This is a genomic window from Ferrimicrobium sp. (assembly GCA_022690815.1).
GTDB lineage: Bacteria > Actinomycetota > Acidimicrobiia > Acidimicrobiales > Acidimicrobiaceae > Ferrimicrobium.
This window is the reverse complement of the sequence record JALCZJ010000004.1, coordinates 57,672-115,342: the sequence shown is the minus strand read 5'-3', so window position 1 is coordinate 115,342 and position 57,671 is coordinate 57,672. Positions and strand designations below refer to the sequence as shown.

48 protein-coding genes, 1 tRNA gene and 1 pseudogene (1 of these 50 only partly in view) are annotated in these 57,671 nt (G+C 57.1%); 22 read left to right on the top strand and 28 right to left on the bottom strand.

Going from position 1 to position 57,671, the window contains the following annotated elements:
- The 10 genes from ppdK to MP439_02310 all read right to left on the bottom strand — a co-directional run.
- A protein-coding gene (gene ppdK, locus MP439_02355; GenBank protein ID MCI2974903.1) for a pyruvate, phosphate dikinase crosses the window boundary here: on the bottom strand, window positions 1-2,407 show its 5' portion. 224 nt of this gene lie to the left of the window's left edge; 2,407 of the gene's 2,631 nt are visible here — the first part of the coding sequence; the start codon lies at window positions 2,405-2,407; the stop codon falls past the left edge of the window.
- 161 nt (window positions 2,408-2,568) lie between these two features.
- A complete protein-coding gene (locus tag MP439_02350; GenBank protein MCI2974902.1) occupies window positions 2,569-4,026 on the bottom strand; it encodes a glycine--tRNA ligase in 1,458 nt (485 codons plus the stop codon).
- Window positions 3,995-4,723: a DNA repair protein RecO gene (gene recO, locus MP439_02345; protein ID MCI2974901.1), complete on the bottom strand. Its 729-nt coding sequence runs from the start codon at window positions 4,721-4,723 to the stop codon at window positions 3,995-3,997. Before recO ends, MP439_02350 begins: the two co-directional genes overlap by 32 nt.
- Window positions 4,720-4,902 carry a hypothetical protein gene (locus MP439_02340; protein ID MCI2974900.1) on the bottom strand — a complete coding sequence of 61 codons (183 nt, stop codon included), beginning with the start codon at window positions 4,900-4,902 and terminating at the stop codon, window positions 4,720-4,722. The genes recO and MP439_02340 overlap by 4 nt, the downstream gene beginning before the upstream one ends.
- Window positions 4,899-5,627, bottom strand: coding sequence for a polyprenyl diphosphate synthase (gene uppS, locus MP439_02335; protein ID MCI2974899.1), 729 nt, complete (start codon window positions 5,625-5,627; stop codon window positions 4,899-4,901). Before uppS ends, MP439_02340 begins: the two co-directional genes overlap by 4 nt.
- Entirely contained in the window at window positions 5,624-6,082 is a 459-nt protein-coding gene (locus MP439_02330; GenBank protein MCI2974898.1) for an FABP family protein, read from the bottom strand. Before MP439_02330 ends, uppS begins: the two co-directional genes overlap by 4 nt.
- A gap of 762 nt (window positions 6,083-6,844) precedes the next feature.
- Window positions 6,845-7,687, bottom strand: a complete 843-nt coding sequence (gene era, locus MP439_02325; GenBank protein ID MCI2974897.1) for a GTPase Era — start codon at window positions 7,685-7,687, stop codon at window positions 6,845-6,847.
- Entirely contained in the window at window positions 7,687-8,961 is a 1,275-nt protein-coding gene (locus MP439_02320; GenBank protein MCI2974896.1) for a hemolysin family protein, read from the bottom strand. Before MP439_02320 ends, era begins: the two co-directional genes overlap by 1 nt.
- Before the next feature lie 8 nt (window positions 8,962-8,969).
- Window positions 8,970-9,521, bottom strand: a complete 552-nt coding sequence (gene ybeY, locus MP439_02315) for an rRNA maturation RNase YbeY (GenBank protein MCI2974895.1) — start codon at window positions 9,519-9,521, stop codon at window positions 8,970-8,972.
- On the bottom strand, window positions 9,518-10,531 hold the full coding sequence (locus tag MP439_02310) for a PhoH family protein (protein ID MCI2974894.1): 1,014 nt from the start codon (window positions 10,529-10,531) through the stop codon (window positions 9,518-9,520). Before MP439_02310 ends, ybeY begins: the two co-directional genes overlap by 4 nt.
- A 105-nt stretch (window positions 10,532-10,636) precedes the next feature.
- Between MP439_02310 and MP439_02305 the strand changes: the two genes are divergently transcribed.
- Window positions 10,637-11,194, top strand: a complete 558-nt coding sequence (locus MP439_02305) for a hypothetical protein (protein ID MCI2974893.1) — start codon at window positions 10,637-10,639, stop codon at window positions 11,192-11,194.
- 138 nt (window positions 11,195-11,332) lie between these two features.
- Here the strand turns inward: MP439_02305 and MP439_02300 are convergent, their stop codons facing one another.
- A complete protein-coding gene (locus MP439_02300) occupies window positions 11,333-11,584 on the bottom strand; it encodes a helix-turn-helix domain-containing protein (GenBank protein ID MCI2974892.1) in 252 nt (83 codons plus the stop codon).
- 196 nt (window positions 11,585-11,780) lie between these two features.
- Between MP439_02300 and MP439_02295 the strand changes: the two genes are divergently transcribed.
- Together MP439_02295 and MP439_02290 are read left to right on the top strand one after the other, a co-directional pair.
- Window positions 11,781-12,509, top strand: a complete 729-nt coding sequence (locus tag MP439_02295; protein MCI2974891.1) for an SAF domain-containing protein — start codon at window positions 11,781-11,783, stop codon at window positions 12,507-12,509.
- Entirely contained in the window at window positions 12,499-13,968 is a 1,470-nt protein-coding gene (locus tag MP439_02290; protein ID MCI2974890.1) for a hypothetical protein, read from the top strand. The genes MP439_02295 and MP439_02290 overlap by 11 nt, the downstream gene beginning before the upstream one ends.
- On the opposite strand, the gene MP439_02285 is transcribed toward MP439_02290, so the two are convergent.
- Window positions 13,965-14,819, bottom strand: coding sequence for an MBL fold metallo-hydrolase (locus MP439_02285; GenBank protein ID MCI2974889.1), 855 nt, complete (start codon window positions 14,817-14,819; stop codon window positions 13,965-13,967). The two genes, MP439_02290 and MP439_02285, sit on opposite strands and share 4 nt — an antisense overlap.
- Window positions 14,820-15,033: 214 nt before the next feature.
- Between MP439_02285 and tadA the strand changes: the two genes are divergently transcribed.
- The 11 genes from tadA (at window position 15,034) to MP439_02230 (ending at window position 26,771) form a co-directional block, all read left to right on the top strand.
- Window positions 15,034-16,302 carry a Flp pilus assembly complex ATPase component TadA gene (gene tadA / locus MP439_02280; protein MCI2974888.1) on the top strand — a complete coding sequence of 423 codons (1,269 nt, stop codon included), beginning with the start codon at window positions 15,034-15,036 and terminating at the stop codon, window positions 16,300-16,302.
- Window positions 16,299-17,126 carry a hypothetical protein gene (locus tag MP439_02275; GenBank protein MCI2974887.1) on the top strand — a complete coding sequence of 276 codons (828 nt, stop codon included), beginning with the start codon at window positions 16,299-16,301 and terminating at the stop codon, window positions 17,124-17,126. The genes tadA and MP439_02275 overlap by 4 nt, the downstream gene beginning before the upstream one ends.
- Window positions 17,123-17,962: a hypothetical protein gene (locus MP439_02270; protein MCI2974886.1), complete on the top strand. Its 840-nt coding sequence runs from the start codon at window positions 17,123-17,125 to the stop codon at window positions 17,960-17,962. Before MP439_02275 ends, MP439_02270 begins: the two co-directional genes overlap by 4 nt.
- Window positions 17,963-18,405: 443 nt before the next feature.
- Entirely contained in the window at window positions 18,406-19,359 is a 954-nt protein-coding gene (locus tag MP439_02265) for a proline iminopeptidase-family hydrolase (protein ID MCI2974885.1), read from the top strand.
- A 385-nt stretch (window positions 19,360-19,744) separates the two neighbouring features.
- Entirely contained in the window at window positions 19,745-20,026 is a 282-nt protein-coding gene (locus MP439_02260; protein ID MCI2974884.1) for a hypothetical protein, read from the top strand.
- A 325-nt stretch (window positions 20,027-20,351) separates the two neighbouring features.
- Window positions 20,352-20,639, top strand: a complete 288-nt coding sequence (locus MP439_02255) for a hypothetical protein (GenBank protein MCI2974883.1) — start codon at window positions 20,352-20,354, stop codon at window positions 20,637-20,639.
- Window positions 20,640-20,667: 28 nt separating this feature from the next.
- Window positions 20,668-21,084: a hypothetical protein gene (locus tag MP439_02250; GenBank protein ID MCI2974882.1), complete on the top strand. Its 417-nt coding sequence runs from the start codon at window positions 20,668-20,670 to the stop codon at window positions 21,082-21,084.
- Window positions 21,059-21,526, top strand: coding sequence for a pilus assembly protein TadG-related protein (locus tag MP439_02245; protein MCI2974881.1), 468 nt, complete (start codon window positions 21,059-21,061; stop codon window positions 21,524-21,526). The genes MP439_02250 and MP439_02245 overlap by 26 nt, the downstream gene beginning before the upstream one ends.
- A gap of 79 nt (window positions 21,527-21,605) precedes the next feature.
- Complete coding sequence (locus MP439_02240) at window positions 21,606-22,475, top strand: tyrosine-protein phosphatase (GenBank protein ID MCI2974880.1); 870 nt, start codon at window positions 21,606-21,608, stop codon at window positions 22,473-22,475.
- Between the two features lie 873 nt (window positions 22,476-23,348).
- A complete protein-coding gene (acs, locus tag MP439_02235) occupies window positions 23,349-25,328 on the top strand; it encodes an acetate--CoA ligase (protein ID MCI2974879.1) in 1,980 nt (659 codons plus the stop codon).
- A gap of 855 nt (window positions 25,329-26,183) precedes the next feature.
- Complete coding sequence (locus MP439_02230; protein MCI2974878.1) at window positions 26,184-26,771, top strand: acetate uptake transporter; 588 nt, start codon at window positions 26,184-26,186, stop codon at window positions 26,769-26,771.
- A 293-nt stretch (window positions 26,772-27,064) separates the two neighbouring features.
- Here MP439_02230 and MP439_02225 read toward each other — a convergent pair whose 3' ends face one another.
- The 7 genes from MP439_02225 to rpsT all read right to left on the bottom strand — a co-directional run bounded on the left by MP439_02225 (window position 27,065) and on the right by rpsT (window position 32,493).
- Entirely contained in the window at window positions 27,065-27,367 is a 303-nt protein-coding gene (locus MP439_02225) for a hypothetical protein (protein ID MCI2974877.1), read from the bottom strand.
- A gap of 148 nt (window positions 27,368-27,515) precedes the next feature.
- A complete protein-coding gene (locus tag MP439_02220; protein ID MCI2974876.1) occupies window positions 27,516-27,821 on the bottom strand; it encodes a hypothetical protein in 306 nt (101 codons plus the stop codon).
- Between the two features lie 17 nt (window positions 27,822-27,838).
- Window positions 27,839-28,429 (bottom strand): transcriptional regulator, encoded by a 591-nt coding sequence (locus MP439_02215; GenBank protein MCI2974875.1) that lies wholly within the window; start codon window positions 28,427-28,429, stop codon window positions 27,839-27,841.
- Between the two features lie 60 nt (window positions 28,430-28,489).
- Window positions 28,490-29,188: a 16S rRNA (uracil(1498)-N(3))-methyltransferase gene (locus MP439_02210; GenBank protein ID MCI2974874.1), complete on the bottom strand. Its 699-nt coding sequence runs from the start codon at window positions 29,186-29,188 to the stop codon at window positions 28,490-28,492.
- A gap of 17 nt (window positions 29,189-29,205) precedes the next feature.
- Window positions 29,206-30,330, bottom strand: a complete 1,125-nt coding sequence (dnaJ, locus tag MP439_02205; GenBank protein MCI2974873.1) for a molecular chaperone DnaJ — start codon at window positions 30,328-30,330, stop codon at window positions 29,206-29,208.
- Window positions 30,331-30,338: 8 nt separating this feature from the next.
- Window positions 30,339-31,415, bottom strand: a complete 1,077-nt coding sequence (locus MP439_02200) for a heat-inducible transcriptional repressor HrcA (GenBank protein MCI2974872.1) — start codon at window positions 31,413-31,415, stop codon at window positions 30,339-30,341.
- 832 nt (window positions 31,416-32,247) lie between these two features.
- Window positions 32,248-32,493 carry a 30S ribosomal protein S20 gene (gene rpsT, locus MP439_02195; protein ID MCI2974871.1) on the bottom strand — a complete coding sequence of 82 codons (246 nt, stop codon included), beginning with the start codon at window positions 32,491-32,493 and terminating at the stop codon, window positions 32,248-32,250.
- 97 nt (window positions 32,494-32,590) lie between these two features.
- On the opposite strand from rpsT, the gene lepA reads away from it, so the two are divergent.
- Window positions 32,591-34,378, top strand: coding sequence for a translation elongation factor 4 (gene lepA, locus MP439_02190; GenBank protein ID MCI2974870.1), 1,788 nt, complete (start codon window positions 32,591-32,593; stop codon window positions 34,376-34,378).
- 1,558 nt (window positions 34,379-35,936) lie between these two features.
- Here the strand turns inward: lepA and MP439_02185 are convergent.
- The gene (locus tag MP439_02185; protein MCI2974869.1) at window positions 35,937-36,848 is read right to left on the bottom strand and encodes a hypothetical protein; all 912 of its coding nucleotides are present in this window, start codon (window positions 36,846-36,848) and stop codon (window positions 35,937-35,939) included.
- Between the two features lie 97 nt (window positions 36,849-36,945).
- On the opposite strand from MP439_02185, the gene MP439_02180 reads away from it, so the two are divergent.
- Window positions 36,946-37,569, top strand: coding sequence for a class F sortase (locus MP439_02180; GenBank protein MCI2974868.1), 624 nt, complete (start codon window positions 36,946-36,948; stop codon window positions 37,567-37,569).
- Between the two features lie 790 nt (window positions 37,570-38,359).
- Here MP439_02180 and MP439_02175 read toward each other — a convergent pair.
- Both MP439_02175 and MP439_02170 read right to left on the bottom strand, forming a co-directional pair.
- Window positions 38,360-40,732: an FAD-dependent oxidoreductase gene (locus tag MP439_02175; protein ID MCI2974867.1), complete on the bottom strand. Its 2,373-nt coding sequence runs from the start codon at window positions 40,730-40,732 to the stop codon at window positions 38,360-38,362.
- 14 nt (window positions 40,733-40,746) lie between these two features.
- Window positions 40,747-42,294 (bottom strand): 4Fe-4S binding protein, encoded by a 1,548-nt coding sequence (locus MP439_02170; protein ID MCI2974866.1) that lies wholly within the window; start codon window positions 42,292-42,294, stop codon window positions 40,747-40,749.
- A gap of 148 nt (window positions 42,295-42,442) precedes the next feature.
- On the opposite strand from MP439_02170, the gene MP439_02165 reads away from it, so the two are divergent.
- Both MP439_02165 and MP439_02160 read left to right on the top strand, forming a co-directional pair.
- A complete protein-coding gene (locus MP439_02165; protein ID MCI2974865.1) occupies window positions 42,443-43,297 on the top strand; it encodes an Rrf2 family transcriptional regulator in 855 nt (284 codons plus the stop codon).
- Between the two features lie 47 nt (window positions 43,298-43,344).
- A complete protein-coding gene (locus MP439_02160; GenBank protein MCI2974864.1) occupies window positions 43,345-44,697 on the top strand; it encodes a DNA photolyase family protein in 1,353 nt (450 codons plus the stop codon).
- A 572-nt stretch (window positions 44,698-45,269) separates the two neighbouring features.
- On the opposite strand, the gene MP439_02155 is transcribed toward MP439_02160, so the two are convergent.
- The 3 genes from MP439_02155 to trxA are packed head-to-tail and all read right to left on the bottom strand — an operon-like array spanning window position 45,270 to window position 47,820.
- Complete coding sequence (locus tag MP439_02155) at window positions 45,270-46,238, bottom strand: hypothetical protein (protein ID MCI2974863.1); 969 nt, start codon at window positions 46,236-46,238, stop codon at window positions 45,270-45,272.
- A 3-nt stretch (window positions 46,239-46,241) separates the two neighbouring features.
- Complete coding sequence (gene folP, locus MP439_02150; GenBank protein ID MCI2974862.1) at window positions 46,242-47,102, bottom strand: dihydropteroate synthase; 861 nt, start codon at window positions 47,100-47,102, stop codon at window positions 46,242-46,244.
- 10 nt (window positions 47,103-47,112) lie between these two features.
- Entirely contained in the window at window positions 47,113-47,820 is a 708-nt protein-coding gene (gene trxA / locus MP439_02145) for a thioredoxin (GenBank protein ID MCI2974861.1), read from the bottom strand.
- Window positions 47,821-47,898: 78 nt separating this feature from the next.
- Between trxA and MP439_02140 the strand changes: the two genes are divergently transcribed.
- Both MP439_02140 and MP439_02135 read left to right on the top strand, forming a co-directional pair.
- Entirely contained in the window at window positions 47,899-48,921 is a 1,023-nt protein-coding gene (locus MP439_02140; protein MCI2974860.1) for a phosphotransferase family protein, read from the top strand.
- A gap of 427 nt (window positions 48,922-49,348) precedes the next feature.
- Window positions 49,349-51,097 carry an IS1634 family transposase gene (locus tag MP439_02135; protein ID MCI2974859.1) on the top strand — a complete coding sequence of 583 codons (1,749 nt, stop codon included), beginning with the start codon at window positions 49,349-49,351 and terminating at the stop codon, window positions 51,095-51,097.
- A 577-nt stretch (window positions 51,098-51,674) separates the two neighbouring features.
- On the opposite strand, the pseudogene MP439_02130 reads toward MP439_02135, so the two are convergent.
- Window positions 51,675-52,154, bottom strand: a pseudogene (locus MP439_02130) (IS607 family transposase).
- A gap of 196 nt (window positions 52,155-52,350) precedes the next feature.
- Entirely contained in the window at window positions 52,351-54,711 is a 2,361-nt protein-coding gene (leuS, locus tag MP439_02125; protein ID MCI2974858.1) for a leucine--tRNA ligase, read from the bottom strand.
- 175 nt (window positions 54,712-54,886) lie between these two features.
- Between leuS and MP439_02120 the strand changes: the two genes are divergently transcribed.
- Both MP439_02120 and MP439_02115 read left to right on the top strand, forming a co-directional pair.
- Window positions 54,887-54,963, top strand: a tRNA-Ala gene (locus tag MP439_02120).
- Between the two features lie 398 nt (window positions 54,964-55,361).
- Window positions 55,362-55,694 carry a hypothetical protein gene (locus MP439_02115; GenBank protein MCI2974857.1) on the top strand — a complete coding sequence of 111 codons (333 nt, stop codon included), beginning with the start codon at window positions 55,362-55,364 and terminating at the stop codon, window positions 55,692-55,694.
- Window positions 55,695-56,054: 360 nt separating this feature from the next.
- Here the strand turns inward: MP439_02115 and MP439_02110 are convergent, their stop codons facing one another.
- Complete coding sequence (locus tag MP439_02110) at window positions 56,055-57,272, bottom strand: MFS transporter (protein ID MCI2974856.1); 1,218 nt, start codon at window positions 57,270-57,272, stop codon at window positions 56,055-56,057.
- Window positions 57,273-57,671 lie beyond the last annotated feature (399 nt).

The window sequence follows — 57,671 nt, the reverse complement described above, 5'->3', positions numbered from 1 at the left end:
CCACCACCTTGAATGGGTTCGACGGTAAGAGTCCCTGAGCCAAGTAGATCGGCATGAGCTTGCTCTCAACATCGTCACGCGAGAATCCATACGTGAGTTGGGTCAAGTCATTGGTTCCGAAGGAGAAGAACTCAGCGATCTCGGCGATCTCCATCGCCATCAAGGCCGCGCGAGGAGTCTCGATCATCGTCCCAAAGAGCACATCAAGGTCGTCATCTGCGCCGAGCTCAGCGAGTGCCTCCTCAGCCCAAGCGTGTGCATAGGCCAACTCCTGCTTCGAGATCGTCAATGGAATCATCACCTCGACATGGGGACTTCCTCCGGCACGCTTTCGCTCCATAGCCGCCTCAAGCAACGCTCGCACTTGCATGGTATAGAGTCCCGGCTTCAGGACCCCGAGACGGACTCCACGCACGCCGAGCATTGGGTTAAACTCCCGCCAGGTCTTAGCGGCCTCAAGCATCTTCTCATCCTCAGCCGTGAGCGACCCTTTGCTCTCCTTGATGAGTAATGCATCGATGTCTGGCAAGAACTCGTGCAACGGTGGATCCAGGAGTCGGACGGTGACTGGAAGTCCATCCATCGCTTCAAGAATCTGGAGGAAGTCCGCGCGCTGGGCGACACGAAGCTCCTCCAAGGCTCGCGTCTCGTTCTCTGGAGTATCAGCGAGAATCATTCGACGAACGATAGGCAGTCGATCCTCGGCGAGAAACATGTGCTCAGTACGGCAAAGCCCGATCCCTTGGGCACCAAAGCGACGGGCAATCGCAGCATCCGGTCCAGAATCCGCGTTGGCTCGCACCGTCATGTGACCGTCGGCCAACTCATCCGCCCATTGCAACAGCAGCTCAAGCTCCTGGGGAGGCTCGGCTACCTGCAACGGCAGCCGACCCAGGGCAACCGTTCCAGCCGTGCCATCAATAGAAATTTCGTCACCCTCTCGAATCACAAGGTCTCCAATGGAGACGGTGTCGTTCTCAAAGACCAACTGGTCGGCCCCAACGACAGCTGGCTTACCCCAACCGCGGGCGACAACAGCTGCATGTGACACCAGGCCGCCACGGCTGGTGAGAATCCCATTCGAAGCCAGCATGCCATGGATGTCATCAGGCGAGGTCTCCTTGCGAACCAGTATCACATCCTCACCGCGCTCATGGGCAAGTACCGCGTCATCAGAGGTGAAGTAGACCTTACCGACCGCTGCTCCTGGCGAGGCCCCAAGACCGGTGGTGATGACGTCGTACTTGGAGGTCGCAAACTGCGGGTGCAGGAGCTGATCGAGATGGTCCGGCGAGACGCGAAGCAGTGCCTCCTCACGGCTCAGTTTGATGTCGCCCTCGTTGGTCATGGCGACCGCCATCCGCAGAGCAGCCATGCCGGTCCGTTTACCAACTCGCGTCTGCAACATCCATAGCTTGCCCTGTTCTACCGTGAACTCGACGTCACACATATCGCGATAGTGGAGCTCGAGGCGCTCGAAGATCTCCATCAACTCGTGAAACACCGCTGGAAAATGCCCTTCGAGGTCTGCAAGAGGCTCGGTGATGCGCACACCGGCGACCACGTCCTCACCTTGGGCGTTCACCAGGAAGTCACCATAAACACCCTGCTGGCCGGTGGCAGGATCTCTTGTGAATCCAACGCCGGTTCCAGAGTTGTTATCCCGGTTTCCAAAGACCATCGCTTGCACGTTGACGGCCGTCCCTAGGCGATGATCGATACCTTCGCGCTCTCGGTAGGCGATCGCTCTCGGTCCGTTCCACGACCCGAACACGGCTTCGATCGCACCATAAATCTGGACCCTCGGATCCTGGGGAAACGGCTGTCCAGTTTCGTGGGCGACGAGCTCCTTGTAAGCACCGACGAGATCACGCAACAGCTCTGCGGGAACGTCTCCATCAGACTCAACCCCAGCCCGCTCCTTGGCAGCATCGAGCAATCGATCAAACTCCGGCGAATCGATGCCCTGGACAATACGTGCATACATCGCGATGAAGCGACGATAGGAGTCGTAGGCAAACCGGGGATCATCCGTCTGTGCGGCGAGGCCAGCGACCGATCCGTCGTTGAGACCAAGGTTTAACACGGTGTCCATCATGCCTGGCATCGAGAACTGGGCACCCGAGCGCACGGAGACAAGAAGTGGATCACTTGGATCACCGAGGCGCTTACCCATCCGCTCCTCGAGTCGGGCCAATGCAGCATCTACCTCGGCACTCAGACCATCTGGCCATCCCCCATCGATATAGGCTCGGCAGGCATCGGTCGAGATGGTGAATCCATACGGAACCGGCAAACCCAACACTGAGGTCATCTCGGCCAGGTTGGCACCCTTACCTCCAAGAAGGTGCTTGAGGTTCATGGGTGCTACCTCGTGAGGATAATCAAATGAGAACACAAACTGCACGGTCGTCTCCTTACCATCTGCCTGCGCTGGAAGCGCGACGAACGGGCTGTTCTCCCTCCGCCTGACCGCTCCAGTCTGTCCCTGCCCGCTTTTGGCGGTTCACTACCCGTCAGCGACGTTGCCGAGGTATGCCAAGTGAGTATAGCCAGATGCCCTCACGGTTACTCGAACCTCCTGGCGATCGGCCGGGCTACTGCACTGATGAGTCCATGGAGATGACTCGACAGCTCGGCGATAGGAATGCGAACCTGCTCGGTGGTGTCACGATCACGAACGGTCACTGCCTGGTCCTCGAGGGTATCAAAATCCACCGTGACACAGTACGGTGTCCCAATCTCATCTTGGCGTCGATAGCGGCGCCCGATCGACTGCGTGACATCGTAGTCACAGCTGAACTCGGCTGCAACCACACCAAAGACATCTTGGGCGACACGCTGGAGTTCTGGCTTCTTAGAAAGCGGCAGAACCGCTACCGTGAACGGGGCGAGCAATGGCGAGAGTCGCAAAACCGTGCGCTCCTCCCCGCCAACCTCATCGCGATCGTAGGCCGAGAGCAAAAACGCCATCATCGCGCGGGTGACACCACCGGCCGGCTCGATCGCGTTCGGAAGATAACGCTCGTTGGTCTGGGGATCGAAGTAGGTCATATCCTCTCCCGAGTGCGTAGCATGGGCGTTCAAGTCATAGGTGCCGCGGTTGGCAATCCCCTCCAGCTCACCGAATCCCCAAGGGAATCGATACTCGATATCCTTGGTGGCCTTCGAGTAATGCGAAAGTTCGTCCTGCTCATGAGGTCTGAGCCGCAACTCATCGGCCGCGATCCCGAGCGTGCGGTACCACTCGTACCGCTCAGTGACCCAGTAGTCGAAGTAGCGATCCGCTAGCTCTGGCGGTGTAAAGAACTCCATCTCCATCTGATCGAACTCTCGAGTGCGGAAGACGAAGTTACCAGGGGTGATCTCATTGCGGAATGACTTGCCGAGTTGAGCGATGCCAAAAGGTGGCTTGAGGCGTAACGCCCGTTGTACCAATGGAAAGTTTACAAACATCCCTTGGGCCGTCTCAGGACGAAGATAGGCAACCGAGGCATCGTCGGCGACGGGACCCACAAAGGTCCTGAACATCAGGTTGAAATCTCGCGACTCCGTGAGATCCTTTGACCCACAGGTTGGGCAGACTCCGTCAATCTGATCCTCTCGCCAGCGTGCACCACAGGAGCGGCAATCGACGAGCGGATCCGTGAAACCGGCTAGGTGTCCAGAAGCCTCCCAGATTTTGGGACTTGAGAGGATGGCCGCCTCGATGCCGACAACGTCAGGGCGTTGCTGGACCATAAAATTCCACCAGGCATCACGGACGTTGCGCAACATCAATGCTCCAAGTGGGCCATAGTCATAGGTTGAGCGGAATCCGCCATAGATCTCCGCAGACGGAAAGATAAAGCCTCGCTGCTTGGCGAGGCTCACGATGGCTTCCATTCGATCGAGTTCAGGCATATCGAGAGTGTAATCGTCACGACGGGCCGAGGTGGTTCTCGGTGCTGCGATCACCAAGCCCAGCAGCCGATTAAGGTGATGGCGGCCCCGGTCATAACGGTTGCGATACCCCAAGTGATGCAATGACGCCACTCGAACGTAGCCCTCGCCCGACAACCTCCTTGACCAGTCGGATGACAAACGTCTCGAAGTCTCGACTGGGGTCAGGTTCGGCGAGCACCTCACTCACACGATGTGCAAGCACCGCCGCGCTCATCACCAGAACAGCTGGGACGACCGGTTCACCACCACAGCCCGCACATCGCGGTGCTGAGCTGGCAAAGTCGAAGCCACAGTACTGGCCTACCGACCCGCAGAGGCCACAGGCGGCCAAGTTTGGAGCATAGCCCTCGATCTCGAGCAGTCGGAGCAACAGAGCGCCCAAAAGCGTCGGTCGCGGCTCATCCAACATCATCGCTAGGCCGCGAATCATCAGTGCGTACACCGTCGGGTTGGGATGGCGATCGAGCGTAAGGCTATCGATGGCCTCCAGCCATTCGAGTGCCGAACCAAACTGGCTGGGATCTACCCCAGCGCGAGCCATGTTGGCCTGCAAGAGTGAGGCTTGTTGGATGACATCGAGCTCACGACCTCGATACAGCAACAGATCCAGCTCGCTGGTCGGTTGCACCAGGCCTGAGATGCGGCTCTTGGGTCCTCGCACCCCCTTGGCCACAGCTCGAAGCTTGCCATGACCGAGGGTGAAGAGGTTGACGATCCGATCCGACTCACCAAGTGGCCACGTTCGGATGACCACTGCCCGATCTGAGTACGACTTCATCGATTACGAAACCGCTGTCGACGCCCACCGAGGACTAAGAGTCCAATCAACACGACGACCAGAATCATCAGACCACCAAGCTGTGCCGCACCACCCTTAATGGCGGCCGCAGCCAGAAACAGCAAACCAAGCCCAATGACCCACGCGAGAATTCGAGCGATCACATAGAGCGCCTTCATCGATTGCGTTGCTCCTTTACTCCCCCATAGCGACGTGATCTTCCCTGGTAGAGCCGGACCGCCTCAAAGAGGTGTTCACGGCGAAAGTCCGGCCAATACTCATCGACAAAGACGAGTTCTGAATAGGCCAGCTGCCAAAGCAAGAAGTTCGAGATCCGATACTCCCCGGAGGTCCTGATCACCAGGTCCGGGTCCGGCATCTCAGGTTGATAGAGATGAGAAGCGATGACCGCATCACTCACCTGACTCGGTCGATAACCTTCGGCGACGATATTTCTGACCGCATCGACAATCTCAGCTCTCCCGCCATAGTTGAACGCCATCGTCAGTGTCAGTGTAGAGTTTGCCTCCGTGAGTGCCTCCGCCCGATCCATCTCGCGCAGCACCGATCGTGGGACCCGCCAGTTACGGCGCCCAATGAAGCGGATACGCACCCCAAGGTCGTTCAGCTCGTCACGTCGGCGCCGCAAGAGGCCCCGATTGAAGTTCATGAGGAAGCGCACCTCGTCGCTCGGTCGACGCCAGTTCTCCGTCGAAAAGGCATAGACCGTCAGCCACGAGATACCGAGGTCAAGTGCCCCATAGACGGTGTCCAGCAGTGCCTGCTCACCAGCCGCATGCCCCTCGGTGCGTGCGAGTCCAAACTGCTCTGCCCATCGACCGTTACCGTCCATGACACAGCCAACGTGACGTGGGATCTTTGTCGGATCAATGCCCTCGATCATGGATCCCGCCGCAGTCGAGACGCAAGGTGCTGGCTCATTGGTTGCCCAACCGCCGCCATCCAGAACTCGATGACGAGTTCGTCATCGTCAAGGGTCAATACCCGTTGGGTCGTCTCCACCGGCTTCGCGGTTTTGGTGGCCGCAATCTGCACCGAAGACAGACTGGCCACTACACATTGACCCTTGAGAACAATCTGACCGGCGAGTGCCTCGCTGATCCCGGTTGGCTGAGCCACCACCAGCTCGATCCGATGCTGGTCCGGAAACCGGAGGTACCCGGTCTCGACATGGAGCGCTGCACCATCAAGGGTCTGCGTCATCTGGCGATAGGTCAAAAACGCCCGTCCAACATCGAGAACCTCGACCGTCTCGATATACCCAAAGTCGCGAATGGTCGGGTACCAACCTTTGCCCTCGCCTACCCAACGACCAACTATCGCACTACGAAATTCCATGCCCCTCCGAACACAACACAAAAGCGAGCTTAGCGTCACTTGCGCTGTTTCACAGGCCCGAGAACCTCCGCCGGTGCAGCGTCGATGACAGAACGAGGCGATTGATGTCCGGTATCACATGCCAGCGACCATCGCATAACCGGAGCATCACCACCGCTCTCGTTGGCTCCACCACGACAAGGGTCTCCTAGCGTCGCGACGCCAGCAACGACCCCCAGTACGTGCCGACGTGATCGATCACGTTATGGTCAAATACCTACGCAGGCACACCCTTGTGCCCCACGACGAGGGTGGGTGGCCACACAACCACGTGATGGCGGGCTCTTGATCAAACTAGGCACCACCAACCAAGCGCTTGAGCACAACCCGAGATCCTCGAGGTGGGTATCACCATCATTCGATTCAGGGTTTCGCCGAAGGCATCTCGGGTTCTGTCGTTGCATGGTGATGGCTACGCCTCGATGTGACGAACAGCAAAGCACCGCGCAGGCTGAGCCCCGATCGATGAAGAGACGTCTGCCCGAACCTTCTCTGGGTCGACCGTGAGCCAGCAGGCCTAGCCTAATCCCAAACGCTTGGACGTGGCAGCGGGCCGACAACTCGACGCATGCGCGGCCATACGTCGTCGCCAGTGATGGCTGCGGGCCTGATCGATTCGAACTTGGGCGATTCGAACTTGGGCGATTCGAGCTTTGGCGATTCAGGCTTGGGCGATTTAGGCTTGGGCGATTCAGGCTTGGGCGATTCAGTTCTGATCGGTGTTCAGAGCTCGAACTCATCAAGTCTGCGCGAGTCTCGGCTCCACTCCTTGGCCACTTTAACCTCGAGCTGTACCCGAAAACGACCTCGCAGCCGTCGATTGACACGGTGGCGCACCGACCGGAGTCGGGCCCCGCCCTCGCCGATCAGAATCCCCTTTTGGGAGGTTCGCTCCACAAAGATCACCACCGGCACCTCGTCGCTGTCGTCATCCCAATCGATAACCCGACACTCGATCGAGTGCGGCACCTCATCACGAAGACCATTGAGCAGCTCATCTCGGACGATCTCAGCGATCCAAATCCTTAGTGGCAGGTCGACCTTGGTCTCCGGCTCGTACATCGGGTCACCTTCGGGAAGGTAATTACCAAGTACATCACGGAGCTCCACCACCCCCGTGCCCTGCTTAGCAGAGGCGAGGAGATAGTCTGCCAACGGCCAGGCCGACAGCTCTTGGAGCTTGGGCAAGAGAGCGGTTGGGTGGACAAGATCAATCTTGTTAACGACAACGAGGTCCTGCGGTGTGAGTTGATCGAGAACGCTTCGCTCTCGCTCACTCAACGGTTTGGCAGCATCCAAGACCATCAGCGTAACGTCAGCCCCATCCATCTCCCCTTCAGTAACTGCGAAGAGCCGTGCAGCAAGCTGATCTCGACCGACGTCGAGTCCAGGGGTATCCACGAGCACCATCTCGACCTCGGGTTCTCTGACGATCACACGAACCGCGCGCCTCGTCGTGTTCTTATGCCAGGACACCGTCGAGAGCTGCGCTTGGGCGATGGCGTTGATCAGCGAGGACTTACCCACGTTGGTGCGCCCGACAACGGCTATGAAACCCGAGCGCATCAGCCAACCTCGCCAGTCACGCCAGGATCGACCACCGGCGCGATCTCAACCTTTGCAACCCGATGACCGGTGACGTGGAGAACGGTGAGCCGGTATCCAGCCACCTCCACCTCCTCGCCGGCCGAGGGTAGATGCCCAAGTTGACCGGAGATGAGACCACCAATGGTATCCCAACCACCTTCGGGGAGGTCAACATGCAGCAGTTCTTCGAGATCGTCGATCGAGTACGTACCCTTCACCTGCACCGCTCCATCCGCTCCGGGAATCACCGCGTCGTCTTCGGTGTCGAACTCGTCTGAGATGTCACCGATGAGCTCTTCGATCAGGTCCTCGAGCGTCACAAGCCCAGCCGTTGATCCGTACTCATCGACCACGACACTGATGTGGAACTTCCCGACCTTCATCTCCCGCAAGAGATCGGCAACGGGCTTGCTTTCAGGGACAAAATGCGCTGGACGCATGTGTCTCCCGACCGGCTCGTGAACCGCCTCTTTGCGCTCAAGAGACAGGAGGTCCTTGGCTAAAAGAATACCAACGACGTTATCGATCGAACCGTCATACACCGGCAGCCGGGAACGTCCCGCCCGGATGATGACAGCGATGGCATCTTCAACCGTCGTTGTCGCCTCGACGGCGACGATATCAGGACGAGGTACCATCACCTCGCGAGTAATGGTGTCACCGAAGTTAATCACCGAATGGATGAGCGCGCGCTCTTCATCCTCTATGACGTCACCCTCCTCGGCTGCATCCGCCATCGCAAGCAGCTCCTGCTCGGATACAAAAGAGGTAATGATCCCACGGCCCGGTGTCAAGAGCCTGGAGAGTCGCGCCACCGCTGATGCGACCACCTTGATCGGCCAAAACCTCACTAAAACCGAAACCAGCGGCGCCGCAAACAACGCACTCTCATCCGGCCGCACCACCGCGATGTTCTTCGGCACGGCTTCACCAAGCACGAAGATCACCAAGACCTCCACGATGGTGGCGACCACCACGCCAAGTGGGCCAAACAGGTGATCAGCGATAATGCCGACCAACGTGGCCGCGACCAACTGGGCAACGAGGGTGACAAAGAGCACGGTACTGAGATAGGAGCCGGGATCTTCAACCATTTGGGCGAGACGCTTGGCTCCTCTGCGCTCCTGTTCAACCAGTCCGAGGGCCCTGATTTTCGAGGTGCGGGTCAGTGATGTCTCGGCCAAGGACATGACGGCCGACAACAGCACCAGGAGGATGATTACTACCAGTGCCCAGGTGTCTTCGGTGTTCATCTGCTCACCTACTCACTGGCTTCGCTATGTCGATCGCGTTTGAGTGGATGGTAGAACTCAGCCAACAGTGCGTCCTCTCGAGCCTCCATCACTTCAGCCTCGGCATCGATCTCGTGGTCCATCCCTTTGAGATGCAGGATTCCGTGCACCAGCAGCAATGCCAACTCATCCTCAAGTGAACCATCGTGTCCACGATCCCCGCGATGCTCTGGGGCATACCCTGCTGCGATCGATGGACAGATCACGATGTCTCCAAGCAGCGCGGGTCGCTCTGGCTCAGGCGAGGTCGGCATGGGGCGCCGAGAGTCTACGGCGCCACCGTAGGTCGGTTCGTCCTCTTCAATCGTGAACGAAAGCACGTCAGTCGGTCCACTGACCCCTCGAAACTCGAGGTTCATTGAGGCGATGACGTCCCGATCAACAAAAATCACTGAGAGTTCGGCTGGCCGAGCACGGTACTCTCGATTGGCAATCGCCTTAGCCAGGCGATAAACCAGATCCTCTGCAATCGGGACGTCATCCTGTTCGTTGGCGACAAAAACCTCTAACTCACCACTCACGATCTCGCAGCCTCCGCTTCGCTACGATCATAGGCATCAACTATCGCCGTGACGATCGGATTGCGCACCACATCTCTGGAATCGAGACGGACGAAAGAGACTCCCTCGATACCGGACAACGTTCGCTCGACGTCCATGAGACCGGAGCGACCGCTAGTCAGGTCGATTTGGGTGACATCACCGGTCACCACCGCCTTTGAACCAAACCCGATGCGTGTTAGAAACATTTTCATCTGGCCAGACGTCGTGTTTTGGGCCTCGTCGAGAATGATGAAGCTCGAGTTCAAGGTTCGGCCTCGCATGAAGGCCAGCGGTGCCACCTCGATGACTTGGCGCTCAAAGAGCCTGGTGACGGTTTCGGGGTCCATGAGATCGTAGAGTGCATCATAGAGGGGGCGTAGATAGGGGTCGACTTTTGCGTTCAGATCACCAGGTAAAAAGCCAAGTCGCTCGCCAGCTTCAACCGCGGGTCGAGTCAAGATGATGCGATTGATCCGCTTCTCCTGCAGGGCGGCCACCGCCAGGGCAACCGCGAGATAGGACTTCCCGGTTCCCGCAGGACCGATGCCGAAGGTAATAGTGTTAGCGCCAATCGCCTCGACGTATCGACGCTGTCCGATGGTCTTTGGCCGCACCGGTTTACCAGAGCGGGACCGAGCAAGCTCGACATCGGTCACGTCCTTGGGACTCGCCTCGGCCTCGACCATGTCAATGGCACGTTGCAGCGTCTGAGGCTCGATGGCGTCACCACGATCCGCAATCGCCAACAGCTCGGAAAACAGTCGAATCACAACAGTCGCGTCCGGACCCTCGACGGTGATCTCGTCACCCCGAATGAGAATGCGAGAGCGTGTAAACGCACGCTCAAGAATCCTTAGGTGCTCATCGTTGCGCCCAAGGACAGTTAATAGTGCAGGTGGGCTCGACACACGCAACCTACCCGACATCGATGCCACACTTGCGTTGGCATCAGCCATAGTCAACTTCTCCTCACTCTCCAATCCTTGCATCGATCCTTCTCACAATCCCTCCTGGCCCTGCCGAAGCGCTCCTCATTCGCACGAATCGCCACATCCACAATCAAGGTGTGCACCTACTGGGGCGATGGCTACCTCATGACCACTGCGAGACGACCATCGAGCGACGGTGCGCCTGAAGGCGAGAATGTCACCTCCCAATTGATATTCGCCCTGACCGAGATCGAGGCCACGACAGCCGAAAACGAGCTGACGAGTCGCCAGCGACGTGCTATGCGGCGGCTCGAAACCAGTACCTTCGACGATCTGCTCGTTCATCAGCATCGCGTCCGTCTCCGCCTGTACTCGCACGAGCTGTTGGGCACGATTGATGGGTTTGGCCCGGGCACACTCCGACTGACCACCGATGACCGATCGCCATATCTGATTGCCACGGAGCACATCGACACCGTCGAATTCCTGGCTGCGCAGCTGACTCCAGCGCTGGGCTTGGTCTCGTTCGCCACCGAACTCGAACAACTGACCAGCCAAGGGGCGTGCTGGATAGTCGACACCAACGGACAGACCCACCGGCTGGATCACGTCATCGCACTGGCCGAGGACTACCTGTATTACAGGAGTCATCGCAACGTCTCTTGTGCCGTGCGGCTCTCACGTATTGCCTTGGTCAGCCCAGGACTCCCGATATCACCATAAATCTCAGCACTAGCCTACCATCTGGCGACTTCACCACATCGTTAGTTTGGATCGCCGTTATTGGAAGGCTTCCTTTGGTTTACACTGGGGCCCGGTATGCAAGACGACGGCGACGGTGGGCGACGACACACCGGCTGGCTAACCAGCGACCGGGTCCTGACCTACTTGACGAGAATCCGCCTCGTCAAACTGGTATAAATGCCGCAGATCACCAGGGGCGATGCGACTGCGCTCGACGTAGTCGTCGAGATCCCCATGCTTGAGACGAATGTTGCGACCGATCTGATAGCCCACCAATTGCCCCTCGTCGATCAGGCGGTACAACGTTCGCAACGATACGCCAAGCCGATCAGCCGCCTCTTTCGAGCTGAGCCACTTACCTTCTACCACCAAGTTCCTCCATCTACCACAAGATATCATAGTTCATCAGAGGATGACTTGACACCTCACCGGACGCAACGCTACGATCCTGAGGTGCAAGGACGCACACGCACCGTTCGTTAGGCAACGTGAACAGCGATCCCGACGTAGCCGCTACACAAGGATCGATGCCAGCTGATGGTGCGACGAAATTCAGGGAGGAAACATGCAGTCAATCGATACCCCGCCACGCCCAAGCCGCTCGCGGTGGAGGCAACGAACAAAGCCGCGACGGATTGGCAAGAACCGCATTGACCCAGCTCGACTACGGTTCATCGGGCTCATCACGATGCTCGCGATCGCGGTAGCTACACTTGGCGCCTCACTGGTGCACGAAGCAGAGCGCCCCCCAACCGCCTGGGTCCCCGTCGCCAAGGTCGCGATTCCACCGGGCGAGGCTCTGTTGCCCCAGGATCTGGAGCTACGCAAAACGGTGGTACCATCGTGGCTTGGCCAGCACGTGACACAGGACCCTGAATCGCTCATCGGGACGATCGCAACGGTGGCGATCGACCCAAACGAGATCATCGAGTCCACGATGGTCAGCCACTCTGCACCGACGCCTCCCTTGCCGTTGGTCACCGTAGCGTTGACCAACACCTCGATCGATCCGGCCCTCATCCAAGCAGGAGACCGCGTCGACGTCATCGCCACCTTTACAGCCCCCGGCGGCACGGCCACCACCGAGGTGCTCGCAGCCGACGTACGGGTGAAGTCCTTAGTGACTACCGACCAGACGTATCTCGTCACCGTCAGTGTGACCCACCTCGAGACAGCTTTGGCCATCGACCAGGCGGAACAGGTCGGCAAGGTCGCCATCGTCGGGGCAACGGGTGTGCGAGGCCATGATAGCCTCGAGACCTACCCTCCTGTTGGAGTACCACATGTCGGATAATCCGACTGTCGCGATCATGACCGACGATGCCATCAACGTCATGGCACGACTTGCCTCGGTCGCCGACCAGCTCAACATCGTCTGTCTTTCGTCTCCAGGTGAGTTGACAGCGCTCCGACAGATAGGGATCGTCATCTCCGATCAATCGGTAGCTTGTTATCCGACGATTCGACCCGAAGAGGTCCTTGCGATCAATCCAACCGATCTCGTCGCACTCGCAATTAAACGGGCGACTGACCGAACAGCAACAGCTTGGGCCCACGATCGACTCGCCATAATCGATGACCCAATCACCGAACCAGCACCGCCGATGCGATCGTCCACCGATACCACAGCTGCGTCCACAACACAGCCCGCTCCAATGCCAACAAGTCAGACACCAACGATCAGTCCAGGAGCATTGGATCATGGTGCCTACAGTGATGAGCCCAAGGTGGCCCAAGCGCTCGCACCAACTGATGTCTCTAAGCCCGTCGGAGGTGCCGTTGATCGAGGCGAAGACCAACAACCCAGTGACCACAACCATCGCCAGCAAGCTCTGGGCTCCGATGACGCTGTTGCCCCTATCGCAAACCAGCCCAAGCTCGGTTGTCGTGTCATCCCGGTCATCGGAACTGACCCGAGCCTGAGTGCGGAGGTGAGTTGTCTACTTGCGCAACTCTTTGCTCAAGACGCCACGCAAGAGCCCGAGTGTGGTCAGACCATGTTGGTCGAACTCGACTCACATGGCTTTCAGCGGCTCCTTCACGACACGCCACTTGAGGCCCCTTCAATCGCCGATCTCCTACATGGCTCAAAGCCAGCAATGGATGCCATTGGTGAACCCGTAACCACCCGCGGCTACCGGCTCATTCCCCAGCCGCTACGGCGCCGCCCAACGATCCAGTGCAATCTGGATCGCGTCGATCAAGCCCTGACGATGGTCGCAACAGCAGCCACAACGTTGATCGTTCCATGTGCCGACACCTTCGTAACTACCAGGGCCGGTGACCAAGCAAGCGAGTTAGACCTCTTGGCCGAGGGTCTAGTCGGCGACGCTTCGGTGCTTGTCCTAACCGCTCGAGGGGGCCTCGCCTCGATGTACGGGTTGGTAAACCTCGTGCGCGACGCTCTTCGACACTTCACCAAAGTGCGAGAGATCCTCCTTGGAGTAACCGAACCGCGTGGACCGATACGGCGCGGCCGCGAACTCCACGAGCTCCTAGAAGAGGCAATCCCTGAGGGCATCGCCCAACTGCATACCCTCGAGATCGTGACGCTCCAGGGTTTGGACCTCGACGACTACCATCACGGGGTGCTCGCCTTCCCCGGGCAATCGCTAAGGCCGCTGCGTTCGTTCGTCCACCGGGCCCGTGAGCTACCGCTCGTGGTACCCAGCCTCAAACCAGACCTTGTGGCCCACCCCTACTACGAGCGCATAGACCCGCTGCTGGACTTCTTTGCCAACGTGGAGGCCTAATGCGCTCGAGGGTATACTTCGTCACCATCGAGCCCAAGCTCCCCCTCTTGGACCAAGAACGCGATGGTCGCCAATGTCGATGCCCGTGCCGACCAGGCGACAACCGGGTCTTCGATGCGACCGTAGATCTCCTGGGTGAGTTCAGTCGCCTTGGTGGCCCCGCCCTCGATGAGCGCACGAATCTGGTCGATACGCTCCAGCCGATGGGATCGATAGTAAGCGATCACCTGACGGCCAAGCTCTGCCCCCATGGTTGGCCCATGGCCCGGCGCGATCAAGGCAAATTCAACGCCGTCGACAACGTTCAACGAGTTCAGGTAGTGACGCAGAGACCCGTCGGGGTGCAAAATAGCTGTCGTGCCTCGGCCAAGCAGATGATCTCCGCTCATCAAGACTCCGTCACTGCTGATGTAGCTGACCGAATCGTGGCTATGTCCGGGGGTAGCAACGACATCGATGCCACAGGATTCGAGCAGAGACTGAGCCACGGCCGAACTAGGCATCTCTTCGGCCATGATCAATGGCGCGCGAAGCTCCGAGGCAGCCATCTTAGCGAGTGCCGCATGATCCGGATGAGCATGGGTGGTAACGACCGCCTTGACATCAAGCTGACGGGCATTCACCTCATTGGAGATAGCGCTAAGGTGCTCCAACACCTCGGGACCAGGATCGATCAGCATCGCTCGTCGCCCTTCGATCGCTTTGACCAAGTAGGTGTTGGTTCCATCCAAGGTCATCGCCGACGGGTTTGGGGCAAGAATGCGAACCACCAATCGACTGATCTCGGTGACCCCCACTGGGACCGGGGGGACATGACCAACTCGTGGATCGGCCACCTTCTCCAAACTCACTGCCCTCCTATCTTCTTGTCTCTCGATGTCGTCTTGGATCAAGCCAACCGTTATCGCATCTCGGAGTCAGGCTGTCTCAAAACCAAGTGTTACCCCGGTGGCGATCAACACGCACCACAACGGTTCGTGGCTTGTAAGCCTCGCATCCATAGGCCATACTATGAGCGGGTGCAGGACGCATCCGTTAGAACGTGTCCAAGGAGGGAACGCAACAATGCGGTCGATGACCAACGATGCTGACGAGTTGCTTGGTCGCTGTGCTCTCGTGGAGGGCCGAGTCCAGGCGGTGGCGAAACGTGAACACCTCGACCCCAATGACCGAGCGAGCGCGCAGCGAATCTACGCGCTCGCTCGGTCCGAGGCTGAGAACACGTCGCCAACCCTAAAGCCTTCAGAGGCACCTGGCATCGACAGCGCTCACTACATCGCCGACTATGTGACCCGTAGCATGCTCGGTGCAGGCCCACTCCAGCCGTTACTGGAAGATCCACGGCTCGAAGAGATCATGATCAACGGGCCAAGAGACATCTTTGTCATTCGTCAAGGGGTGGGTCATCTGCGCTACCCGGAGGGCTTCTATCACGACGCACACCTTCGTCGAATCATCGAACGGATCGCAGCTAGCTCACCGGGCTCAAGCAGGGTACTCGACCCATCCGAGGGTATTCAAGACATCAGCTTGGCCGACGGATCTCGTCTCCACCTTGTTCACCCTGAGCTCTCCGCGAACGGACACTTGCTAATCAACCTCAGACGTGTGGCGCGCCACCGGACCCAATCGGATTCACAGCTACCGTTGCACGACTTCCTTGTCGAGGCCTTAGACCAAGGGGCGACGATCCTCATCGCTGGGCAACCCGGATCGGGCAAAACCACGCTAGCGCGGCGGTTGCTTTCACAGGTAGAGCCTCGGAGCCGCGTGGTGATCGCCGAAGAGGTAGCAGAAACGGGAGTCGATCTGCTCAACGTTGCTCACCTGCAGACGCGCAAGGAACGACGCCAGGTTGTCGGTGTCGACCTTAGGACGCTGGTTGCGGCATTCCTACGAATGGCACCGACGATAGCAGTGGTTGGCGAAATTCGGGACAAGGAGGCTCTATCCTTCTTGCTAACGACCACCAGCGGCGTTCCAGGCTTGTCAACCATCCACGCTCGCGATGCACGCGGAGCCTTGACCCGACTACGCCTGCTTGCCGAGCTGAACACGACGGCCATGTCAAGCGCCTCGATGAGCCAACTGATCGCCGACGGCATCGACATCGTCGTCTATCAAGCCAAGGTTGAATCCACGTTCCTCATCACTGAAATCGCGCTGGTAGAAGATGTCGTCACGGCCAACGACCAAACCAACTTCGTAACCATCCCGGTTGACATCCAGGGGGGCGGCTTTGTCTCCCCGATCCCTCACCACGCCCGTCTGTTCCGTCGATACCCAGGACTGCGAAACGTTGGCGCCGTGCACCCGGTGGCTGAGCTCGCATGATCACCATCATCTGCTCTATCATCGTCGCCGCTGGGGCGCTCGTCGAGCTGGGCCACGTCGCGCCTCGTCGACGCAAGGCTTCGCTGCGCATCCAAACGGTACCGATGTTGCTGATGGTAACGATTATCGGCTTGATCGTGTCACCCGTCATTGGGCTCATCACGGGTGCTGCGGCACTCATCGTCGTGATCGTCAACACCTCGCACGCAAACGAGCAATTGGTCTTCTCTCTCTCCAAAGCTTGGCCGACGGTCTTAGACGAGACGGCAACCCGGATGGCAAGCCTCGGCGACGCGTTACCAACAGCTTTCTTCGCTGCGGCGGCGTCGTTGCCCAAACCCCTCGCGAGAGCGGTCGACGAAGGTACGAAACAGTACCAACTCACCGGGGATTTCAGGGTTGCCCTCACGCCGTTGATGGCACAACTCGCCCCCGGGGCTTCGACCGAGACGGTGCGTATGCTGGCAAGCTTGGCTCACGCTAGCGCGAGCGAGACCCAGGCAACACTGGCCCAACTTGGGGACCGCCACCGAGAAGATCACAACCTTACGACCGAGCTACAGGCCAAGCTTTCGGGTGCTCGACTGGCACGCGCCTTTGTCGTGGTTGTTCCCGTCGTGCTCTTCCTGATCGGGATCGTTATCGGGGGAGGTATCCACTCCTATCTCAACCGGCTTGGTCTCACCATGGGTGCGATAGCACTGGTCATGATCACGCTTTGCTGGCTGTGGGCTGATCGGTACCTGACGCCGTTGGACCAGCCCGAGTCGAAGAAGCTCTACGAGTCGCGTCTCTTTCACCTCATGCACTGGTTCGCCCCATGATCGACCGAATGATCCTGCTCATCTCCTGCGGGCTCGTCGTGGCCCTCGCTGCCAAGCTCGCTAGCTTACAACCGACTAATCGCCGTCACGAACGTCTCCTGCGTCACCTACGGCCGGCTGGGGAGCGTCCCACATCAACAACCCGGCCTGTGCTTGACAAGCTGGCCACCGGCTTGCGTAGCGAACTTGCGGTGACGCTGGTGCCACAGACTCCGGCGCAGTATCTGGCAACCATTACCGCCAACGCAACCGTCCTCACCACAGCATTGCTCATTCTGGTCGAGCTGTTGACACCGGACCCGATCTTCATTTTTGTCACCCCCCTTTTCTGGCTCATCGCCGTCGGTCTCCAACGACTTACCCTGCTGGCCGCGGCTCAACAAATGCGTACCTCGCTACGCGACGAACTGCCCCTCCTGCTGAGCGAACTCCAGATATCACTGGAACGTGGTAACTCGCTGACCACGAGTCTGATCGGAATCGCCGAAACAACCCAGACGTCATGGAGATCCCACCTTGTGCGCTGCGCCGCCTCACTCGTTCGCGGTGAGGCGGTTGCCAACGTACTCACGGAACTGGCCACGCTGGCCGGAATCCCCGAGGTGCGCAGGGCTCTCGAACTCCTTGCACTCTCCTGGCAACATCAGGTAGCCCAGAAGTTGATCGCACAACTCCTGGTCCAAGCGAAACTCGATCACCACAACCGCTTGATAGCAATCGCCGGCAAGCGTGAACAGCTGATCTGGATTCCCGTCGCCATCGCGACGCTGATACCCGGCGTGCTTTTGGTGATCGTCCCCCTTGTCGGATCACTGAAGCTGCTCGCGCTACACTGAGGCCATCGTCCAAAGACAAGCGACCCCCCAATCTGGCCAACGCTCACCCTCCCCATGGCAGCGATCAGATCGAATGGACCAGGCAACCATATCCACACAAGACGTGCCACGCTGATCAATAATCTCGGTCAGCACATAGGGCCCTGTTCCAGCGGGCCCGAGATGAGATGTCCGAGCGATGGCGCGCTTGTTCACCACAGGCACCACCCAAGCTGAAGAGGTCCGAGTATTGTCATGGTCGCTCCAGCGCCGTATTCGTGACCCACGTCACGGGGCTCTCATCATCACCACGACTCCGTGGTATCAATGTCCCCAGACGGACCGTGGGGTCAATACCCCATGACGGTCCGAGGGCCAAAATATCGGCTGCTACCATCGACCACGGTTGTCCAAGCGCTAGCAAGCGTTAGGCTTTCCCTGCGATCACATCACAAGGGGGAATCATGTCGAGCAAAAACGCATACCTGGACTACTCCAGTCGATCCGACCGGCTAAGTGGCGGGGCCAGGCGCATCCCGATCTCCACGCCCATCGGCAACTTCAATGTTTGGACCAAGCGCATTGGTAACAACCCTGACCTAAAGGTACTGCTCCTGCATGGAGGTCCTGGGGCCAACCATGCCTACTTTGAGGCCTTCGATAGTTACTTGCCCAACGCCGGCATCGAATACTACTATTACGACCAGCTCGGATCAACCTATAGCGATAAGCCTACGGACCCCTCACTTTGGGAGATCGATCGCTTTGTCGACGAGGTCGACCAGGTCCGCGAGGCCTTGCAACTCGATCGTGACAACTTCGTGTTGCTCGGACACTCATGGGGCGGTATTCTTGCGATCGAATACGCGCTCGCCCACCAAGACCACCTCAAGGGCCTCGTGATCTCCAACATGATGGCGAGCGCCCCCGCCTACAACACCTACGCCGAGCAGGTTCTCATGCCGCAGATGGATCAAGAGGTTCTGGCCGAGATCAAGGCCATCGAGGCGGCCGGCGACACCACGAACCCTCGCTATATGGAGCTTCTAATACCTCATTTCTACGAATACCATACGTTGAGGATGCCAGCGGAGCAATGGCCCGAACCGGCAACAAGGGGCATGGACGACATCAACCAGGAGATCTATGTGTCGATGCAGGGACCCAGTGAGCTCGGCATGAGTGCCGATGCCAAACTGGTGACCTGGGACCGTGTAGCGGACCTTGCGCGCATCCAGGTACCAACGCTGACCATCGGCGCCCGCCACGACACCATGGATCCAGCCCATATGGAGATGATGGCTGGACGACTACCCAACGGCCAGTACCTCTACTGCCCCAACGGAAGTCACATGGCACTCTACGATGACCAAGAGGTCTACTTCGCCGGCCTCCTCGACTTCCTCACCAGCCTCTGACGCTCTAGCCCACCTCCTCTGCTGCTGCGGGCTCAAGGCACGCGCCGCTTGGAATCGACCAGCCCATCAACAACGAGGATCGTCAAGCGCTGCCACACAAGATGGTCGTGTGAAGCCGTCATTCACAACGCGCGCACTGTACATCATAGAGTCAACCAGCGTGTAGCAAACCCCTAATCATTGTCCACTGAATACGTGCAATTAGTGGGCACATCCTGCGGCCTTGGGCACCTCACATAAGGCAGTTCACGATGAGATGTCAACTCGTACCAACCGGTGTCAATCGTGCATGGTTGGTTGCCGAAGAAAGAGAAAATCTTCGACCACGCATTGACAGTGACTAATTGATGCGCTACGATACCTATATTCCAAGGAAGGAGTTGTCATGCTGACAGGGAAGTCGGCTCGAGTAACGTCGGCCATTCATCACGCGATCAATCGATGCACCTTATTCGTCATCTTGTTCATCCAAAATCTTCAGCGATTATTTTGCTTGCTCATCCAGCGTTGTGACGTTGGGGATGAGATGGGTGAAGGGGTAATCTCGACTGCTATCGTCGTCATGATCATGGCGTTTCTCGCCGTGGGGCTCTGGGTCGCGTTCAAGCTCATTCTGCATAACGCGACAAGCTCGATATCGACCCAGGTCTCACAAATTGGCCAATGAGCGCGGGGTATTGCGCTCGTTGGGCCAAACCCTACCCGCTGATACAACCCCCTCACTCATCCACCTACGCAGTCGACATCATCAGTGTTCGCAGCCGCCAAGGCGGACCCAATCACCCGATTCGACCATCGGCGCTGGTACCTCCCATGATCGCGGACCCAATCCGTTCGAACCCAATCCGTTGGAACCAAATGGATATAGGCCACACGGATCTAGGGCACATGGATCTAGGGCAAATGGATCTAGGGCACAAGGTGCAGGGTCACGCGAGCGAGGGTCATCACTCATCACAGCGCTAATCGCCGGAACCATCGGTATCATTTTATTGGTCATTGTCTTCCAGTTTGCGGCCCTCACCATCGCCTGGATTCAGCTCAATGCAACCGCTGATCATGCCGTCACGCTCGCAGCAAGTGATTTAAATTCCGGCGCAACTCAGGCGATCGCAACGGCAGATTCATCTATCTATTCATCGGGGATTTACCAACATCATGACCTCCTTATCGTCTGGAACATCGTTGGACAGTCAGTGGGCCTCACGCTCCGCCACGATGCCTCAATACTCGCAATACCAACACCCATTTCAGCCCAAGCAACGGCCACCGTCAACTAACCTGGTTAACGCACGGTCACCCCACGAAGTGAGCAGACCGGAAGCAGGTTTTATCGACCTGATCACGATGTTGTTTGTGAGCGTGGTCGTGCTTGCCCTGCTCATCCCGTTCGTTCTCGGAACCGTGCGCATCGTCAGTCTCAAGCAACAGCTCGATCAACAAGCGTGGAACCTGCTGAGATCCGCGACGCTCACAGGCGTTGCACCACCCGCTTCGCTTACCATCGACGGCTATCCAGTCACCACGAGTCTGCGAGGGTCTCTCGGCGGCTGTAGCATCGCCGAACTGTCGCTGGCGACTCGTGCCACCTTGCCAGGCCTGTCTATCCTCGGCAAGGAAATCAGCACCTACCCAGTCATTGGTTCGGCGACGATCGCCACCGGCGCCTATCGCAGTCCCGACACCGAAGGATTCAACTGTGCACCAACCACCGAAGGCATCTAACGCTGGTGAGGAGGTGGGGTCGGCCCTCATTCTGTTGCCCGCCATCACACTCATCGTCGTTGTTCTCACCGCCATCGTGATCAACACCGCCGCACTCTACCTCGAACAGCACCAACTCACCGAAGTCGCCGAAGCCTGCGCACTCCGAGGTACGCGTGCCCTAGATCCAACTTCGTATTACTCACAGGGGAGGCTGGCGCTGGATCCGTATCTCGCAACCACAGATATCGATCGCTGCGTCAGTCGAGCAACCACAACGTCCACGCAGATTACCGTGTCCTTCCCGAGCGCACTGAGTCTGACCGTCGCCCTCAGCCAACCCCAACAAGTGCCGCTCATGACACTCCTCGACATCGATCGAGGCACGGTAGCTGCGAAGGCGACAGCCAGCATCGGTCCAGCGACACAATCAGCGTTGGGTCCGCTAGCAACTGGTCGCTGACGACGGCGCGACTCACCGTTTCCGATCGCCTGTCGCTCCCGGTCAAGCGACCGGGGTTCTGACGGCTAAGGTGACTGATGTGATCAACCAAGCGCGTCAACCTGTTGATGCCCACCTCAGTGAGAACCACCGCAAGCTCGTCGTCACAGCCTCGCTCGGATCGCGGCTTGGCCTATCGTGCCATGGCCCGATCGCTAGTATCGATTTGCCTGAACCATCGGTTGGCCCGACGGTCGAACTGACAACTGGCGAAACCACCTACATCATCGCGAATCGGCGCATTCCTCTCGATGGCGCTACCAACTTCCGTGATGCTGGTGGTCGGGTATCCCTAGACGGAACGTTCGTTCCATGGCGCACTCACTACCGCTCAGAAAATCTTGCGAAGCTCACGACTGCCGACTGGGGAGTCCTTGAAGAGCTCGGCATCGACATGGTTCTCGATCTTCGTCATGGGGACGAATCAGGTCTTGCTCCAACACACGCACCGTCCAGTATCGAGATCGTGCAGATCCCGATCGTTGGCAACCTTAAGGGTTTTACCGACGCCACCACAGCGCTCCTTGAAGGCAAGATCGACACCATCGACGACGCGGCGATGCGCGACATGTATCTCGATCTGGTTCACCAACATCGTGGGGACTTACTAGAGGCGTTTAAACTCTATCGTGACCATGAGCAACCCATCGTGGTTCATTGCACGGCAGGCAAGGATCGCACTGGGATCGTCGTGGCCCTGTGGCAACTGGCGATGAACATCCCGGTGCGCGACGTGCTTGACGACTATTCACTGTCATCGTTATATCGCACCTTGCCTCGCTTTGTGACACTCCGCCCGGCCTTGCGCACGGCCAATGTCAACCCCGGCAATATTCATAGCTACATCGCCACCCAGCGCGAGTCGCTCCTGGCGGCACTCGGGGCCCTTGACATTCCAATCACCTGCTAAATCCAAGGCCTAGCGCACGAGATCAACCCAGCTTGCGACAGCCTGTCCAGTGATACACCGGTACCGGTCGCCATTGTGTAGCCTCGAGCTCGCGCTCGACACTCGGGATCATGCCCACCAAGGACCCATGCTGGCGACACGGTACCGCCAGTGATCACCCATGCAGCGACTCCAGCACGCCACCACCGAGGTACAAGCATCGCCACGCTTACCTGGAATCGAGTGATCAATGACCGTCTTTGGCGATGACCCCTTTTGGCATCAGACCATCGGTCAATCCGTCCGGCCCAAACCACTAGGGTCAAACGCACCCGGGCCAGACTCACCTGGATGGGGCTAGCTGACCAATAAACCCGATGCCCCAACACGTTGACCATCCACACACGATGGCACTCGATTCTCACCAACGAGCGCTCGGACATTCTTGGAGCAGTACCGCGTCCAGCTAGAGCCTCCAAGCCAACACGAATCCACACGCCGCGCTGCCAGAGGGCTAGGTCCATCTCGCACCAGCGCAGCCAGGTCCAAACGTCCGATCCAGCTTCAGACCCCTTTACGACCACACGGCGAACTCTCCCTGGTGACTCGTTGCCTTGGAGCAACCGACCAGCCGAATGTCTCGGTGATGGCATTCCCTCCATTCATTATGTCAATTCCAACATCTGGCAAAGCTATTTGCGACTGCAATTATCGATCTTTTGGCTGCTAGCTCGAGTTGTCGCTGCTTGTCCACCCACGGCTGCAGCCGCCGTCCATGTCCAGTGAAGGGTGTAATTGACAACTTGCGACCACCCGGCTACGATTTGATTGACAAAGGGGCAACTCCTCAGAACCATACGGGGATGGGTCTGCTCGATACTACAAGGGGGAGAGATGACCGACGATGGCGCAACCATAGAGGCATTGTTTTCGGAAGGCAGGACGTTCGAGCCACCAGCACACTTAAAGGAAAGTGCAGCCATCAACTCTGAGGAAATCTACCGTGAAGGTGAGGACTACGAACGCTACTGGGCCACACAGGCAGATCGTGTCTTGTGGCGAAAGCGCTGGGATCGAGTGCTTGACTGGTCGAATCCACCTTTTGCAAAATGGTTTGACGGGGCGACGCTCAACGTCACCGAAAGTTGCTTAGATCGTCACGTTGCCGCGACACCCGACAAGGTGGCATATTACTTTGAAGGCGAGGAGGGTGACACACGGACGCTCACCTATGCCGACCTGTTGGCCGAAGTTTGCAAGCTTGCCAACGGCCTCGCATCCCTTGGCGTGACCAAAGGTGATCGGGTCGCTATCTACATGGGAATGGTTCCAGAGTTTCCGATTGCACTTCTGGCCTGTGCCCGCCTTGGGGCGGTGCACTCGGTGGTCTTTGGTGGATTCTCGCCGGATGCCTTGGCTGACAGGATCAACGACGCCCAAGCCAAAGTCGTCATCACCTGCGACCAGTCTCGACGTAAAGGACAGCTCGTCGAACTGAAGGCCTTCGTTGACCGTGCCGTAGAAAATGCATCTTCGGTTGAACACGTTGTCGTAGTCGAACGTACCGGCAACAACGTGGCAATGCAACCGGGGCGCGACATCACCTACGCGGCACTCACAGCTGACCAACCGAGCGTTCGCGAAGCAACGGAGACCTCCAGTGAAGACCCACTGTACATCCTCTACACCTCAGGAACCACCGGACGACCCAAGGGAATTCTGCACACTACCGGCGGCTATCTCGTTGGCGTCGCCACTACCCATGCTGAGGTATTTGACCTCCGCCCCAACGATGTCTACTGGTGCACCGCCGACATTGGCTGGGTGACCGGACACAGCTACATCGTCTACGGCCCGCTAGCCAATGGGGCAACCAGCGTCATTTATGAAGGGGTGCCCGATTACCCGGATAAAGACCGCTACTGGTCGATCATCGAAAAATACAAGGTGACTCAGCTCTACACCGCTCCGACATCGATTCGCACCTTCATGAAGTGGGGTACGGAGTTCCCCGATCGTCACGACATGTCCTCGCTCCGCATCATCGGAACCGTCGGCGAACCGATCAACCCCGAGGCATGGATGTGGTATCGCAAAGTGATCGGGCACGATCGCTGCCCTATAGTGGACACCTGGTGGCAGACCGAGACCGGCAACATGATGATTGCCCCTCTGCCCGCCGTCACCGTCGCCAAGCCTGGCTCTGCGACGCTTCCACTCCCGGGTATTGGAGCCGACATCGTCAACGAAGATGGCGACTCGGTCCCGTTTGGAGGCGGTGGCTACCTTGTACTGACCCATCCATGGCCGGCAATGGCGAGAAACATCTATGGGGATCCCGACCGGTTCGTGGACACCTACTGGTCACGGTTCTCAGACTCAGCCAAGGGCATATGGCGTTACTTCGCTGGTGATGGCGCCAAGCGCGATGAGGATGGCTACTACTGGCTCCTTGGGCGCGTTGATGACGTCATGAACGTCTCGGGTCATCGAATCTCAACGCTTGAAGTGGAATCGGCGCTCGTCGATCACCCAGCGGTCGCCGAGGCCGCTGTGATCGGGCGCAACGACGCAATCACTGGCCAAGCAATTGCCGCGTTTGTCACCCTGCGTTCTGGCGTTGAGGGTAACGATACGTTACTCCTTGAACTTCGCGATCATGTGGCTGACAAGATTGGAAAGATCGCTCGCCCGGCATCGATCGTGTTCACTGATGAACTACCGAAGACGCGGTCCGGCAAGATCATGCGCCGACTCCTGCGTGATATTTCGGAGCAACGAAAACTCGGTGACGTGACCACCTTGGCCAACGCTGATGTGGTCCAGGAAATCGCGAACCGTTCTCAGTCGATGCAGGCTGCCAACCAAGAGTAGGCAAGAATCGAGGACGGGCCGCCAATATCGGTAACAGGTCCCTAGTCAACTGCCTTGACGGTCGTCGGGTTTAAACGGGACACAGCAGGCAACCAGCCTGCACGAGGGGGAGACGTTAGGCGTTAGTGGGTTCATTGTAAACGATGGATATCCGGTGCGCTCGATAGAAGAGTTATTTGGGGGGGCTGTGGAAGTAGCGTCAACGCACGCATGCTGTGCATCGCAACGGGCATCACCGCACAGGGAACGAGCGCAACCTGGTAGCGCCACTTGCTATCGGGTTTGGCCCGCTGTCTTATGGGGGCGCCTATTGAGTTGACCATGAAGACTCTCGTACACAAACAGGGTCAACGAAGAGAAAAGCAAAAGTAGTGATGCAGGTGACTCATCACACTCGTAAGGGTCTTGGCATGTCTAAGAGTGAGATTAGCCGGTTGTGAAGTAAGCCAGTTGTGAAGTAAGCCAGTTGTGAAGTAAGCCGGTTGTGAAGTGAAGCTGGATTGTACAATCAACAACCGTTGCACCACAACTTCTCATTGGCATTGGATGTTGGGCCGGTAATCGATCTAAGACCCAACAGCGACATCGCGACAGATCACGAGCCAAAGAGCCACATGCACACTACCAACAACCTCAGTCTACCAACGGGCTTTAGAAAGGAGCATTGACTACGCGGGTGGGCAACGTTACAGGTCGCGTTTCATCAAGGCGACAAGCATGATAGTTCGCGATCTAGGCTCTGGCCCTATGGACAATATCAATATTAACCGTATCAGCACGGACGACATCCGTAACCACGAAGTGGGTGACGGCAGTGATGCCCAACCCAGACAACAATCGATGAAAGGACAGTAGATGTCAGCTAAGGAAACCTTTGCGGATCCCGGCCACTGGGCCGTTACCGCCTTCTCCGCCACCTCGTTGATGTTGGGTATTATTAATGCCCATCTCATCAACGCGACGGCCGTCGGAATTATCATCCCAACCGCCTTCATTTTCGGAGGCCTCGTTCAGATTATCGCCGCCATTATCGAGGTCGCGAGAGGCAGCACATTCGGCGCTGTTGCATTTGGGTCGTATGGACCGTTCTGGATCATCGTCGGACTATACCTCCAGTTCTACGCCAAGACGGTCGCCCCAGCTAGCACTGGAACTGCATTCGCGCTGTTCCTCTGGATGTTTGCTATCATCTCGCTCTACCTGTTCATCGCGTCGTTACGTACCGACGTAGTACTGGCGATAATCCTGGCTCTCTTGGCGATCACCTTTGTCTTGCTAGCACTGGGCCAGGGTCTTAACTCCACGAGTCTGACCGAGGCGGGTGGCTATACAACCATCATTTTCGCAATCCTCGGCTTCTACCATGCAGCCTCGGGGACGATTACCTCTACTTGGGGTAAAGTCCTCCTACCAGTTGGACCGCTCACTCCAAAGAGCGAATAACACACCTGCTCCATTAAACTACAACAGCTGGCTGGCGTGTATTCACTCCAGCCAGCTGTCTGGACCCATACCAACGAGCGCCAAGCCCAGATCGCGTGCTACCTGAGCATCGATGGGAATCAACATGGGCACCACGCGAACTTCACTCACGCACGGTACACCTAACCTACCAAGCGTGTCTGCCACCTATCGCAAGAACTCCTCGATCACATCCCAACCAGACAGCACACGAGCAAGCAGTCCAGTGGGTCGCGAACCGGGACGCTCGGGACAGCGTTTGCCTCCAGCGACATTCACGCACGACCATCGGGCAGGCCCAACGTGGCCACAATTTTGTCTACTAATGGCGCAATCGGGCTATCGCCAAGAACAGCGCGCAGTTGTTGGGCTGCACACAAAGCGGCTGGGGCATCGTACGCTTCGATACTGACGGCGATCTGTTCGAGAAGGTCCGGTACACCGTCATAGACCGGCAACTGATTAAGCCGACGAACAACACTCGCTCCGGTCCGTAAACCTGCCGGATCGCAGGCCCCACCCGCTCTCAATGCCCGCTCAAGGGCACTGATAACCTCTCGCTGTTGGTGACCATCCACTCAAATAGCAACCCTTGCTGTTGGCAAGTCCAACACTGACCGACATTGACGAACCTTGTAGGAGAGCACTCTCGCCACTCAATCAGAGAACCGGCGACCAAGCGGACGCACAGCTCCAACCGAATACCAGCCTAGTCAGGCTCGTCTATTAGTGCTCAAAGATGGTTAAGGGGCTGCGCAGCTCGATCAGCGTTGTGAGCACCGCCGCAAACTCCTCCACACGGCAGGCCGAGAGCCGCTCGTAGGCGGCTTCACACTCACGAGCGCCAATCCCCCAATCCTGGCCCAGACCGACAACGTCAACGCGATCATTCCCAGTTGCTTCGTCACCGACAAGACAGTAAATTAACTGGTGTAGCAGCTCTGGACGACTGCGATCGGGACAGTCAAGCTCATCGAGAAGTTCACCCAACTCCATCGCCACCCGCTTGCTGATCCGTGGTCCAGACGCCACCGTCCGATCACCAACGACTAGCTCGGCACCCTCAGGCCAAGGTCATCCAGGAAGGCGATCATATCCTCAAACGAGAGTCCCAGGACTGCACCAATGATCTTGAGATCATCCGATCGCACGGTCATGACACGTCCATTGAAATCCTGGCGGGAAACCTGGATCATGGAAAGGTAACGGCCGATGAGATCTCGCTCGGGCCCAATCATGGAGGAGAGTCGAGCAAGATCAATCGTGCACTTGACTGAACCGGTAACGCGAGAACGCGCAACACCCGCGCTGATCTGCCGCTCGAGTCCAGCCAGGTCGATGCGACTCTGATCATCGGCAATCGAAGCTACCCGATCACGATTACTTAGAGCGAAAAAATCACGCCCTGCGAGCTCCGGTGGCAACAGCTGATCGACGCCAACGTGGTAGAACTCCGCTAAACGCTGCAGACGAGGTACCGATATCGATCGCTCTCCGCGCTCGTAGGCCCCAAGGACCGAGGCTTTGAATTCTTTTTCCGAGATAGCCTCAATAGCCTGCAAAGAATATCTCTGCTGTTTGCGCACCGACCGCAACCGCTTCCCTACTTCGCGCGCGTACTCGCGCTCCGCTTGATCCATTGCCACTCCCTGCTCCATCCTGCAGAGGAAATGCGACCTCACTCTGCAAAATCGAGTATATCAGAATTTATCACAAATGCAGATCAACGATGCGCGTAATGCCGCCAAAATAACTGCACCAGCAACAGCGGCCGTCTCAATCCGCAGGATTGGTAGACCTAGACTCACTCTAGGTATCGAAGACGGTGCGGTGAACCTACCTGACTCTGGCCCGACCACCAACGTAGTGACATCACCAGGTAATTGTCCTCCCTCTGGATCAAGGATCGCCAGCCCCGGTCGCTCGACGCGAAAGTAGTCGCCGACATCAACCGGTGGGTTGACAGCTGGCAGCCAGAGCCTCTCGGACTGTTGTGCAGCCTCGAGCGCGATTCGGCTCAGCCGTCCCATGCCGGCAGTGGAAATTGTCGACCCTCCGCGTCGGTCACCATCGCTGCTCAACAGATCGATTCGATCAACGCCAATCTCAGTGAGCTTTTGGATCGCCCACGCCAGGCGCTCATTGGAGGGAACAAACATAGCGATACCGATCTGCGGTTTCGGCTGGTCGATCACCTCGATTGGCGAGACGGACTCCAACACTATCGTTGGCCGAACCGCCGTCACCTGAACCGAACGAACATGACCTTGGCCATCGGTGGCAAAAAGCGTAGCTCCGACACGCAGCCGACGCACCGTCCCAAGATGGTGACTCAGCTCCCGGGAGAGCTCCAGCGTAGTTAAATCATCGACGATGGCAAGGGGGTAATAACGCTGCACGCCAACCAGGATGCTCGCTAGGGCTTAAAGGCCGACTTGATCTTCGAGAAGATCGTGTGGTCATGATGATCGAGGACCTGGTCTCCCCTGAGCTGCGCAAGCTGACGTAACAGACCCTCTTCTTCTTCGCCAAGCTCCTTGGGCATTTGAACATCAATTGAGACCACCAAATCCCCACGGCCACGCCCTCGTCCCGAAAGCACCGGCACGCCTTTGCCTTTGAGGCGAATCGTTGCACCCGGTTGCGTACCGGGGGCAACTTCAATCGCCTCTGTGCCATCGAGACTCTCGAAATCGATGTGTGCCCCGAGCGCCGCCTGCACATAGGAGACGGGCAGCTCCATCCACAGGTCATTGCCCTGCCGCTCAAACCGGTCCGATTCAGCCACATTGACGTGGACATACAGACTCCCAGGCTGTCCACCGTGGGGCGCCGCAGCTCCTTTACCCGTCAGCCGCAGCACCAGGCCGTTGTCCGCTCCTGGGGGCACTTCGATCGTAAAGTGTCGTTCGAGTGTCTTACGCCCTTCACCACGACAATCGGGGCAGTGATCGGTGATGATCCTGCCCTCGCCGCGACAGACATCGCAGGTCATTGTGGTTACCATTCGCCCAAGGAATGACTGGGTTACACGCTTGACAGACCCACTCCCCTGACATTGGGAGCATACTGACGGAGACGTTCCAGCCCGAGCTCCCGACCCACCGCAGGTTGGACAGGTTGTGGGCATTCGCAGCGAAATCTCTTTCTGGCAACCAAAGACCGCCTCCTCAAAGGTGAGGTTGACCGTCGTCTCTATATCCTCGCCACGTCTTGGCCCTGGCGCCTCTTGTCCCCCAAAACCCTGCCCGAAGACCGTCTGAAAGATGTCCGAGAAGTTTGGTTGGAACGGACTGCCAGCACCGCCAAACGGATCACCACCGGGGCCCTGAGAGGATCCATAGAGATCGTACTGGCGCCGCTTTTCGGGATCACTCAGGGTGTCATAGGCCTCGGTAACGAGTTTGAAGCGATTTTCAGCGTCCTTGTCGCCGCCGTTGACGTCAGGGTGCAGCTGGCGGGCAAGCTTGCGGTACGACCGCTTAATATCATCGGCCGTGGCACTGCGTGTAACCCCTAGGACCTCGTAATAGTCGACCACGTTCCTCCTTATCGCACGGCGTGCGCAACCTGCGCACTCAATGCCTCAACCGCTGCTAGGGCGCGAGAGTAATCCATCCTCGTGGGACCAATTAGACCGATAGACCCAACCAACTCACCATCGATTTCGCAAGGAGCCACCACCAGCGAGCACTCATTGAGAGCTTCGAGTCCGCCTTCATCACCGATACTGACCATGCTCCCCGTCTCAATCAACGACCGGATCAGATCGACCACATGCCCATCGTGTTCGAGTGTCTCAAGCAACCTGGCCACCTGATCTAACTGCGCAAGTGCTGCGGCCGTCTTGGACAGCTCACGCACGCGCAGCCCAACATCGGCCCGTGTCCGCAACTCCGCGACCGCGGTCGCGACCTCACGAACAAGCGCCTGAAACGGTAACTGGTTTGCCAACGGCATATTTGTCCCATCATCACCATCGACACCAAGAGCGGCATCAACGACAGCACTTGTCAGGGCTTCCACGTCGATTGGCCTGGCCATGTCCTTGCCAGCCAGCGCCGCCGTAAACCAAGCTGCTAAGTCACCAGCGAGCGCATCGTCAACCTCTGCACTGGGGTGGATCGTAGTGCGTACGACGGTACCCTTTGAACCCACGATGATCACCAGTAGCGCATCTGGGCCTAGCGAAACCATCTGCAACATCTTGTGATGCTCCACAGACGTCGTCCAGGTGGTCATCACTGCGGTGTAGTTAGTCTGTTGAGAGAGGAAGGTGAGCGAACGCTCGAGAACATCCTCAAGGGCCCCCTTCGCGGTTTGAAGAAAATCAGTGACGTCGCGCTCGATCTTGGCAAGCTCAACAGGATCGAAACGCAAAAGACGATCCACGAAGTAACGGTAACCACGAATCGACGGGATCCGCCCCGCCGAGACATGGGGCTGGGATAGATAACCTTCCTTCTCAAGATTCGCCATCTGAGTACGAACGGTGGCTGGCGAGAGGGTGAGATCGGCCGACTCCAAGACATGTTGGGACCCAACTGGGGCGGCTGTGCGGATGTACTCAACGATAACTGCAAGAAGAATCGCCTCCTTGCGAGCACCAAGCGACTGATCAACCATTAACGAACACCTAACCTCAATACAACTCCTGATACGTTATCGCACCTGTGACCGTGATCTATAGTCTAGCTTTCGTGAGCCCGGGCCTGGTTTTCTTCGTCATGACCAAGCACGGGCCGAGTGAGTCAAGGGCCGTCGACGTCCGAATCCGCAATTGCCCGCGTGCGCCAGCGATCTGTTGCGCCGGCCCCACATGGCACCTGAACCAGATCAGTGTGGGCCAAAACTCAGACTCATCCGCTGATGACGGTACCTGTCGCAAAGCCAACCTGTCCAGTCGCTAAACGCCTTCGATCAGGCTGGACAATACGGAAGCAACGACCCTAGCCGAGCCATACATCTCGATCGTTTTGCCTGTTCCTGTTGTCCGATCGAACTCGAGACACTCCAATAACAGCCTGGTCCACCGCGTTGAATCGTCTCGTCCACGTGGGACGTAGCCAAGCATATCAATGACTATCTGTCACAACCAGCCCCGGTCGCTTGCCCACTCTCGCGGCATGGCGGGCCAAAATCGCATCGCTCGATGACCCAACGTCACACATCGATGTCCACCACCATGGTCGACAACAAGTTGGAGGTGAACCAATCGACCTTGACAACGAACCCGCACGTCTCCAACAACATCTCAAAATGCCTCACAACTCGCGTGGTATTGGCAAGATGGTGTGGGCGAAGTGGCGTTGGTTCAAATGCCCCCGCGATTGCACCCCAAGAATCACGCGATACCGCAACCACCAGGGCATACCCCTCGTGCCGCGTGGAGTCCGTCGTTCCTGAACAGGAGTTGAGAATCCGCTACCGCGAAGATCCGTGACGGTCAGTCTAAGGGTTAATCCTTGACGCGAGCGAGCTGGTTCATCAACCTGGACTTACGACGCGCAGCCTGATTTTTGTGTATCACGCCCCGGGAAGCAGCCTTATCAATACGCTTCAAGGCCAATCGAATCGCTGCCTCATCCTGGCTGGTCACCGCGTTCTTGACCCGCGTTTTGAGCTCAGACCGCACTGCCTTGTTCCGCTCACGTCGGCGCTCATTCTGACCAATACGCTTGATCTGACTCTTAATGTTTGCCAAGGTCGACTCTCCCAGTTGCGTTTACCGCGTAAAATCCGATCTACAAGCATAGCCTACGTGTTGACTCGCCACGCCATGACCCTAAGCTTACCTGCGCATGCTGGACCAATCTCACATTCGTAATATCTCAATCATCGCCCACATCGATCACGGGAAGTCAACGCTCTCTGACCGAATCCTTGAACTCACCAAGGCCGTTGATCCCCGTCAGATGCGGGAACAGTACCTCGATTCAATGGACATCGAGCGCGAGCGTGGCATCACGATTAAGGCGCAGAACGCTAGCGTTGAGTGGCAGGGTCACAGAATCAACCTCATCGACACTCCAGGGCATGTCGACTTCGGCTATGAGGTCAGTCGTTCATTGGCGGCCTGCGAAGGCGTCGTCTTGCTCGTCGACGCTTCGCAAGGCATCGAGGCCCAGACGCTCGCGAACTGCTATCTCGCACTCGAACACGACCTTGAGATCGTCGCTGCGCTGAACAAGATCGACTTGCCAGCCGCGGAACCAGACCTGTACGCGAGCGAAATCGAGAACGTCCTTGGCATCGCTCGTGACAGTATCTTAAGAATCTCCGCCAAGACGGGCGAGGGTGTTGGTGCCCTCCTCAATGCCGTCGTGGAACGCGTTCCCGCACCGCACGGTGATCGCGATGCGCCACTGCAAGCACTGATCTTTGACTCACTCTATGACCAGTACCGTGGAGTCGTGAGTTCACTTCGCGTGGTCAATGGGGTTATTCACGCCAACGATCGCGTCACCTTTATGCAGGCGCAACGCTCCCATGAGGTGGAAGAGGTTGGCGCACGACGTCCGGTCATGACACCAGTCGCCGAGCTTGGCCCTGGAGAGGTCGGCTATCTCATTGCGGGCATCAAAGATGTCGGTGAGGCCCGATCAGGAGAGACCGTCACCACTACACAGCGACCTGCCGCCCTACCACTCCCTGGTTACGAACATCCAAAACCAATGGTGTTTTGTGGCCTGTACCCAATCGACGGAGACGAGTTCGAAGAGCTGCGCGACTCACTTGATAAGCTCATGCTCAACGATGCCAGCTTCACCTTCGAGCCAGAGACATCAGCGGCGTTGGGTTTTGGGTTTCGTTGTGGTTTCCTCGGCCTCTTGCACATGGAGATCGTGCGCGAACGTCTCGAGCGCGAATTTGGCTTATCCCTGATTGCGACGACGCCCAGTGTCGGTTATCGCGTCACCGACACCAAAGGGGAGCTTATCGAAGTCGCGAACCCCTCCGCCATGCCGGCCGCCAACCTCATCACCGAGATTGCCGAGCCAATGCTCAAAGTCAACATCATCACTCCAGCCAGCTACATCGGCACCATCATGGAGCTAGCCCAATCCAAACGCGGAGAGCTTGTCAAAATGGACTACCTTTCGCCTGAGCGAGTAGAGATCAACTACCGCCTCCCACTCGCCGAGATCGTGATTGACTTCTTCGACAGCCTCAAGAGCCGCACCAAGGGCTACGCCTCATTGGACTACGAACCAGATGGCTACCAAGTAGCAAGTTTGACCAAGCTCGACATCTTGATCGCTGGAGAGCCTGTCGACGCCTTCTCAACGATCATCCATCGGGATAAAGCCTATGACTACGGCCGGCGCTTGGTAGCCAAGCTTCGAGAGTTGATCCCGAGACAATCATTCGACGTTCCGATCCAGGCGGCAATCGGCACCAAGGTCATCGCCCGTGAGACCGTCAAAGCTTACCGCAAGGATGTCATCGCCAAATGTTATGGTGGCGATATTACCCGTAAACGCAAGCTGCTCGAGAAGCAAAAGGAGGGGAAGCGGCGCATGAAGTCAGTTGGCCGAGTAGAGATTCCCCAAGAAGCGTTCGTCTCTGCGCTTAGTATTGGAAGCTGAACTCGAAACCAACCGGTACTCCAACGCACCAGCGCTGGCGCGCATCACGCCTGGTAGTCCCATCCTCAACCCAACAACTACAAACCAAGAGGTACTACCAGTGGACGACACTAGAGTAGGTGGCGGTATGCACTTTATCAGTCGGTGGCCGAGGTCTCAGGCCTGCACAACAGGGGGCTCTTCCGCGAGGTCCCGATGGGCGCTCCGAGTCATGACGACCTTGATCGTACTCGTTACCCTCGCCTTAGTCGCTAACCTCGGAGATCTTTGGCTCTCGATCCCTGTCGCAGCGGTGTTCATCTACTTCGTTCTCGCGAAACGACGCTGCCTCTACGCAATAGATCCGCCAAATCCGATCCCTTCACAATCTTGTTCCGACGACAAGTGAGGACTCCAAAACTTTGGTACCATCTTTACCTCACCCTTTTAGACCAACGGAGAAACCGTCATCGTAGGTCAGGTACTGAGATCATTCCTTATCTCATTCGGTGCGCACTCGGTTACCTGTACCAGCACAGCGTCCGCCCGGCGGCGCGTTCACGCCAGTGCACCCCTGGCAGAGAGCTAATCTGACCCTCAAACCAACCCACCGTGCAACACTGCCCCGGTGACCAACTCGGTGCTGCCATTTCTCGCGCAAAGAGATTGCTCACCCGTAACCTGAAGCACCATTGTAGCGATACGATGTCACACATTATTGCACAGCTATAGGCACGATCCAACCGGCGGCAAGCTCATCACCGCAAGACCCGAACATTCGCCGCCAGCCCTGACACCGTCCATGATGGTGCAGCTGCCATCACGACCCACCTCGTCGGCGGTCCAAGGCTTGCCCTATGGGCTATCTGAGAGCGACCTTGTGCCAGCTCCTACCTTGGTCTGAGGACGCCTAGCTTGTAGCGATCACGGGAGCGTCAGGTGATGGTACATCGGCCTGCCTTGGCATCGATGTCTCAAGATCCGCGGGTATTGATGAAGAGAGAAGAAATGAATGCGCCTACGGCATTTACTATCGCTCGGGTAGATCGGGAATCAAGCTGTCTGACCCATTTGCATGAATGCGTAGCCATGGTGGCTGGCGGCTTCGTTCTGGTATCACCCAGATTGTGTCATCCGGTACCAAGACTATCGGTACCAAGACTATTGAATATGGGCCCTCGTTAGCCTGTCCGGTGCCAGCATGGGACGCGATCTTCTTGCTAGCGTGGCTATCGGTGTCCTCATAGGCCGTGGTTCCCACTTGAGTGTTACCGTCACATCCACCATCTGGTTCCTTGGAGGCGACCAGGATATCCTGCCCAGAAGGGCTATTGCCAGCGATAGACGGATAGTCCCGGTGAAGAAAGTCAAACGTGGGGGTTGACAATTCCTGATTGAGGTGACTTCTGCGAAGGAACGCCAGGATGGGCAGCCCCACCAGTTTCTTCTGTCACACGACGTTCGATGAATGGCGACCAACGTCAGTCATCAAGACTCACTGGAGCGTAACATCACGGCATGTCATCAATGCTAAGACTAGGTGTTCACAACGGTTTCGTTCGTGATCGACACACCAGTTTCACCAATACCGCCCCAATCGTCTCATCCACCATCGACATTGAGGACCTTTGACTCTATGGGGGAATGCTGGGAACATGTATAATATTTGCATATAGCAATTATGGGTCTCATGGAAAGGTAGAAGGCAAATGAAACGAACGAGATCGTTGATTACCCTGACAGGAGCCGCCGCGCTTGCAGCGAGCCTCACCGCTACAGGACTACTGGTAGCAGACGGTGGGCAGGCATATGCAAGCACACCAAGCTTCACGCTCTCATGTCCGAAAATCCCGGTCGCAGGCACCGTTCCCTTTACGGTAACGCTGGATGGGGCGAGCACACCGACTGCTGTCACAACTGGCTCTTCCGTGTCACTGAACAACCTTGAACTCGCCGTCACGGTTCCGAAGAACCTGGTAGAGCTAGGTGTGCAGTTTAAACTCAAGACGCTACCGCTCTCGTTCGTCATACCAATCACCGTCACCAACGGATCTCCGACGACGATCGACGAAACCTTCGCCGGAAACTTGACGATTCCATCGACACCGGCACCCGTGTCCATCACGCTTACTGGATCGCCGACGAGCGTCACTGCAAAGGCGACATCAACTGGGACCTTAGCATTTACGGTACCGACGTCGGGCACCAAATTCACCGTGGAGAATACTATCACCAGTGCGTGCACCGTAGCCCAGGCTGAGACGATCGCGAGTTCAACCGTGAGTGCCCCAACCACAACTACCCCGCCATCGTCGTCGAGCACGCCACCGTCGAGCACGTCGAGTTCACCAACACCCGCACGTCTTGTCACTGGACCAAGCCAGGCACCTGGAAGCTCTCCCTTGTTACCAATCGGGATCGGCATCGCCAGCGTCGGGGTAGCCGGGGTGATAGCACTGGGAACCAAAAGGTTCTTGGCCCGAACGGACACTACCAAGCGATAGACGTAGAATGACTGATCTATAGTGCAACGAATGCCCCGGCGCTCAACAAAAACAGCCCGTGTTGCATTGGTAGTTTTCGGCGTTATGATCGTGGCGGGCGTCTCGATGGCCTCTATCGGCTATCTCGTGTCGCCCGCCCGGGTGATTGCTGCACAAGCTCGAGTCGATCATCGGCGTGCCGTTGCGCAGGCGCAGCACATCAAGCCTGTGCCGACTTCTCAACCCGCTACCCCGTCAAAACCACTCGCTGCCTCCCCAGGACAACTTGAGGGCATCATTACAATTCCTGCGCTCGACGTCCAGGCGCCCATCTATGCTGAACCAGTTGCTCGAGGTCTCATGACCATTCCAGCAGATGTGCATCACGTAGGTTGGGATCTGCAGACCTCAACACCTGGCTCATCGGGAGTAGCACTACTCGCTGGACACGTCAATTGGGTCGGCCAAGGGGAGGGTGCACTTGGTCAAATTGGACAGCTCGTCGCTGGCGACACTATCCAAGTAACCTTCGAGCATACGACAACGCGGTGGGTCGTGAGCGCAGCTCCAAGACTTTCGTCAAACACGGTGACACATCCATCGCTATTCAATGCAGATGGACCGCCGAGACTCGCACTCGTGACCTGCGGAGGTCCATTTAGCGAAACTGCCTCCGGGGGAAGCTACGCTGATAACGTGATTGTAATGGCGACTCTGATTGGAAACTAGCGTCTTGCATTTGCCCTAAGCGAGTATCAGAATCAGGCTAACCGATCTCCATTTGGAGTGGCACCTTGTAGGCTTCTGAGACTTGCCAAATGATGAACCCGTCGTCATAAAGCCTCAGTGCGTGGTGGGCGATAATCGTGGGACACGTACATTGCGCATCCGATGGAACCGCAATCGCTCACGCCTTCCTAGAGCTGGACTGCAACTGCTGTGAATGAGCCAGAAAGGGCATGATATACGCCCCTAACCAAATGGTACCAACGCACCGAATCGCGGTCAATCTATCGCCTAGGCAACCCAACCGTATGCAATCTCCCACAGATCCGGCCGGGCGGCAACGGGAATCTAAGGTCGCTCAAACCCGTTTGACTGGCGAGCGAGCAGCACCGGACTGCACGAGTTTCGAATATGGGCCGAACACGACTCGGACTCTTGCCCAGTCCGAACCAGTCAACAACTGTCGAAGTCTCGCAACTTAGATGCGCGAGTTCGACGTCAACCGTGATGAGGAGACCTGCTTCAGTGGCAACGACTGGCACACCCTCGGCATCTCCGAGTCGACGGACCAGACCAAACGCAACCGACAACACTAGGGTCGCTTCGTTGCGCTCTGGCCGCGCTAGCGCACCGCTGTCAGTTAGCCCAGTCACCAACAACCTTCCTGACTCGACACATTGCCGCCAAGTGAGGAGCACACGCGCTAGGTCGTGCCTGAGTTGGCGCGATCCCCTCCCCTAGGGCAACCAAAGCTACCCTAGGGTTGTGTGCCGAGGGGATGAGGCTTTCCACGTCAGGCACTGGCGCCTGCATGTGACCGACGACCCAAACGCCGCGGCGTTCGATGTTCACGCATGCCCATATCGATCGCCGCCTGCAACGCATTAACGTTGGCCATGAGTTGTGTCAACAAATCGCTACTACCCCTGAAAGACCGCAACTCATTAACACTACGTGTAACAGACGTCGCTAGTTCCGGCCTGATGCCGATTGTGGCTGCGACCTGGTCGACAGCAAGATCACCACCCTCTAAGACGGCTTTGACAATGCCGTCACCCGAGATGTCAGGCCAAGCCATCTGGCAGAGTTCCTGAGCAAACTGGAACAATCCATCGGCAGTGCTTTTCATGGTCTTGGATGCAACCACCTGAAGCCCCTTAGCCATGATCGAGTCAATGAGCCGAAGCATTGCGTGACCCGGGTCAAATCCATAGGTCATGAGCACGGCGACCTGGGTCTGAGTGCCGGTGGTGAGTTCATCGACAAGTCGGGACGTAGCAGGGCCAGCGTGTTGCCTTCCCACAAGAAGTCCATCAACCCAAGTGGTAAGGACCAAAAGATCGAAGTCACCAACGTATTCAGAGGTCACTTGGTCTACTGGCACCGCTACGATCTCCTGCGCCACCGGGCTCAGCAGTTCAGCCAGCCTCAACGCCAACGCACGCGTGGTCCCTCCAGGAGAGTCGATACTCACAAGTACCCGTGGTGGTCGCAACCGACCTACATACGATGGCGCAAGGCGCGAAGAACGCGTGAGCAAACTCGTGCCGAGCTTTCGTCCTTGCGCCATCGCCTCCACCACAGTGGATGGACCAACCAGCGAATCTCCAACCACGTACACGCGATCACCAAGGGCGAGCTGTGCACGTGAACGAGCCCGCTCGCGCCCTACCGCTAACTCTCCCACGGGCATGTGCCTAGACACATCGCTCGGGAGGCCGTTGAAGATCCCACTCGCAACCCAATGTCGATCCTTGATCACCGGTACTTCCTTACGCACGGGCAGTGTAGGAAAGCTCTCCAAGAGCTCCGACTCAATCCGATAACCGAGCGCGGCGACGACCTCATCCACCTCCATGACTCGAAATACCTTGTCCGTCACCTTGGGTCGCTGCTGGCGATCTTCCTGGATCGTCGAAACAAGTGTCGCTGCAATCCGACCGTTGGCCAACGGACGCAAGCTGGCGACGGTGACTGAAAATAGCACCTCAACGCCCTCACGTTCGGCCTCGCCAAGCTCGTCCGGGCGCACTAGAGAAAACCGCTTATCCATCCAATCGACGCAGACCGCACTGCCTCCTAACCTTCGTGTCATCCTCGCGACGTCCATCGCGGTGTTGCCAGCGCCAACGACCAGTACCGTAGACTCCGGTGCGGTAGTCGTCGTAGGTCCTACCGAACCAGTGATAACCCGATAGGCCCGGTCGAGGAACTCACTGGCCTCTGTGACCTTGACGGCCTCCTTACCTGCGGCCGTGATTGGCAACGGAGCATTCGCTCCTTGGGCAACCACCACGGCATCAAAAGCATGGGACAGACTATCGATGGCCTCGAGCGAGACCCGAGTGTCAGGGACCACCTCAACCCCTAACGCTTCGAGACGCGAACCTAGGCGAGCAACGATCGCATTCGGCAAGGTAAATTCTGGGATACCCGACCGCATCAGACCGCCAAGCTCTGCACTGGCCTCGAAGATCGTAGCATGTCCGCCCCCACGAGCCACCACGTCGGCGACAGCGATGCCCGCAGGACCACCGCCGATGATGGCAACAGAAAGACCGACTGAGCCCGGCTTCGTAATCGGTGGCTCGCTACGATCAGCTAGATAACGCTCTATCTCATGGATCGCGACTGGCATACCTCCAGCTAGCGTCAGCGAGCATGCGCCCTCGCACTGGGTCCCTGTATCACAAACTCGCGAGCAGATCTCAGGCATCGAAGAGGTCGCGGAGATGATCTCTCTAGCCCCAGCGAAGTCCAGATTACGCGCACGTTCGATAAACGCAGGGATATCGTTATGGGTAGGACAACCACGGATACACGTCGCATCCGGGCAGTCCAAACAACGACTTGCCTCAGCGATCAACTCGTCGTCCGACAGGAATCCGACACGAACCTCGTGGAGGTCGCCCCGAACGTCCGATGACTCAAAGAGATGCGCCGGCACGCGATCATCTACCCTTGGCAAACCTTCGACAGTAATCGCAGAGAATGGGCAGGTGCGCTCGCATTGATGACAAGCGACACAGACCATCTCATCGACCACAACCGTGTAAGTGAACTCGTCAAGTGAGATCGCACCAACCGGGCAACGAACTAAACACTCCTGACAGCCAGAACACCGATCCTTAAGCACTGACACCTTTGGAAAATCATTTGTTAACATCTCGTTCACCCTCCTTATGACGCCGCATGCATGATGATGTACAACCAACCAGCAACTCCACCAAGAGCTACCATCAGCATGACCGCGGCCACCTTTGCTCCCACCACACGCTGAACGAAGGGCGCGATATCACGCGGAAAGATCTTGAGCACCGCATAGACGCTCCCGATGATGCCAATCGCCATGACGACCAGCTGGACATCGACAATGGCCGGGTTTGAGATGAGGTGATAGTTCACCAGTGACCACTTGGAGGTGTTCACGCCAAATATCTGCACGATCGCTGGGATAAGACGTGGAACGTGCTTGAAGAACTTCGGCAGCTGGCGAGCGAAGTAATCCATGCCGACGATAGGAATGAGCGCATAGGACAGCGGCAAGAAGATCTGGCGAAACGGATTGACCTTCTCCATGAAGTTCCCTGCCACGTGTTCCCCTCGAACAGGATCGAGGAACAACATCTGGTATCCCTTAAATATGGCGGCAGTAACAACGGCCCCAAGAACGATGATTACCAGATAGTCAATGGGATTGGGGTAATGGTTCCAGCCCGTCACACGATTGAGGTAGTTATCGAGATTGGTATAGACGTTGGTGGCATTGACCTGCTGAAAGAGCACCAAACCCCAAAGCAACGCCACAGCCCATGCAATGTCGGCCCGACGACGCTTCGGGGCAATGACCGAGGTCAGCGGGCTCTGCAGGTAGAAGCCAACGTTGTTAGAAGGACAGGCCTTGTAGCACTCCGTGCACAGTCCACAGGCTACATTCGACTCTGCAGAACCTGGCCACGTATACCATGGGCACCCGTATCCGGAACTTCCACCCCGCATGCAATCCTTGGTCGTGCACGCGAGACAGACCGCTCGATCGTTCGTGCGAAAGCCCGCAACCGATCCCATCGATCCAACCGAACCAATCAGTGCGGATAGCGGACAAAAGTACCGGCAGAAGGTCCTGCGTTCAAAGACGAGGTAGAAGGTCACCGCCGAAACCACAATGCCAAGCACCATCAGCGAGGTATCACGAGGAGTACCTGGGCCGGCGATGTTAAAGTACTCCTCTAGAAACGTCAAGAATACAAACGTGCCAACCGAAAGCGTAAAGCCCCACTGAGCCCAACTCTCTGGAAGCTTGCGGCCAAGGCCAAGCGGCTTCTGGAGTCGACGAAACAGGGTACGGCGTTGGATCCATTCGGCAAAGCCACCGAATGGACACATCGAGCACCACGCCCGTCCAATGACAGCCATCATCACGAACACCAAACAGAACCACAGATACCAAGTAATGGCGGTAGCAAAGTTGATACCGGGATCGACCACCCCGAGGAACCCAAGAAAAATTACCAACCAGAAGATGATCTGGTTGGGGATGATCATGAGGAACTGAGTGACCCGTTTCGACAGGATTCTCGCAATAACCGGGTGACTCGCCAGGTTCGCCTTCTTCGACGGATCGGTTCCTTGAAAGCGACTTTCGCTAGCTACTACTGGAATGTGTAGCCGCTTGGGAATCGTATCGTCAGTTACCAACTTGATCTTGGTCGGTTCGACCTTTGTCATAATGTCCCTCCTAAGCACACACTCTTGCCCTACGCACTCGTCTTCAGTACTCGATTACTCTTTGTTCGTCACTATTGTTTAGTACTGGATTAATGATTAGTGTAATTGAGCGATTTCTACTTGTCAAGTCCAAAGGTAAACTTTATCTATGAACTTATCAATGTCGCGTCGGGGTGACTATAGCGTGCGAGCAGCGTTGTATCTCGCGCGACGAGCTGACCGACCCCAGGCAACGAAGGTCAAAGAGATCGTCGCCGAGATGGGGATCCCTGCAAGCTTTGCCTCCCAGATCCTGGCTGATCTGGTTCGCACCGACATCGCCACCTCAAAGCCCGGGCGCGATGGCGGTTATCGTCTCGCTCGAGATCCAAACGCCATTACACTCCTCGAACTAGTCGAAGCCGGTGAGGGACCATTGCGAGCTGAACACTGTGCTCTCGGCGATGGACCCTGCCGCTGGGACACGGTTTGCCCCCTTCATGCCAGCTGGCAGGCGACCGTCGCAGCGGTGCGAGACCAACTCACTACGATCACGCTGGCTACAATCCTCAATGAAGACCTACGCCTTGAGCAGAGCCATGAGGACCCACCGATAGATGGACACCGCTCGTTTCGAGGAATCGAGACCGACGACTCGAGCTTCGTCGAGCTACCGGAGGCAACTGTACGTCAGCTCATCAGTCGCCTAGTGGATCGTGAGTTGTTGATCGAGCTTCAAGAGACCCTCCGAGGCGTGAGTTGGCTTTCACGCGCCAGTCTCTCCATGGCCTATCTCCTCGATCGTGGCAGCCGGTTAATCGTAGAAGTTGTCAACAGTGCAGAGGAGACCCTTCGTATCGAGATCGATATCGAACCAATCCCCATCGATGCTCGTCGAGTTGAACTCAAGGGGCACGCAAAGATACGCACGAACATGAAGCCGGATCCACAGCCGCTTCTGAGATTGATTCTCAACCGTGTTGCGAGGATGCTTGAAGCTCGCGACAGCCCGGTCAGCGGTTAAGAGACCAAACGGAACGATTTTGGCCGCGATAGCGTTGAGCTAGGGCGATGACTCATGCTCTTTGGCTCCGCGGCGACCTGCGCCTTAGTGACCACGCCGGCTTTGTGGCGATGGCGTCTACAAACGAACCTTTTGCGGTCTTCTTTAATCTTGACCCGATGCTTGATCGACACCTCACACCCCATAAACGTGCGTACCTGATGGCCGCACTCCGGGATCTCGATACGCAACTCGATGGCCGACTGAGCTTGCTCGCTTGTAACCCCACACAAGAGCTGCCAGCCCTCCTGGCCGACCGCGGCATCACCTCGGTCATCACCCACGGTTCAGTTGGTCCCAGCATTCGACGACGCCTCAACACAGCAGCTGTCGCGATGCACGCCAGGGGAATCACGTTGGGCGCACTGGATACTCCTTACGCCGTCGCACCTGGAACGCTGTCGACTAAGGACGCCACGCCAACGTCCGAGCAGCAGGGGTATCGAGTGTATACGCCCTTCTATAAAGCCTGGCGACCGAGGGCGCTTAGGGCCACCCCCTATCCACACCCCGAGATTTCCAACTTGATCACCATCGATCGTGTCTTTGAGCCAGAAGGCAACAGTATTTCGGGTGGAGAGCGAGCAGCACGCCTTGACATGAATCGATTCCTTAGCCAACGACGATTTCACTATGCGAGCCAACGGGACTACCCTGACCAAGCGGTCACATCGGGACTCAGTACACATCTCCACTTTGGAACAATTCACCCTCGGACCATTATCGCATCGCTTGGCCCCGACGACGCAAAGTTCTTGGCCGAGCTCGCGTGGCGAGAGTTCTACGCCGACGTACTTTTCCGCAACCCGGACGCCGTCAACCAGGAGCTTGACGTACGATTTCAACAGATGAAGTGGCGCCAGGCGGTCGAGGCGCCAACGCTTCTCGATGCATGGAAGCAGGGCAGAACAGGCTATCCGCTCGTCGATGCTGGAATGCGCGAGCTGCTCGCCACTCACCTCATGCACAACCGTGTACGCATGGTCGTCGCGTCATTCCTCATCAAAGACCTCCATTTTGACTGGCGGATCGGTGCACAATACTTCGAACAGCAGCTACTCGATGGTGACCTGGCCTCTAACCGACTGAACTGGCAGTGGGTCGCAGGGACGGGCACCGACGCCGCTCCATATTTCCGCATCTTCAATCCGATTCTTCAATCGAAGAAATTCGACCCGGACGGATCCTACATTAAGCGCTGGGTACCAGAGCTGGCTCATCTGAGCGGCAACGCCATCCATGAGCCCTCAACCTATCTGGACCCAACCACCATCGGCTACGTTGCTCCCATCGTAGATCACAACATCGAGCGTCAAGAGACCTTAGCGCGCTACGAGAGCGCCAAGGCGTCTACTTCGTGACTTCTTGCTCCGTTGCCGCGCCAACGGCGACAACTGACGCGCTAGGACCACCAGCGCGTCATCTCCAAATGTGAGAACACTCTCGTAACGGCTTCGCAATCGCAGATCCGACAATTCGACTGTATGGCCAACCGTTTCGAGGTGTACCGTTGACCGGCCATGCCGGCGGTGTGGGCATCGTCCGATGAGCATGCGCTCGGCCGTGGAACCAGTTGTGCGACCAGGTGCCAACATCCGTGACTTGCGCCGACGCCGACGACGTTTATCCGCCATTTGTATCCAATCAACGCCTCGGGGATCGCCCACGCACACAGGATCAGAGAAACTTACATCTAGACTTATTCTCCACAAATTGCGTGTAACCTTGCGCCATCTTTGCAAGTAATGTGCTCCTAATCGCATCCATGCCCCTGACCACACGCGGCGCCACACAGCGTCGAGTTCATCCGATACGTCGACGCACATCGCAAGTGCGAAATCGAAAGCTATGAACCCGAGACTCACCGTCGCCATTTCCAACAGACGGCCGCGCGCAGCCAACGGCTCGGGCGATGACGATTCAATGAATGGTCCTAGCCGGATGCGAAGAGACGCGTCAATCGTGCAACCAAGAGTTCGAGCACGGTATCCGCCTCTAACATGGAGGCCCCGCGCAAATCCCGCGCCGCGTCGGCGAGCCAGCCAACCATCAGGACGCTCGAACGATACGTGAGATGCCTCGCAGCCGCCAACATGTTGCGCAGGGCAAAATCTGGTGGCTTGCGGGCTCCGACAGAATCGAGTGCCGCCTTGGCCTGCTCAATACTGCGCACCCCCGGCGAGGTGAGAACGATCAGGTCAAGATAGCGTCGCTGCAACACGGTGATGAGCAGTTGTGGAGCTTTGTCCGCCGCCTGTAGTCGCTGCAATGTCCCCATGGCCTTGGCCATATCACCGTGCTCGATCGCATCGGTGAGCATCCAAAGTGGAACCTCACGGGCCTGTCCTAGATAGGGGCGAACATCCTCTACATCGAAGACCTCGCCATGGCGTTGGAGTCCAGCGAGGACCTGCGCAAGGGGGTTGATCTCAGTGAGATCGACCCCGGCGTGCTCGGTAACGAGTGCGAGCGCCTGGTTGGTGAGTTTCACACCAGCAGCTACCAAGACCGAGCTGATGAAGCTGCGTCGCTCCGCCTCCTTTCCGACCGTCAGTTCGACCTTCTCGATCACCGGCTCCCGAAGGGCACTCAATGCCTTCGGCACAGGCTTCTCGGTCCCGAACAGGGTGACGACGTGATCTTCGGACATCGCAGCAAACCCCTCGGCAAGGAACGGAGCATCGTCGGATTTCAGAGCCTCAAAGGAGCGCACCAGGATTCTGAAGCGAGATACGAACATCGGCGTCTGCGAGAGCATGGCAACGACGTCACTGACGTCATCTTCATGTAGATCGAACACCCGCAGCTCTTCGACGGCTGGATCATAGGCATCCATCTCCTGAACGATCCGTTCCTCGAGGACGATCGGATCACTCGCTATGAACAGCGTGACGGCTCGCACGAACTACGAGTTCTCACTCGGATCAGCGTGCTCGACCCGCTGAGTCTGCAAGGCTGCGATCGTATCGAGCGCCTTGACCGTCGAGCGCACATCATGAACACGGAAAACTGCTGCACCGTCAATCATCGCCAGGCTCGCGGCGCTCAAGGACGCCCAACGGCGCTGGGTGATATCAAGCGAGAGGGCTTCGCCCAAGAAGCCCTTGTTCGATGCGGAGATCAGAACCGGATAGCCAGTCTCAACGAGGCTGCTTGTCGTTCCAAGCAGGGCTAACGATTGCGTGGTTGTCTTGCCAAGATCAAACCCGGCATCAATGATGATCGAATCACGACCAACGCCATCACCAAGCGCCCGATCAACCCGATCAAGGAGAAATTTACGAACATCGCGCACCAGGTCGTCGTAGTGCGGGTCGGGATCTGGGACACGAGGCTTGAGGCGGATATGGGTGGCCACCACCCCAGCACCGTGGCGTGCCGCCACTTTGGTATAAGCGGGATCGCCGAATCCCGAGATGTCGTTACCGAGATGTGCCCCTGCAACGATCACCGCTTCAAGCACCTCGGATCGCCAGGTGTCGACCGAGATGGCTACATCGAGACGAGAGGCGACCGCCTCGACGGCCGGGACCACTCGCTCGAGCTCGGCTTCGAGGGTGATCTCCTCGCCAGGACCAGCCTTGACTCCGCCGATGTCGAGAATGTCAGCACCATCGGCGACGAGTGTCTCGGCCTTCTTGAGGAAAAGATCAAAGTCAAAGTAACTGCCCTTGTCGTAGAACGAATCGGTCGTTCGATTCAAAATACCCATGACGATCCCGCGTGCGAGATCGAGTTGACGATCCCTTAACCGTAACGTTGCCAACCCAGATGACCTAGAACAATCGTGAGGTAAAGGTGCGCCGATACTCGTTGATTCGTGGATCGTTCTCCGGGAGGAGGTTCAAAAGATCCAAAAACCGTTGACGCGCAACGTCGTCGGATTTGACCGAGTCGAGGAGTTCATCGAGCTCCTTGGTGATCTCATCCTCGCTCAACGTCGCTGAACCCTCTCGTGCCAGACGAATCTTGGCCTTCAACTTTGCAATTTCGGCCGTCTCGGGAAAGCGAGCGAGGATCGCTTCCGCCTCATCGAGTTCACCCCGGTCCGCCAAGAGCTTTGCGAGCGAGACCCCAGCCACGTCGTTGGCCGGCTCCAGTTCAAGAGCCTGTCGAAGTGCAGGCTCGTTGCCCTCCTCAATCAGGACGTCAACTACCGTCTTTGCCGGTGCGAGTTTAGCGACAAACTCACGAACCTGGGACTCGGGGTAGGCACCCACAAAGCTGTCAACGATCTTCCCATCCTTGATCGCGAACACCGCCGGTATCCCCTGGACCTTAAAGGCCTGGGCTGAAGCTGGATTTTCATCGACGTTGATCTTGACCAGCTCCACCTTGCCTTCAGTCTCAGCGACCACCTTCTCGATAATCGGACTGAGCGTCCGGCATGGCCCACACCAGGGTGCCCAAAGATCCACCACAATGGGCCGATCCTTTGACGCCTCGATCACATCTTGTTCAAAGGTAGCATCAGTTACGTCCATAGTCCCTTATTCTACTTGGTCGGTCATGGACCAACAGGTCGACCTTACCGGGTCGACGACTTCGAGTACCATGGGATGATGAATGAGCATCAGTGTCCGTTTTCTGAAAGCGCTCTCCACTGGATCAGGGAGGCCAGCCAGCTCGTCGGATCACTCACCGTCGCACTGTGCCCAGGTGGTCGCTCCAATCTCACCTATCGTATCCAGGACGAGACCGGCGAATCGATAATTCTCCGTCGACCCCCCGCCGGAATGGTACTCCCAACGGCCCATGACATGGGGCGAGAGTTTCGCTTTCTCTCGGCGTTGGCGCCCACAGGCTTTGCCGTCCCACGACCAGTGGCCTTCTGCGATGACCCTGCCCTCATCGGAGCTCCGTTCTATCTGATGGAAGAGGCACAGGGCCTCATCCTTCGCGACGACGAGCAAGCCAGCGCGGTTCCGATCGCGACTCGCCAAGTCATTGGACCCAACCTCATCACTACCCTCTCCCAACTTCACAGCTTTGATCCAGCGACAATCGGACTACCCGCGACGGCGAATCCGCATGCCTATGTTGGCCGGCAACTCGACCGATGGCTCACACAGGTCTCCTCGGTTGTCACCTTCGAGGCCGACCTCATCGCAACCGTGCTCGAGGTCGGCCACGAGTTGCGCGCCCACATGCCAGAGACCGAAGCCATCGGTATCGTCCACGGCGACTACCGTCTCGACAACGTCGTGCTCACCGACCACGGTGAGGTCGTGGCCGTCCTCGACTGGGAGATCGCCTCCATCGGCGATCCCCTGGCCGATATCGGCATGCTCGGGGTCTACTGGATGGACGCCAACGATGATCGGATGCGCGGCATAAACAGCGCTACCAGACTCGAGGGATTTACGTCACGGGCTGAGCTCTATGAGCTCTATGCACAAGTGCGCCATATCGATCCAGAACGCATCACCTTCTACCAACACTTCGGAAGCTGGAAGCTGGCCTGTATCCTCATCGGTGTCGTTGAGCGCTACCGAAGCGGCGCCTCCGGCGGCGATCAATCGAGCATTGATGACTACCCCACCTTGATCACAGAGCTACTCGCGGCGGCAACACTTGCTCATTGATGATCTGCTGAGCACGGTTCGCAAGCGGCCCTTCTACTTACGCCCCTAACAAACACCAGCAGGGTCCTGATGTCCTTGATGGAGATCGACGGCCCCTATGACGGGAACGACCAAATCGCTCCTTACTTCGCTATCTCATTGCGCCATCTCAACGCGCTCTCAGTTCCTCTCCGAGGTTCGGAGCCGGGTTTAACGTCCTAGGCCCTTCAGTCATAGGGCCCGCAGCAAGTCGGCACCATGTAACGATAGCCCCTTACACGTCAGAGATGTCGATGGCATCGAGACATGCCAATCGCTGCGCTAAACCGAACTTACGACCGTTTCTGACCCCGATATCCCCTACGAACAGGGTAGATAGCTAAGAGCTGGCTGAAAGTGTAGACACGAGTGTCTTGACAGATTGATTTGGGTGTGATAGTGTTACCTCGTGAAACGCTTTAGCGGGGCCATGCATGTTGCCACTACTCGTCGCCAGCACAAGGATAAGGTGTATGAGACCCATCTGCTTAGACGTTCCTATCGTGAAGATGGCAAGGTAAAGAACGAGACACTAGCCAATCTGTCCTATCTCCCCGAAGAGACCATCCAGGTAATCCGTGAGTCCTTAGCTGGTAAGCACCATGTGGTGGCCGGGGAGGGCTTTGAGATCAAGCGAAGTCTGCCTCATGGACATGTGGCAGCTATAGCTGCGATGGCGAACAAGTTAAAGCTTCCCGCCCTCCTTGGACCCGCCTGTCGTGAGCGAGATATCATCTATGCCCTCATTATCGCAAGAGCCATTCGCCCAGCCTCCAAGCTCGCAACCTCTCGGTGGTTCAAAGACTCCACCCTGGGGGCTGACCTAGGGCTAATGGGTATCTCAACCGATGAGATCTACTCCGCAATGGACTGGTTGTATGCACGCCAAGGCACGATCGAAGCCCAACTCGCCAAACGTCACCTCCAGGAGGGCTCACGGGTGCTCTATGACCTCTCCTCCTCCTGGATGGAGGGGACACATTGCCCTCTGGCTTCCTATGGTTACTCCAGAGATCACAAGCGAGGCAAGACCCAGATCGAGTATGGTCTCATGACCGATGTCGATGGTCGACCGATCTCCATCGAGGTCTTTAGTGGTAACACCGGGGACCCTACCGCCTTTGTGAATGCCGTTAACATGACCAGGGATCGCTTTGGGTTAAAAGAACTCATCATGGTGGGAGATCGAGGGATGATCACCCGTGCACGTATAGAGGCACTGCGGGGTCTCGAGGGTGCAAAGTGGATCACCTGTCTACGGGCTCCCCAGATTCGAACCCTCATCGACGGTGGTTCTCTCCAGCTTGGACTCTTTGATGAGACGAACCTGGCTGCGATCACCCATCCTGACTATCCCGATGAGCGCCTCATCGCATGTCGTAACCCTGACCTGGCTCGTCTTCGGGCTCATAAGCGAGAAGAGCTCCTGGTAGCGACCGAGAAGGAGCTCGAACGTATTCAGGCGGCTGCTCTTGGTCACCAGAGCAAGCATCCGATTGCCTTAAAGATCGGGAGAGTCCTCAACCGACACAAGATGGCCAAGCACTTTACCTTAGAGTTCGACGACGATGAGAGCTTCACCTTTGTCAGAGATACCAACTCAATCGAGACAGAGGCTGCACTCGATGGGATATATGTCATACGTACCTCGGTTAGCCATGAAGAACTCGATGATGCCAAGGCGGTAGAGGCCTACAAGGGCTTAAGCGTTGTCGAGCGCAACTTTCGCAACCTGAAGGTCATCGATCTCGATCTACGTCCGATCTATCACTACAGCGAGAATCGGGTCAGAGCCCACGTGTTTCTTAGCATGCTCGCTCTCTATGTCACCTGGCACATGAGAGAGGCTCTAGCACCTCTCATGTTTCGTGACGAGGAGATTCCAGAACGTCACGATCCGGTTGCACCCGCCCTTCGCTCAGATGCCGCCCACTCCAAAGATGCCACCAAACTAGGAGCAAATGGCGAGGCCATCCACAGTTTTGCTACCTTGCTTGCCCACCTTGGAACCCTGACTAGAAACACGGTTGAATTTAGCCAGGGGGTCCAGATCGAACAGCTCTCGGTGCCAACGCCACTGCAACGTAGAGTCTTTGAACTCATTGGATCACCGATACCAACCACCATTGGAGGAAAGTCGACAGAACGAAAACACTAATCTACGACAAAGTACCTGGTAGAAGGTACTATCGGTCGGTGGGTTAGGCTTAAGCTCGGGCTAAACGCCACCTCAGGCAGTAGGCGTACACTCGATGGCGCCCAACGGTGGTGGCGCCGACGCGTCACGTTCAGCATGCGCATGGATGGTGAACCGAATTTCCTGTTCGCCTAGCGCAGCAAGGATCATCGCTGTATCACCATGAGATGGCTGGTCCCGCCGTTTCCAAACGAGGGCGCCGACTCTATCACAGACGCTGACGTGGTCAATCTCGTAGCCATTGATCTTCAAATGCTCATGAACACAAGAACTAACCGATCCAGGCTGAGCTTGGATCCGAGCTCCCAGGTCTGATGAGCCTAGGAATCACTGCCGCCACCACCTGTGGACCTGGCCCAAGCATCGTCAAGCGCGCAAACGATCTCGTCGATCGCTGGCAGGTCAAGGGTTCCATAGGTCCGACTTTGCGGTTCGAGTACGCTCGCCACCCAATGCTCGGACATCAGCGTGAGTACCACTCGAGCAAACCGGCCCTCTGAATAGATCGCGACACTCCAGCCACGTCCGAGTTGCAGAAGGTCAACAACTCGGTGACATCACGCACGAGGTCATCGTCCACCACCAAGATAAGCCGTCTCGACTGAGCACCGAGAGCTGCCTCGACGTAATCAGCACCAAACCGGCAGAACCTATCACGGTGCTCGACCAAGATAGTTGTTATGTTGGGATCGCCTAAAAGAGCTAGGAACTTTGGCCGATGACCATCAAGCGCTGAACCTACCTCGGTCACTACCTTATCGACCTTATATCCGTTCTCAGTGGCCCAGGCCAATACCCGTGCCACATGCCGGTCGAGGTCTGGCTTCTCATCGGACGACGATACCCGTGCATGGATGACGGTTGACCCACTCGTTTCTTGCGTGGACTCCAAATCGCCTACAAGAATCAGTTTGTTACCTACGCGATGGGTGGGAACCGGCATCTTTCCGGCTCCATTCCACCGATATGCCGTCGGCGGATGTATACCTTGGGACAGCGCCCACTCACGTAAGTTCACTAATGTCTACTGTGGCCGGTACGTCTGACAACTGTTGCGACCCTTCACCAGTGAGGCTGAGCGCGGCGCCCATAGGACTTGGAACGAACAGTGCGACAACCATCGTCCACCACTCGAGCAAGACCAACCGATGAGACGATCGAAACGGTAAGCCTCGACATAGAGAACTGCGTGGCCAGGTGGATATTACCTGCTTCTACCCGACGACATAGTTGATTACTCGAGGCAACTTTGCAATGACCTTGCGTAGCTGGGCCCCGGCGAGGTAGGTGGCAATCGCCTCCTCAGCCAATGGTCGGACGATCTCCTCGGTTGCGTTCGGATCAATTGCAATCGTGGCACGCGTCTTTCCGTTAACCTGGACCACAAGGGTGGCGTTCGCCGAGGTGAGAACCTCTTGATCGGTTGTTGGCCAGGTCTCGGCGTGCACATCACGTCCGTATCGACGGTGATAAAGCTCGCTCGCGATGTGCGGGGCCATCGGTGCCAAAAGTTTCAATAGGGTGCCTATCCCCCAATCAAGGGTCGCAGCATCAGCTCCCTCGGCCTGAACTTTCGAGAGTGCGTTGGTCAGCTCCATGAGAGCAGCGACCGAGGTGTTGTAGGCCCATCGCTCAATCCCATCGGTACATCGAGAAATGAGCTGGTTGACCTGGAGGTAGATTGCACTCGTCGCGTCGGGCTCATCCTCGACAACTGGGATCCGACCTGACAGCGCCCAAACTCGTTGCAGAAAGCGGTGACAACCCTCAATCATCTCATCGGTTTGATCTGTCCAATCAAAGTCATCCGCTGGTGGCCCCACAAACAGGTGGAACAACCGAAGGGCGTCAGCTCCCACGGTATCGAAGTAGCGTTGTGGAGTGACAAGGTTGCCCTTCGATTTTGACATCTTCGAACCGCCCAGGCGGATCATCCCTTGGGTAAAGAGCCGCCGGAACGGCTCTTTTAATGTCGCTGGGACCAGTCCAAGATCGGAGAGCGCTCGAGTAAAGAACCGAGCATAGAGTAGGTGTAAGATCGCGTGCTCGACACCTCCAATGTACTGATCCACCGGCATCCAGTCCTCAACCGCTCGAATATCGAAGGGGCGATCCTCAGAAAACGGATCACAGAACCTTAGGTAGTACCAGGACGAATCGACAAACGTATCCATCGTGTCAGTCTCGCGGGTCGCGGGTCCCCCACAGTCCGGGCATGTTGTCAAGCGAAAGGAGTCACTATGCAACAACGGTGATTCGCCAGTCGGTCGAAACTCAACACCGTCTGGCGCAAGTACTGGCAACTGGTTCTCCGGCACGGGAACGGTCCCACACGACTCACAATAGAGAATCGGAATCGGACATCCCCAAAACCGCTGACGTGAAACCAGCCAGTCTCTCAGGCGATACTTGACCGATCCGGTACCAGCCCCAAGCTCCCGAAGACGCTCAATAACAGAAACCTTTGCCTCATCAATTGAAAGACCATCAAGGAAGTCGCTATTTATCTTGGCCCCTGACCCGGTGTAGACGGGACCATCGAAGCTCGCAGGTCGTTCGACAGTCTCTACAACTGGCAGACCAAAGCGCTGTGCAAACGCATAATCTCGCTCATCTTCACCAGGCACAGCCATGATGGCGCCGGTACCGTAATGGCCTAGAACGTAATCCGCGACATAGATCGGAATCCGCTCCCCAGATATCGGGTTGATGGCGTAGCTGCCAAGAGCAACTCCACGTTTGGCCGCATCTTCACCTGCCATGCGATCCAGTTCACTCCGCGTCGCCACCTCGTCAAGAAAGGTGCTGACCTGCTCCTTGTGTTCAGGCGACGTCAATTGCGCGAGATCGGGATGCTCAGGTGCCACGACTGCGAAGGTGGCACCGAAGATCGTATCAGGCCGAGTGGTGAACACCTTGAGTCGATAGCCCTCAAGTCCCTCCACCGCAAAGAAGATCTCCGCCCCCACCGAGCGACCGATCCAGTTGCGCTGCATGGTCTTGACACGCTGAGGCCAATCAAGGTCCTCAAGGCCATCAAGCAACTCATCGGCGTACTGGGTGATCTTAAAAAACCACTGAGTCAACTCCCTGCGGACAACCAGGTCTCCCGAACGCTCACACGTGCCATCAGCTAGGACCTGTTCGTTCGCCAATACCGTCTGGCATCCAGGACACCAGTTGACTGGTGCGTCGCCGCGATAGACAAGCCCAGCCTTGTAAAACTTTAGAAAGAGATATTGTGACCATCGGATATAGCTAGGGTCATGGCTGTAGATCTCGCGGCGCCAATCATAGGCTGCACCAAGCCTTGTCAAGGAAGTCTTGAGTTCGGCCATTCGCTCCTCTGTGAAAACCCTGGGATGTACCCCAGTCTTGATGGCTGCATTCTCCGCAGGAAGCCCAAAAGAGTCGAACCCAATTGGGGAGAGCACAGCCTCACCGTTCATAGTTCGATACCGCACATTGAGGTCACCGAAGGTGTAGTTACGGACATGACCCTGGTGCGCTGGCCCTGAAGGATATGGGTACATGCAGAGCACATAGGACTTCGGACGTGGATCGTCGTTGCTCACGTGATAAGCCTCGCTCTGGCTCCATCGGGCTTGCCAGGCTGTCTCTATCGCAGGCGGGTCATATCTGTCAGTCATGTCCGAAAAGCCTAGTGCATTGACCAGGGGTCTCTCTCGCCCCGCCAGGTCACGGTGCCTAAGTCAACCTTGAGACACTACACTGTCATATACGACCTTTGGGGGTGTAGCTCAGCTGGTAGAGCGCTTGACTGGCAGTCAAGAGGTTCGTGGGTTCGAGTCCCATCACCTCCACCACAAACCCGCTGGTCACAGCCACTATTTGATGGCAAGAAGCCCCGAGTAACGTTTTGCCGGTTGCCTATCCGGTTGCCTGTGGTAATTTGAGCCTAACGTGATAGGGTGTGCTGCGGCGTCCGAGTGGCCTGTTCGAACAGAGTTTGAGGACTGTCTTTATTGCTTAAGGGAAAGAGTTCTCATGAACCGGATCACTTTTCTTGAGTGGCCACGGCTGATCGCGCCGCTTGAGTTGCTTCTCCGAGTCCAGATCGGCGTGGTGATTCGTATCGGGTTCATCCAAACAGTAACGACGTCAACCAGTATCGATATGAAACAAACACCCGAAACTAGCTCCTGAGTCGCTGGAGCGAACCAGCGCAGAATACCTGGTCACCGGGATATGCGGTGTTTGGTTCATGCATGTGATAAAGCTTTCTGGATACTCGGATCAACAGAAATTCACGATCGTCTTCGAGGCTCTGCTCCCTGAAATCCTTCGTAGCTATCAATACGACTTCAGGAGCGGTATCAACGTTCCCGACGCAGTTGTTGAACGTCTCGTAGAGCTCAACTCCGGAGAGCCGGGCCTACGCGCTCTACAGGGATGGCTCCAATCGCTGGTCACGAAGTTGTCGGTTGCAGATCTAGAAGGGATTGAGTTGGTGTTGACGCCTCCTAATGTGGCCTCGCTGTTGGGACTGCTTAATCAGGTCGTGACGGAACGGCATGCGCCGGAGAATTATCTGTAGGCCCTTGTGCGAGGGAACGGTACTACACCTAACTACTGCTACTAAAGTCTCCGAGACATTGTCCAGGGCGGGAGCTGTCCTCCGAGCAGACGCCTATGTCGTGCCCTTGACGCCGCGTCAAATTCTTGGGAATAGAACCAGGAGATTGTCCCGGTCAGTGGGGATCGTAAGATTACTGTTACCACCAGGTATCCCAACCATAGCAACTGGCCCCAACCATCTGGGCCAGCCAAAGATCTCATCAATGTCATCGGAACTGGTCCCTAAGTTAATGGTATTGGATTAATCTTTAAACCGCGCACACACTGATACTGAGACCTTGGGGGTGCCTTCGTAACTGCGACGCCGTGCACCATGGTGCTAATCGGCGACACGTTCAGAGGGTTTCCTTATCGCCAGCCACACGGACAGACCCGCCACCACTAAACCTAGCGCGGCGGCCGTATCGTAGAAGCGGGCTAGCCCTAAGACTCCAACGAGGATGCCACCGGTGAGTGCGCCAATAGTCTGGCCAGCCTCGGGAAGCATCGCAGCGACAGCGATCCCACGAGCTCTTGCAGCGGGTGCCAAACCACCAATCACCTGCGCGAAGGCAAGCGATATCAGTAGCGTACTACCACCAGCCCCAACTATCTCATAAGCGGCATACGGGATCACGGCAAACCCGCCTGGTTTGACCACTGCCAGTGCCATTGTCGCAAGCGATGCTATGGCGGCGCCTATGAGCGCACCCCTATAGCTACCAACTCGCGGTGCGATCCATTCCACAGATACCCCAGCTAACACTCCGCCGACGGCTCCGAGACCCGCGATGACTGCGACCACAGCAGGACGAACGCCGGCACCTCTGATCATGAGTACCGTCAACTCGCTGAGCGCGAGCCCGTTTACAACTGTGAGTGCAAGCAATATGCCCAACAGAGCCGCACCACCGCTCACTCTGAAGGGAGCGCCAAATGCCCTCATCAATGGGATCTTTGACACTTGTGCCGCAGCATCTGCAGGCCCCTTAGGCGCGGAGTGCGAAGCCCGGGTGCCTCGGATCAAGTGGCAACTGAGGGCCCCGATAAGGAACGAAGCTGAATCGGCAACTAAAGCAAGCGGTGCGCTCACGATCGCGAGGATAATTCCTCCGAGAGTTGGGCCGGCGACGCCAGCGACATTGGCTGCGCTGCCCATGAGTCCACTCGCCTGCGGTAACGACTCCTTATCAACGATGTCAGCCACCATTGGCGCCGAGTAAGCACCAAACACCCCGCCCGCTAGCCCATCGACGGCAATGACGATCCAAAACACGGGGAGCGACAGAGACCCATAGACCCAGAACACCGGGACCAGTCCAATAACAATAGCCGACACAATATTGATCACAAAAAGGGCTCGGATCCTATTACGGGATCTCTCGGCGAACACTGCAGCCACAGGCCGGGCCACAGCGGTGCATCCCAAGGATGTCGCCACGATAAGCCCCACCTCCTTGGCCGGCGCGTGAAGAACGACCACAGCGATGATTGGGGCTAGCGCTACTGTGAGAGCCGAACCAGTGTTCGATACTCCCTGGCCCGCGAGCCAGATCACAAAGCGTCGATTCCTTAGCGTGGCCCAACGGCCATTCTCTCGCTTCCGCCCTCGATCATCGCCACCCATCTAGAAAGGTGTCTCTCTGTCATTTAGGACCAACAAACGAACATTCGCGTTAGCGATTATCAAGTTCTCCTCCTCGACGTTGAATAGGGTGGGCAACAGGTTGGTGAGTGGCCTTAGGGAGCTAAGTATCATCAGCCACTGCCAGCACCACGTTTGATATTCGTACAGTGATGCTGTCCGTAAGTTACCCATTGGGTGTGTCGGAACCTCGGGCCTGCAACACTCTGTCGAACGGTGACTGAGCACCTCCGTGAGAACAGCGTGCATGCTCTCGTAGGCACCTTTCCATTGGGCCGGAAATCCTCCAAGTGTCAGGCTCATCACATCACT

Coding starts and splice junctions, on each gene's coding strand:
- MP439_02320 (MCI2974896.1), bottom strand. CDS start 8,961: ATGAACACCGAAGACACCTGGGCACTGGTAGTAATCATCCTCCTGGTG.
- MP439_02295 (MCI2974891.1), top strand. CDS start 11,781: ATGCAGTCAATCGATACCCCGCCACGCCCAAGCCGCTCGCGGTGGAGG.
- MP439_02175 (MCI2974867.1), bottom strand. CDS start 40,732: ATGTTAACAAATGATTTTCCAAAGGTGTCAGTGCTTAAGGATCGGTGT.
- MP439_02275 (MCI2974887.1), top strand. CDS start 16,299: ATGATCACCATCATCTGCTCTATCATCGTCGCCGCTGGGGCGCTCGTC.
- MP439_02140 (MCI2974860.1), top strand. CDS start 47,899: ATGAATGAGCATCAGTGTCCGTTTTCTGAAAGCGCTCTCCACTGGATC.
- MP439_02160 (MCI2974864.1), top strand. CDS start 43,345: ATGACTCATGCTCTTTGGCTCCGCGGCGACCTGCGCCTTAGTGACCAC.
- MP439_02170 (MCI2974866.1), bottom strand. CDS start 42,294: ATGACAAAGGTCGAACCGACCAAGATCAAGTTGGTAACTGACGATACG.
- MP439_02165 (MCI2974865.1), top strand. CDS start 42,443: ATGAACTTATCAATGTCGCGTCGGGGTGACTATAGCGTGCGAGCAGCG.
- MP439_02215 (MCI2974875.1), bottom strand. CDS start 28,429: ATGGATCAAGCGGAGCGCGAGTACGCGCGCGAAGTAGGGAAGCGGTTG.
- MP439_02290 (MCI2974890.1), top strand. CDS start 12,499: ATGTCGGATAATCCGACTGTCGCGATCATGACCGACGATGCCATCAAC.
- MP439_02260 (MCI2974884.1), top strand. CDS start 19,745: ATGCTGACAGGGAAGTCGGCTCGAGTAACGTCGGCCATTCATCACGCG.
- MP439_02310 (MCI2974894.1), bottom strand. CDS start 10,531: ATGCAAGGATTGGAGAGTGAGGAGAAGTTGACTATGGCTGATGCCAAC.
- acs (MCI2974879.1), top strand. CDS start 23,349: ATGACCGACGATGGCGCAACCATAGAGGCATTGTTTTCGGAAGGCAGG.
- MP439_02200 (MCI2974872.1), bottom strand. CDS start 31,415: ATGGTTGATCAGTCGCTTGGTGCTCGCAAGGAGGCGATTCTTCTTGCA.
- MP439_02305 (MCI2974893.1), top strand. CDS start 10,637: ATGACCACTGCGAGACGACCATCGAGCGACGGTGCGCCTGAAGGCGAG.
- MP439_02340 (MCI2974900.1), bottom strand. CDS start 4,902: ATGAAGGCGCTCTATGTGATCGCTCGAATTCTCGCGTGGGTCATTGGG.
- recO (MCI2974901.1), bottom strand. CDS start 4,723: ATGAAGTCGTACTCAGATCGGGCAGTGGTCATCCGAACGTGGCCACTT.
- MP439_02330 (MCI2974898.1), bottom strand. CDS start 6,082: ATGGAATTTCGTAGTGCGATAGTTGGTCGTTGGGTAGGCGAGGGCAAA.
- era (MCI2974897.1), bottom strand. CDS start 7,687: ATGCGCTCGGGTTTCATAGCCGTTGTCGGGCGCACCAACGTGGGTAAG.
- MP439_02115 (MCI2974857.1), top strand. CDS start 55,362: ATGCATGTGATAAAGCTTTCTGGATACTCGGATCAACAGAAATTCACG.
- MP439_02270 (MCI2974886.1), top strand. CDS start 17,123: ATGATCGACCGAATGATCCTGCTCATCTCCTGCGGGCTCGTCGTGGCC.
- MP439_02180 (MCI2974868.1), top strand. CDS start 36,946: ATGATCGTGGCGGGCGTCTCGATGGCCTCTATCGGCTATCTCGTGTCG.
- trxA (MCI2974861.1), bottom strand. CDS start 47,820: ATGGACGTAACTGATGCTACCTTTGAACAAGATGTGATCGAGGCGTCA.
- tadA (MCI2974888.1), top strand. CDS start 15,034: ATGCGGTCGATGACCAACGATGCTGACGAGTTGCTTGGTCGCTGTGCT.
- uppS (MCI2974899.1), bottom strand. CDS start 5,627: ATGATCGAGGGCATTGATCCGACAAAGATCCCACGTCACGTTGGCTGT.
- MP439_02230 (MCI2974878.1), top strand. CDS start 26,184: ATGTCAGCTAAGGAAACCTTTGCGGATCCCGGCCACTGGGCCGTTACC.
- lepA (MCI2974870.1), top strand. CDS start 32,591: ATGCTGGACCAATCTCACATTCGTAATATCTCAATCATCGCCCACATC.
- MP439_02265 (MCI2974885.1), top strand. CDS start 18,406: ATGTCGAGCAAAAACGCATACCTGGACTACTCCAGTCGATCCGACCGG.